The following is a 55,119-nucleotide window of genomic DNA, read 5'->3' on the forward strand; positions in this document are numbered from 1 at the left end:
CGACCCGCCGCTCGCTGGGTCGCTATCCCTCGTTTAGAATGGGCGAATTCAAGAACAAGACGCGATCAGAGCGCGACATCCAGCTTGCCGCCGCGCGAGAAGAAGCGCTGCACCTGCTCCACGATCTGCTCGGCATGGATGCGGGCGAGATGCTCGGCACCAGCCAGATCGCGCGCGGCGATCTTGAGGATCATCTCCTCGTGCTCGTCCACGAACTGGCGCGGCAGGCGGTCCTCGTAGGACTCGTAATAGATGCGCAGGATGCGCCGCCCCTCGTCCAGCAAACGGTTGAACAGCGCGAAGAAATACGGATTGCGCCCCGCTTCCGCGATCGCGGCATGGAAGGCGGCGTTGGTGGCGATCATGGCGAGCGCGTCCTGCGCGGCCACGGCCTTCGCGAACGCGGCCTGCTCGGCGCGGATCGTCTCGAGATCCGCCGGCTTATGGTGCTCGGCGGCGAGGCGCGTCGTCACCCGGTACATCAGCACCAGCGCGTCGAAAAAGGCGTGCAGGTTCAAGAAGTCGATGTTGGACACCATGGCCGAGCGGTTGGGCAGCGTCGTCACCAGCCCCTCGCCCGACAAGCGCACCAGCGCCTCGCGGATCGGCGTGCGCGACATGCCGAAACGCTCGGCCAGTTGCACCTCGTCGATCGGGCTGCCCGGCGGCAGGACGAGGTCGAGGATCTCGTCGCGCAGGAGGTCGTAGACCATCTTGACGCCGGAGCCGCGCTTGCGTTCGGGAAGGGGCGGCTCGGCGGCGTCGGACATGGACGATCCCCAATAGTTCAAAGAGTGGCTGGTTCGAAGGGCGGTTCGGGCGCGGGCATGGGCCCGGCGCGGGTTTCTCGCCAGCGTCAGGCGGTCGAAAAACTCTTGTACACAAAGCTTATCCACATCGGGAATGGAGTCTCACGTCGCCAGATCGAAAACGAGCAGGCCAGAGACCCCGCCCTCCGCCGCAGTGACGATGCGCTTTCCCACCGCGACATGGTCGGGATGTACGAGATAGCGGTCGTGCGCGTCCGCGTTCTCGAAGGTGACGACGAAGCCGTCGAGAAAGCCGCCCTGCAGCCCTTCCGGCGAGACGTTGGGGCCGCAGGACACCGAGATCATGCCGGGGATCACGTCCCGCAGCGCCGCGAGCGCCGCGTAGATCGCCTCGCGCTCCTCCGGCCGAAGCGTCGCCTTGAAGCGAATCCACACGCAATGCAGGATCATCGAGCCCTCCCCCAGCTTCCGTCTCTCCCGGCCGTCGTCTCCCGTCGAGACCGCCCGCGCCCGCTCGGCGCGAGCGATGACCGGGCCGGGCCGGGCCGCCGACCATTCCCGTCAGTCCCGTAAGGCGCGGCGCAGCACCTTGCCGACGCCGCTTTTGGGCAGTTCGTCGCGGAATTCGATCTCGCGCGGGCGCTTGTAGCCGGTCAGGTTGTCCCGGCAATATTGCTTCACCGCGTCCTTGCTGAGGCTGGCGTCGGAGCGCACGAGGAAGAGCTTCACCGCCTCGCCCGAATTCTCGTCCGGCACGCCGATCGCCGCGGCCTCAGCAACCCCCGGCATGCGCGTCACCACATCCTCGATCTCGTTGGGATAGACGTTGAAGCCGGACACGTTGATCATGTCCTTCTTGCGGTCCACGATGCGGATCGCGCCCGTTTCGTCCATCACGCCGATATCGCCCGTCTTGAACCAGCCGTCCGGCGTGAAGGCGCGGCGCGTGTCTTCCGGCCGGTTCCAGTAGCCGGCCATGACCTGCGGCCCGCGAATGCCGATCTCGCCGGTCTGGCCGAGCGGCAGTTCGGTCTCGTCGTCGCCCAGGATGGCGAACTCGGTGGACGGCAGCGGATAGCCGATCGTGCCGGTGTAGTCCTTACTGGTGACGATGTTGCAGGCTGCCGAGGGCGAGGTTTCCGACAGGCCGTAGCCCTCGCAGATGCTCGATCCCGTGAGCTTCAGCCATTGGTCGGCCGTGGCCCGCTGCACCGCCATGCCGCCGCCGACCGAGAGCACCAGCCGGCTCCAGTCGACGCTGCCGGCGTCCTTATGCCGGGCGATGGCGCCGAACAGCGTGTTGACGGCGGGAAAGAGGTGGAAGGGTCCGCTGTTCAGCGCCTTGATGACGGCGGGGATGTCGCGCGGATTGGGGATCAGGAGGTTGCAGCCGCCCTGGCGCAGCGACAGCATCATGTTCACGGTGAAGCCGAAAATATGGTAGATCGGCAGGGCGCAGACCGTCACCACCGGTTCGCCCGCCGGCACCAGCCGCGTCGCCGGGGAGTTCCAGAGTTCGGACTGCAGCACGTTGGCGACGATGTTGCTGTTGGTCAGCGTCGCGCCCTTGGCGAGGCCCGTCGTGCCGCCGGTATATTGCAGCACCGCCGGCTCCTCGGGCGTGCGGCGCACCGGCTTGAAGGGCCCGCCCCGCCCCTGCTTCAGCGCGTCCCGCCAGCGCACCGCGCCGGGCAAGCTGTAGCGCGGCACCGCGCGCTTCACATGGCGCAGCACGAAATTGACGAGATGCCCCTTGAGGCCCGGCAGCATGTCGCCGACGCCCGTCACCACGATATGCTCGACGCTCTTCACCTGAGGCCGGCACTGTTCCAGCGTATGGGCCATGTTCTCCAGCACCACCACCGCCCGCGCGCCGGAATCGTTCAGCTGGTGCTCGAGTTCGCGCGGCGTGTAGAGCGGGTTGGTGTTGACCACCACGAGACCCGCCCGCACCGCGCCGGCCACCGCCACCGGATATTGGAAGACGTTCGGCATCATCAGCGCGATGCGATCGCCGGGCTTGAGGCCGAGACCCTGGAGATAGGCGGCGAACTGGGCCGAGGCGCTGTCGAGCTGGGCATAGGTGAGGTCCACGCCCATCAGCCGGAAGGCCGGCCGCGCCGCGAAGCGCTCGAAGGCCTCGTTCAGAAGATCGGCCAGGGAGGCATAGGGAACCGGTCCCAGCTCCGCCGGCATGCCCTCGGGGTAATGCGCCAGCCACGGCTTGTTCATGTCCGCTCCTCCCTGCCTCGTTGTCGAGGTCTCCCCTATGACGTAGCGCAAGGCGGGCCGGAACAGAATACTCTTCCGTAAACGTCAATGTCATTTGTTCGCGCGCCTCGCCCTTGGGCTGGAAAACCGGGGCGAAACGCGGGACAAGACGGCTCGCGTGCGCCCGCATCGAACCCGGGCGAAAGAGATGGGGCGGATCGCATGAGCAGCAATCACATCGGGGCGCGGATCGAGGCCATCGCCGGCGAGATCGAGCCGGCGCTCGTCGCCATCCGGCGCGACCTGCACGCCCATCCCGAGCTCGCGCACGAGGAGGTGCGCACCAGCGGCGTGGTGGCGCGCGAGCTCGCCCGGCTCGGCGTGTCCCATCGCACCGAGGTCGGCGGCACCGGCGTCATGGGCACGATCGATACCGGCCGCCCCGGCCCGACCGTGCTCCTGCGCGCCGACATGGACGCCCTGCCGATTCAGGAACAGACCGGCCTTCCCTTCGCCTCCACCATCCCCGGCAAGATGCATGCCTGCGGCCACGACCTGCACACCGCTACGCTGATCGGCGTCGCCGAGGTGCTCCAGCGCATCGCCCCGCTTCTGTCGGGCCGCATCGAGCTGATGTTCCAGCCGGCGGAGGAAGTGTCCGACAGCGGCGCGGCCAGGATGATGGCCGACGGCGCGCTGGAGGGCGTCGACCTCGCGCTCGGCTTCCACAACTATCCCGGCGAGCCGGTCGGCAGCTTCTCCTTCGTGCCGGGCGTGGCCGGCGGCTCGTCGGACGAGTTCACGATTACGGTGAAGGGCCGCTCGGGTCATGCCGCGCGGCCCCATCTCGCCGCCGATCCGATCGTCGCGGCGGCGACGCTCGTCCTGCAGCTGCAGACCATCGTCTCGCGCGAGATGGACCCGATGCGCCCCATCGTGCTGACGCTCGGCGTCATCGAGGGGGGGCTGGCGCCCAACATCATCCCGGACGCGGTGCGCCTTCGCGGCACGGTGCGCACCCATCTGGAAAGCGACCGCGTGGCGATGGAGGAGGCGATCCGCCGCCACTGCGCCGGCGTGTCCGCCTCTTTGCGCGTCGACTGCGCGCTGGAATGGGAGCGCGGCACGCCGCCGCTGGTCAGCAATGAGGGCGTGATGCGGGCGACGCTGCGCGCGGTGGAGGGCCATTTCGGCAAGGACGCCCTCCTCCAGGCCCGCCCTTCGCTCGGCGCCGAGGATTTCGCGCTGATCGGCGAAAAGGTGCCGGCCTTTCAGCTCGGCATCGGCGCGATGACCCCGGGGCGGCGGGACGAGTTGCACAATTCGGACTACCAGCCGGACGAGCGCGCCATCCGCAACGGCGTCGTCGCCCTCTCGCTCGCCGCCTGCGAACTGCTCAGCCCCAGCGTCTGAGATCTTTTGGCAAGCCGGTCGCATCGGTTCGTCGGCGTTTTCCCGCTGTGCTGCTGGGCAAGCCCGGCCGCACGGAGAACCTTTTCCGATCTTCGCAGATGCGCCCCTCGCATCCCTCCGGCTCGGCGGCCCGCCGCCGCGTTGTCGAACAGTCTCCGGGCGGATGCCGGCTTATCAGGCGAGGCGCAACTCGCTACCGGGCGGCCGTCTCGACTTGCGTTGGGTTGGACGGTCAAAGACTTGCAGCGCGAGCAGGAGCGCGGAACTCGCCTGAGGCCGCCGGCCCCTCATCGAACCCAAGCACGACTTGCCGTCGGCTCGCATTCGCTGCGAAAAGCCCGGGCGGCGAGAGCGATGAAAAGTCCTGCGGTCGACCGGCAGGCTCCTGCCCATACGCTCCGACGCGCCATCGCATCATGGAGGTTCGGCACCGCGCGAGTGTTGGAACATCATTCGGCAACTCGCCGTCGCGTTGTCGAACCGTCTCCGAGCGGACGCCGGCTTATCGGAGAAGGCGCGGATGCCGAGCGGCACGAATTCATTTGGGGCGGATTGGGAGAGCGAAGGTTTGCTGCACGAACGGGAGCACCGGCTTCGCCTAAGACCGTCGGCCCCTCGGTGAACCAAAGCCAGACTCGTCATCGGCTCGCATCCGCCGCGAAAGCACAAGCGGTGAAGGCTAGGACTATTCCAACCATCAGTCCGCAGGCCTCTTGCCCGGCACGCCGGGTTTCACCGAGGCGCATCCCGGATGTAAGCTGACCGGCGCCCTGCCCATCCACCCCTGCCGAGAAGACCCGATGCCCGTCTATGCGCTCGACGACCTCACCCCCCGCCTGCCGCCGGAGAACCGCCTTTATCTCGCGCCCGACGCCCATGTGATCGGCGACGTGTCGCTTGGCGAGGATGTCGGCATCTGGTTCGGCGCGGTGCTGCGCGGCGACCGGGCCTCGATCACCGTCGGCCCGCGCAGCAACATCCAGGAAGGGGCCATGCTGCATGTCGACCCCGGCTTTCCCCTGACGATCGGCACCGGTTGCACGATCGGCCACCACGCCATCGTCCATGGCTGCACGATCGGCGACAACACGCTGATCGGCATGGGCGCGACGGTTCTGAACGGCGCGCGCATCGGCGCCAACTGCCTGGTCGGCGCCGGCGCGCTGGTGACCGAGGGCAAGGAGTTCCCGGACGGCTCGCTCATCGTAGGCGTTCCGGCCAAGCTCGTGCGCCCGCTGGACGAAGCGGCGTTGGCCGGTCTCAAGCGCTCGGCCGCGACCTATGTCGAGAACGCCGAACGGTTTCGAAACGGGCTGCGGCGGCTTTAGGCAAGCCCGCCCAAGGCGGCGCTACGGCGTCAGCCCGACGGGTCCCTGGCCCTGCGCCCCCAGGCCGGAGACAGGGATCAGCGCGACAGGATCTGCGAGGGATAGCCGGCCTGCGCCAGGGCGGCGAGCAGCGCCTCGCCGTTTGCTGCCGTCGTCACCTCCGCCGTGCCGCCGAGCCGGTCCACCACCACTTCGGCCGCCGGGTCGAGCCGCTGGATGGCCCGCGTCACCGAGCGTGCGCAGCCCTCGCAGCTCATGTCCTCGATGCTGAGTTTCATGTCCGTCCTCTCCGTTTCGAGGCGAAACATGGGGGTCGATGCCCCCGCTCGGCAAGCCCCGGAAGGCCCCGCACCGCCTGCCCTTGACCTTCCCGCGCGGGAGGCTTCCATCTGAAGGGGGCGGCCCCAACGGGCCTGCGGTTCACGAGTGACCGACAGACCTCTAGGGTGGAGGATGGTCAAGGACTTTCGCTGAGGGTGGGACGCGCGGCTTGCGAGGACGCAAGGCTTGAAACGATCCCGATGCCCACGGCGAAACGATCCGGCCAGCCGACCCTGGAGGGTCCGTCGGGCGCTCCATCCCCTCCGCCGGAACAGCTGCCATGACCCAGACGCTCCCCGCCCGCTCTCCCGCCGCCTCGCTCGTGCTGCCCGTCGAAGGCATGAGCTGCGCCTCCTGCACGGGCCGGGTGGAGCGCGCGCTCGCGGCCGTGCCGGGCGTCTCGCAGGCTTCGGTTAATCTCGCCACCGGCGAGGCGACGGTTCGCTTTGCTGGCAAAGCCGATGCCGAGGCCGCCATCCGCGCGGTGGAGGAGGCCGGCTACGACGTGCCCTCGCGCCGCCTCGCCTTCACCGTCGAGGGCATGAGCTGCGCGTCCTGCACGGGCCGAGTGGAGCGCGCGCTCGCTGCCGTGCCGGGCGTCTCGGAGGCGTCGGTCAATCTGGCGACGGGCGAAGCCCATGTCGCGGCCTCTCCGGCCATCGGTCCGGACGATCTTGTCGCCGCCATCGAGGCGGCGGGCTACGACGCGCGCTTGCGGGACGACACGCCGCCCACCGCGCGGCGGGACGAGGCGCGGGCGCGCAGCGAGGCTGAAACCCGCGCCCTGAAGCATCGCGCGCTTCTGGCGTTGCTACTCGCCGCCGCGCTCTTCGTTCTGGAAATGGGCGGCCATCTCGTGCCCGCGCTTCATCACGCCGTCGCCGCCGGCATCGGGATAGAGACGAGCTGGCTCCTGCAATTCGCGCTGGCCAGCGTCATCCTCTTCGGCCCGGGTCTTCGCTTCTATCGCATCGGCCTGCCGCTCCTGTTCAAGGGCGCGCCGGACATGAACTCGCTGGTCGCGATCGGCACGCTCGCCGCCTATTCCTATTCCGCCCTCGCCACCTTCGCCCCCGCGCTTCTGCCGCCCGATGCCCGCCATGTCTATTTCGAGGCGGCGGCGGTGATCGTGGCGCTGGTGCTGCTCGGCCGCTGGATGGAGGCGCGCGCCAGGGGGCGCACGGGCGAGGCGATCCGCGCGCTCGCTCGGCTGCAGCCCACTGAAGCCGAGCGGATCGGGCCGGACGGAGCGCGCACGCGCGTTCCCGTTTTGCAGCTGCGCGCGGGAGACCGCGTCGCGATCCGCCCCGGCGAGCGGGTGCCGGCCGATGGCGCGGTGGAGGAAGGCGAAAGCTTCGTCGACGAGTCCATGCTGACCGGCGAGCCCGCGCCCGTCGCCAAGACGCCCGGCGCGCCGCTCACCGGCGGCACGGTGAACGGCGCCGGCGCGCTGACCCTGCGGGTCGAGAAGACCGGCGCGGATACGGTTCTGTCGGGCATCCTGCGCATGGTGGAAGAGGCGCAGGGCGGCAAGCTGCCGATCCAGGCGCTGGTGGACCGGGTGACGCTGCGCTTCGTGCCGGCGGTGATCGCCGTCTCGCTTCTGACCTTCGCGCTGTGGATGATCTTCGGCCCCGCCCCCGCCCTGCCCCAGGCGCTCAGCGCGGCGGTGGCGGTTCTCATCATCGCCTGCCCCTGCGCCATGGGTCTGGCGACACCGACCTCGATCCTGGTCGGAACAGGTCGCGCGGCGGCGCGCGGCATCCTGTTCCGGCGCGGCGAGGCGCTCCAGGCGCTGGCCGAGGTCCGGCTCGTCGCCTTCGATAAGACCGGCACGCTGACGCTCGGCCATCCCACGCTGGAGCGGATCGTCCCCGCGCCGGGCTTCAGCGAACAGGACGCGCTGCGCTTTGCCGCCTCGGCCGAGGCGCGCTCGGAGCACCCGGTCGCCCACGCCCTGACGCAGGCCACCACCGCTCAAGGTCTGGCGCTGGCGCCCGCCACCGCCGTCTCGGCCCTGCCGGGCCTCGGCCTTCGCGCCGAGGTCGAGGGGCGACGCGTCGAGATCGGCGCGGCGCGCTTCATGGCGACGCTCGGCCTTTCCACCTCCCGCTTCGACGCGGAGGCCGAGGCGCTGGCGGCCAGCGGCGCGACGCCCGTCTTTCTCGCGCTGGACGGCGTTCTGGCGGCGCTCTTCTGCGTCAGCGATCCTCTGCGCGAGGACGCGGCGGAGGCCGTCTCCGCCCTGCACCGCGCTGGGGTGAAGACCGCCCTCGTCAGCGGCGACGACCGGCGCACGGCGGCGAGCGTCGCGCGCCGGCTGGGGATCGACATCGTGGTCGCGGAAGTGTTGCCGGAGGGCAAGGTTGAGGCGGTGAAGCAGCTCCGGCGCGAGCACGGCCGCGTTCTCTTCGTCGGAGACGGCATTAACGACGCGCCGGCGCTGGCCGTCGCCGATGTCGGCATGGCGATCGGTTCAGGAACGGACGTCGCAATCGAGGCGGCGGACGTGGTGCTCGTCGCGCCCTCGCCCGGCAACGTGCCGCGCGCACTGGCCCTTTCGCGCTCCACCCTGCGCAACATCCGTCAGAATCTCGGCTGGGCCTTCGGCTACAACGTCATCCTCATTCCGCTCGCCGCCGGCGTGCTCACCCCCGCTTTCGGCCTGTCGCTTTCGCCGGTCTGGGCGGCGGGCGCCATGGGCCTGTCGAGCACGCTGGTTCTCCTCAACGGCCTGCGCGCCGGGCGCGAGACATGAGGTTTCACGTGAAACAGTGATGCTTCAGTCCGCGCCTTCGTCGGGAATGGCGAGGATATGGCCGCAGGCCTTGCAGTGCACCGCGTCCGGCTCGTGCCGCTGGAGGGCGCATTTCGGACAGGAGAAGAAGACCTTGTAGGGCTTGAACAGGGCCTGTGCGAGCCGCACGAAGAGCGAGATGCCGACAATCATCGTGACGATCGCCGTCAGCTTGCCCGCCGTGCCGGGCAGCGTGATGTCGCCGAAACCCGTGGTCGTCACGGTCGCGACCGTGAAGTAGAGCGCGTCGACATAGCCCTCCAGCCCCGAGCCGTCCTCGGCGAAGAACGTGTAGATGAAGCCGGTGATGAGGAAGAGGCAGGTCAGAAGGTTGATCGAGGCGCGCCCGACATCCTCCCACTCCCGGTAGCCCCGCCGGCGCAGCGAGCGCCAGAACAGGTCGTTCTTCGACAGGGTCCAGAGCCGCAGAATGCGCAGGAAACCGAGATTGGCGAAGGTCAGCGGGGCCAGCAGCGTGGCGAGCACGACGAAGTCGACCCAGACCGTCGGCCGCAGGATCCAGGCCCGGAACGAGCGCGCCGCCAGCGCCCGCGCCGAAAGATCCACCGCCAGAAGCACGGCGATGGAATAGTCGATCCACAGAAAGCTCGGCCGCCCTTCCAGAACGGGCGCGAAGATGAAGAACACGATGATCGCGAGATCGACCGTGCCCACCGCCCACTGAAACCGCTCCGCCCTCGGCTCGTCGCCGACATAGAGCGCCCGCAGCGTCTCGCGCCATTTCGCATGGCGGACGGACGGTTGCGGGCGGGCGGAAGGGCGTCGGGAAAGCGGCTTGTCCATGAAGGGCGATGTAGCGGACGCCCGGCCGCTTGCTAAGGGCCGACGGAAGGATGGAGAGGGTGAATGCGCGCTTGACCGGCTCGCCAGAGGCGGGCGTTTCCGATAATCCAGTCGAACGCCTCTGCGAGTCTTGCGCTTTCGCCTCGTTGGACCAGGCGCCAAGCTGCGCCGCGCTCGGCCCTCGTCAGAGGCTCCGCTCTTCCCTCAAACCCTCGGCCTGTTCACCCGTGACGATGGGCGTCTCGCCGGCGTGGACGATTCCTCGCAGGCCTTCGCCGCGACGCTTCCAAACCGCTCCTATCGCTTCGGCCATATCCAAACCGGGCGCTCCACCTCTGGCGCGTCGGTCTCCCCGAACTGCTTTTCGAGCCGGATTTCCGCCATGCCGCCCTCCTCCCGCAGCGCCGAGATCAAGGCCTCGCTGTGGCTCACCACCACGATCTGCGCCTCTACTGATGCCATCGTTAGCAGCCGGGCGAGCGAGGGCATGAGCGAGGGGTGCAGGCTGGCCTCGGGCTCGTTCAGAACCATCAGCTCGGGCGGGCGGGGCGACAGGAGCGCGGCGGCCAGAAGCAGATAGCGCAGCGTTCCGTCCGACAACTCGGCGGCGCCGAGCGGGCGCAGGAGCCCGTGCTGGCCGAGGCGCAGGCCCGTCTCCTCCACCGAAAGCCGCGATCCGGGAAAGGCCTGCTCGATCGCTTCGCCCAGCGCCGCCCCGTCACCGATCGCCAGGATCGTGGCGATGGCAGCGGCAAGGTCCGCACCGTCGCCTGCCAGAACCGGCGTGTAGGTCATGACCTGCGGGCGGCGCGCCGGGGCGTCGGGGTCGGTGCGCAGCGCGTCGTAGAAGCGCCAGTCCCGCATCCGCTCGCGCAGCGCCAGAAGCTCGTATCCGTCGCCGGGGTCGGCGCAATGGGTGACCATGGAATCGAAGGGCGATAGGCCTTCCATCGCCTCGCGCCATTCGCCCGTGGCTGTGGTGCGAAGCCGTACGAGACCGTTGCGCCGTTCGGCGAACTGCGAGGCGCGCGTCAGAACTTCCCCCGTCCACATCGCCTCCAGCTTGATCGCGGGATCGAGCGGAAACGGGTTCTCGGGGCTGGGAAGCCCGAGGTCGATCGCGTAGCCGAAGGCCTCGCCGCCGAAGCCGAGCTTCAGGCCGACCGGCTGCGTCCGCGGCGTACCCTGGATGGGCTGGCGGCCGGTGCGCATGGCGCGGGTGATGGCTTCGGGGCCGGCCCAGAGCGTCGAGGACAAGCCGCCCTCGGCGGCGAGCGAGCCGATCAGCCGGCCTTGCGCGATTTCGGCGAGAAGCCGCAGCGAGCGATAAAGGCTGGTTTTGCCGCTGCCATTGGCGCCGGTGACGAGGGTAAGCCGTCCCAGCGGAACCACGAGGTCCCGCAGCGAGCGATAGCCGGACATGGCTAGGGTCGTGATCATAGGGCGGCCTCCCGGTCAGCCGTCGATGCGCCTTGCAGCGCTTCATAAAACTGGAGGAGTCGAGAGTCTCGACCTTTTCGCCGCCGACATCATGCGAAGGGAGGAACCGTTCAAGCAGTCCTCCCAAGTGCCGATGCGCCCCGTAGAGATGGGTTCGACCAAAAAGGGCTTAGGCTCCGGACGCTCGCTGCTCCCTCACGGCGCGATCCGCTGCCCGTCCCAGGCGAAGCAGCCACCGCTGTCTTCTGGCGTCAGGCCGGCGAGGACGCGCAGGAGATGGTCGGCGGCCGTTGGGGGCGAAACCGTGGGGGCGTTGCGGGCGAAGGGGGCGCTGAGGCCGGTTTCCACCGTGCCGGGATGCAGCGCGACGCAGAAGGCCTCCGGGTGCGTGCGTTTGAGTTCCAGGCTTAGCGTCTGGACGATCATGTTCAGCGCCGCCTTGGAGGCGCGGTAGCCGACCCAGCCTCCGAGCCGGTTGTCGCCGATCGATCCGACGCGGGCCGACAGGGCGGCGAAGGCCGCGCGCCCCTCGCGCGGCAGAAGCGGCAGCATGTGCTTGGCGACCAGCGCCGGGCCGGTGGCGTTCACTGCGAAGAGCCGCGCCAGCGCCTGGGGGTCGATCTGCCGCCAGGTCTTTTCCGGCTGGACGCCCTCGCCATGCAGAAGCCCGGTCGCCACCAGCACGAGATCGGGCGCCCCCGCCTCGGCAAGGCTCCGCGCCGCAGTGGCGATCGAGGCCTCGTCCAAAAGGTCGATCCGCCCGGCGCGGATCGCGGGATGCGCGGGCGCGGCGCCCGAGCGTGAAAAGGCCGAGACATCCGCCCCGCCCTCCGCAAGCGCCAGCGCCAGCGCGCCGCCGACTCCGCCCGAGGCGCCGATCACGACGGCGCGGCGAAAGGGCGAGACGGCGCTCACCCGCCGCGCCCTCGCCTTGCGGCGTGCGTTGGAGGATCGGCGCGCCAGCATCCAGCGCAGCGACTGACGCTCGATCCGGCCCGCCGCGCCAAGCCTTGCCGACCGGCCGCACCGCGCCGGTCGCCCGAGGCGAGCCGCCACTGCGAAGCCGGTGTCGGGCCGAACGGCCGCGCCCGACTGAGCGAAAGGCGCCCTCGCACCCTCACCAGCGCGTCGGCTTCGGGTTGCGCTCGTCGAAATCCTTCTGATGCCAGTAGGGATAGACCGGCTCGCGGTGCGAGGCCTTGTCGAGACGCTCCACCTGATCGGCCGAGAGGCTCCAGCCGACCGCGCCCAGATTCTGCTTGAGCTGTTCCTCGTTGCGCGCGCCGACCACGATGTTGCAGACGCCGGGGCGCTGGAGCAGCCAGTTCAGCGCCACCTGCGCGACGCTCTTGCCCGTCTCGGCCGCCACCGCGTCCAGTGCGTCCACCACGTCGTAGACGGCCTCGTCCGACACCGGCGGCCCGCCCACTGCGCCGCCCGAGGCGATGCGCCCGTCCTTGCTTGGCTGGCCGCGACGGATCTTTCCGGTCAGCCGGCCCCAGCCGAGCGGGCTCCAGACCATCAGCCCGACGCCCTGGTCGAGCCCGAGCGGCATGAGCTCCCACTCGTAGTCGCGCCCGATCAGCGAGTAGTAGCCCTGATAGGCGACATAGCGGGCGAGCCCGTGCTTCTCGGAGGTCGCGAGCGACTTCATCAGGTGCCAGCCCGAGAAGTTGGAAGCGCCGATATAGGAGATCTTGCCGGCGGTGATGAGATCGTCCAGCGCCCGCAGCGTCTCGTCCACCGGCGTCGACGCGTCGAACCCGTGCATGAAGTAGACGTCGATATGGTCGGTCTCCAGCCGCTTGAGGCTGGCCTCGCAGGCGCGCACGAGATGGTGGCGCGACGAGCCGACCTCGTTCGGCCCCTCGCCGCTGCGGAAGGTCCCTTTGGTCGAGATCAGGACGCGCTCGCGTTTGCCCTTGAGCGCCTGGCCGAGCACCTCTTCCGAAACGCCGGCGGAATAGACGTCGGCCGTGTCGAAGAAATTGACGCCGTGGTCGAGGCAGAGATCCACCATGCGGGACGCATCCGCCACGTCCGTGGCGCCCCAGCGCTGGAAGAACTCGTTCGACCCGCCGAAGGTGGCCGTGCCGAGGCTGAGAACGGGCACTTTCAGGCCGGATTGGCCGAACCGCCGATACTCCATGGGATGGGCTCCTTTCAAACTAGGCTGCGTTCAATTCCTCATCAGCCAAGCCGTAGAAAATAGTGACTTTTGTTTATGTAAATAGCTCAGAACTAAAAAAGAGTATCACTGCAAATCTTTATTGACATCCAAATCGAAATCATCCTTCATGAATTCCAGTATCCTTTCCTCAAAAGCGTAATATGGTTTCCTTGCCTCAGATGGGTTCAAAGAGAGCAAAATCGCAGTCAAAGAAGCCAATTGCACCAATGTGGAAAGCATCTGATTCCTATCCCGGTCAGAGTGCAATCCAGCATTAAACTCTTCCACTAACCTGTCGACTTGCAAGCCAATCACTTTGAGATTGTCAGCATCCTCGACGTTAGAATCTACATACGCCCAAATACGGTTCTTGTACTGTCCGCTCCCAACCTTTTTTCCCTTGTATGAAATATCACTAGGTGGGAACAAAACATCTGCGAGTTTCTCTAAGTATCTACGCCCAGAAATCGCAACTTGAGCAACGTCTTCTTCATGCCTAGCACGCTCAAGCGCTGCCACTGCCGCGCCCAACACATTGAATAATTTTGGATTCAAGTCCTCCAGAATCATCGCCAGCTCAGAAGAGCCGTCTGCACCACCCTCCAAATATGGAGAAAACATTCTTTTAAAGCTTTCAACCTGCGTAAAATGTTCTATTGTATCATAGTCATCAAATATCGTTTTGTGAGCACCTTTGTCTTCCCAATCAACATCGGAAAAACCAAGATTCTGCAAAGATTGCAATTCGAACCTGTCTTTCTCGTCTTCCTCGCCCATTGTATAAAAAATACGACAGGTCTTACCTTGGACTCTGTATCGCAGTATCATTGAATTTCGAAAGAGAGCCAAGTGAGGCCCGTATGAGTAATCCACTTCCGTATATCCTATGTAAGCCTCATCATTGGTAAGTCCTTCGTGCAATTCATGCGCTATACTGAGAGTTACATTCTCAAAAATGAGGGCATAAACAGTAGCCCTATTGAACGTTGAGTGGAGTCTTTCCCCAATATAATTATTCATCGTATGGGAAAAGTAAGTCCGATAGAGCAATTCAGGCGGTCTCCCATAAGTCAGGACATCACCAACGGAAATCTTCATATGACGATCGGACTTCTGAATCACGCCGACAGCCATAACTGCCTCAAGTATTGGGGGCCCGTAGTAGCCACCGTATTTTTCGACGTCAGAATTAAACAGAAACGCAATGTTCATATACAAATCCATATTCTGAATTATACAATTTTATCAATATAAAAATATCAATCTCCTAAATTCTGATGTTTATTTCACAGATTCTCAAGGATTGAATAAGTATATCGAGTCTGCCGATAGTGTGATCTCGCGTGAATGGGGCCGCCGAAGCATCGCGATGCAGCGACCCCGCCCGCCTCAAACGCTCCAACCTCACACCTCGGATTCGAGGCTTTCTAGCACCACGTTGTCGTTGGTGTAGATGCAGATTTCGCCCGCGATCTTCATCGCCCGGCGCGCGATCTCCTCGGCGCCGAAATCGGTCTCGGCCAGGGCGCGGGCTGCCGCGAGGGCATAGTTGCCGCCCGAGCCGATCGCCATCACGCCGTTCTCCGGCTCCAGCACGTCGCCATTTCCGGTCAGCGTCAGCGTCACCTGCCGGTCCGCCACGATCATCATCGCCTCCAGCCGACGGAGATAGCGGTCCGTGCGCCAGTCCTTGGCCAGTTCCACGCAGGCGCGCGTCAGCTGGTCGGGATATTGCTCGAGCTTCGCTTCCAGACGCTCCAGAAGCGTGAAGGCGTCCGCCGTCGCGCCCGCGAAGCCCGCAATCACCTGCCCGTTCTTGCCGAGCCGGCGCACCTTCTTCGCGTTGCCCTTCATCACCGTGTTGCCCAGCGACACCTGCCCGTCGCCCGCCACCACCACCACGCCGTTCTTGCGAACGGTCACGATCGTCGTGGAATACATCTGCGCGGGATCGTGGCGTTCCATCATCTCTCATGCCCTTCCAACCAAACTCCGGCCCCATATGGGTGGCCAGGGGCACCCGCGCCAAGGGGGCGAGCGAGGGTCGTGGGCAAGGCGGGGCTGCCGCCCCGAACCCCGCCCGGGGCCTGACGCCCCGGGACCCCCGCTTTCTTTTGGGACTCTTTTCCGAAGTTCGGGAGGGCCAGCGGCCCTCCCCGAGTTCGGACATCAGCTCGAAAGGAAACGGGGTCCAGGGGCCTCGGCCCCTGGCAGGGGTGCAGGGGACGGCCGTCCCCTGCCTTCCCACGCCCGCTCGCCCCCTTGGCGCGCGGCCCTTGGCCCCTGTATGAAGCCAGAAGGACGGATACGAGGATCAGGGCATGAGCGGCACGGCGGGTCGGCGCGACGGGGCGGTGGAGCGGGCGACGAAGGAAACGCAGATCCGCGTGGCGGTGGATCTCGACGGGCAGGGCCGGGCGAGCGTGGCGACGGGCGTCGGCTTCTTCGACCATATGCTGGACCATCTGGCGCGCCATTCCTTGATGGACATCCGGGTCGAGGCCAAGGGCGATCTCCATGTGGACGACCACCACACGGTGGAGGATGTCGGCATCGCGCTGGGTCAGGCGATCCGCCAGGCGATGGGCGAGCGGCGGGGCATCCGGCGCTATGCCTCGCTGGATCTGGCGATGGACGAGACGCTGACGCGCGCGGCGGTGGACGTGTCGGGCCGGCCCTTCCTTGTGTTCCGCACGCGCTTTCCGACCGAGAAGATCGGCACGTTCGACACGCAGCTGGTGCGCGAGTTCTTCCAGGCCTTCGCGATGAACGCCGGGCTGACGCTGCATATCGAGACGCTCTACGGCGAGAACTCGCACCACATCGCCGAGACCTGCTTCAAGGCGGTGGCGCGGGTGCTGGGCGACGCGTTGCAGATCGACGCGCGGCAGGCCGATCTCGTGCCCTCCACCAAGGGCGTTCTGGCATGAGGGGCCGGATGAAAGGCGGGGGCGCATGAAGCGGTTTCGCGTCTTCGAGCCGGCGAGCGCGGCGGGCGCCAGCGACGAGGCGCGCTTCGTGCGGGACGGATTCTCGTTCTGGGCCTTTCTCATCCCCGCGCTCTGGCTTCTGTGGAATCGCCTGTTTCTGGCGGCCATCGCCGTCTTCGCGCTGCAGGTGCTGATCGGCTGGCAGGGGCGCGCGGAGGGCTTCCTCGTGGCGGAGTTCGCGCTGTCGCTGCTTTTGGGGCTGCTCGTCGCGCTGGAGGGCCCGAGCCTTCGCGCCTGGAAGCTCAGGCGCCAGGGCTGGCGCGAGACGGCGGCGCTGCTGGCGAGCGACCCGGCGGAAGCGGAGCTGCGCTACTACGCGGCGATGGAGCGGGACGGAGCGGGCGAGACGCGAACGCTCTCGGCCACCGACGTCGCCTCCCTCGCCAATCTTGCTGCCGAGCGCGCCTTGATCCAACAGGCGCGCGCTTCTTCGGACCCGACCTGATGCCCACACTTGCAATCATCGACTACGGATCGGGCAATCTCCGCTCCGCCACCAAGGCCTTCGAGCGCGCGGCGCGCGAGGCCGAACTCGACATGGACATCCGGCTGACGGACGATCCGAGGATCGTGCGCGAGGCCGACCGCGTCGTGCTGCCCGGCGTCGGCGCCTATGCCGATTGCCGCGCGGGGTTGCGCGCGGTCGAGGGCATGGAGGAGGCGCTGCTCCATGCCGTAGAGCGCCAAGGGCGGCCGTTCCTCGGCATCTGCGTCGGCATGCAGCTCATGGCCGAGCGCGGGCTGGAAAAGACCATCACGCCGGGCTTCGGCTGGATCAGCGGCGACGTGGAGCCGATCGTGCCGAGCGACCCGAAGCTGAAGGTCCCGCAGATCGGCTGGAACACGATCGAACTGCGCCACGACCACGCCTTGCTCGCCGGCATCCCGACGGGGGAAGCGGGTCTGCACGCCTATTTCGTGCATTCCTACCATCTCGTGCCGCGCGAGGAGGCGCAGGTCATCGCCACGGTCGATTACGGCGGCCCTGTCACCGCCATCGTGGCGAACGGCAACAAGCTCGGCACCCAGTTCCACCCCGAAAAGAGCCAGACCCTCGGTCTGGCGCTTCTCGCCAACTTCCTGAAGTGGAAGCCCTGATGCCCATTCTCTTTCCCGCCATCGATCTGAAGGATGGCGAATGCGTGCGCCTGAAGCTCGGGCTGATGGAGGAGGCGACGGTCTACAACGCCGATCCGGCGGCGCAGGCGCTGAGCTTCAAGCACCAGGGCTTCACGCATCTGCACGTGGTCGATCTCAACGGCGCCTTCGAAGGGAGGGCGGTGAACGCTGAGGCGGTGGACGCGATCCTCGCCAGCGTCGGCGGCGACATGAAGGTGCAGCTCGGCGGCGGCATCCGGCGCATGGAGGATATCGAGCGCTGGCTGGACAAGGGCCTGTCGCGCGTCATTCTCGGCACCGTGGCGGTGCGCGATCCCGATCTGGTGCGCGAGGCGGCCCGGCGCTTTCCCGGCAAGATCGCCGTCGGCATCGACGCCAAGGGCGGCTATGTCGCGGTGGAGGGCTGGGCGGAATCCTCGACGCTGACCGCGATCGACCTCGCCCGCCGCTTCGAGGACGCCGGCGTTTCCGCCGTGATCTACACCGATATCGACCGCGACGGCATCCTGGCCGGCATCAACTGGGCGTCCACCATCGAGCTGGCCCAGGCCGTCGGCATTCCGGTGATCGCCTCCGGGGGCCTTGCCTCCATGGCGGATATCGACACGCTGGCGAGCCCGGAAGCGGCGATCCTGGAAGGCGCCATCACCGGCCGCGCGCTCTATGACGGGCGCATCGACCCGGCCGAGGCGCTGGGCCGGCTGACGCTCTGATGCGAAAAAGGGCAGGCGCCTCGCGGCCCCTGCCCTTGTCTGATGGAGACGAAGCCGTGTCGCGCGTTACGCGGCGCGGACCTTGCCCAGCATCTCACGATGCATTTCCAGCGTCGGCAGGGTCTGCGCGGCGAAGGTCTTCACCGGGCCGGTCTCGCCGTTCTGCGAATAGCCCTGGAACAGCCCGATCGTCTCGTCATGCGCGGCGAGCTGCTGCTGGAGATAGAGCGCGCTGAACTGCGCGCCGGAGGCGGCGCGGAGCTGCTCCAGCATCTGCTCGTGCTTGGGGTCGAGCCGGCTCGGCAGATCGCTCTTCGGGCCAGCGGCGAGCGCGGCCTTCAGATCGGCACCGGCCTTGGTGTGGTCGTCGATCATGTGCTGGGCGAAGCGCTTGACCTCCGCGCTGCTCGACTTTTCCAGCGCGAGCTTGCTGGACTCGATCTCGAACATGTTGGACGAAACGGCCATGCGGACGAAGTCGTCCTGCCCGGTCGCGGCCTTGATGTTGGTCGGCGAGCCGGCGGCGGGGGTGACGGCCTGCTGGGCCTGCGCGGCGATCGGCATGGCGAGCATGGTCGACAGGGCGGCAAGAGCGATAATCTTTTTCATGGGGTTTCCTCGAATGTGCGGCGCCAGCGCTTGAGGCTGGCTGTCGGGGTTTCAACGGCGCATTCGAGGGCTCGTTCCGTCGCGCACTAAGCAATTGTTAAGTCTTACAAATTGTTTCACGTGAGACAGGGGACGGCGGTTCACGTCGTCGCCGCTTGGAAAACCGGCTCGACTGAACGGTTGAGGAAGATGCAGCCTCCGCCCCGCATCACCTATCCGAGAGTTCGGTCTACGACTTCGCAGAAGCGTGGTTCATCGGCTCGGCATCGGACGATCGACGCACCTCCAGCCGGGCCGGAACGGGCCGCGGCCGGTTTCGAAACCCTCGGGCGCTTGCGCCGCGCCGCCGGCGCGGCGATAAGCACTCGCGAAAACGCGCCCGTGCGCACACGCTTTCCGTTCTCCCGGCCCGGCCCGTCCGCGCCGGCCCGACCAAGGTTCGCCCGATGACGCTGAAGGCCCGCATCATCCCCTGTCTCGACGTCAAGGACGGCCGAGTGGTCAAGGGCGTGAACTTCGAGGGCCTGGTGGACGCAGGCGACCCGGTGGAGGCTGCGCGTCGCTACGACGCCGCCGGGGCGGACGAGCTCTGCTTTCTCGACATCACCGCCTCCTCCGACAATCGCGAGACGATCTTCGACGTCGTCGCCCGCACGGCGGAAGCCTGCTTCATGCCCGTGACGGTGGGCGGCGGCGTGCGCGAGGTCGCCGACATCCGCAAGCTGCTGCTCGCCGGGGCCGACAAGGTGTCGATCAACACGGCGGCGGTGAAGCGGCCCGAATTCGTCGCGGAAGCCGCCGACAAGTTCGGCAACCAGTGCATCGTCGTGGCGATCGACGCCAAGCGGGTCGCAAGCCCGGAGAACGCCCCGCGCTGGGAAATCTTCACCCATGGCGGGCGCACCGCGACCGGGATCGACGCGGTGGAGTTCGCCCGGCGCGTAGTCGCGCTCGGCGCGGGCGAGATCCTTCTGACCTCGATGGACCGCGACGGCACCAAGGCCGGCTTCGACATCGGCCTCACCCGCGCCGTGGCGGACGCGGTGAGCGTGCCGGTGATCGCCTCGGGCGGCGTCGGCTCGCTGGACCATCTCAGCGCCGGCGTCCTGCAAGGGGGCGCGGCGGCCGTGCTGGCGGCCTCGATTTTTCATTTCGGCACCTATACGATCGCCGAGGCCAAGCACCATATGGCCGAGGCAGGCATTCCCATGCGCCTCGACGCGGCCCCGGCCGCGCCGCGCGCCGCCTGACCTTGCCGACGATCCGCCTGCCGACCACGCATGCCGCCCGGCCCTGCTGACCCGGACCCTCCTGCCCCGGAATCCTCGACGATGTTCACGCTGTCCGATCTCGAAACCGTCGTCGCCGCGCGTGCGCGTTCGGACGATCCCACCTCCTACACCGCCAAGCTCGCGGCGCGGGGCCTCTCCAAGGCCGCGCAGAAGCTGGGGGAAGAGGGCGTCGAGACGGTGATCGCGGCGCTGACCGAAGACGACGCGGCGTTGACCGGCGAGGCCGCCGACCTCCTCTACCATCTTCTCGTGGTGCTCCATCTGCGCGGCCTGCCGCTTGCCAGCGTCATGGAGGAGCTGCAACGCCGCACGGCGCAGACGGGCCTTCAGGAAAAGGCCTCGCGCTCGCAAGGCGCAAACTCTGACGCACAAGGGGCACACCCGGATGCGCAAGGCGCGCGCGCGGGCTCGCAAGGGGCGCGCCCGGCGTGATGGACATGCGGCTGCCCAACCCCGCGCATTCGCCCTATCGCTTCTTCACGGCGGCGGAATGGGCGACCTTTCGCGGCCGCGAGGCCCTGACGCTGGCCGAGGACGAGGTGCGGCGCCTGCGGTCGCTGGGAGACCGGATCGATCTCGGCGAGGTCGAGCGCATCTATCTCGCCATGTCGCGCCTGCTCTATGCGCATGTGGAATCCTCGCAAACCCTGTTTCGCCAGCGTCGGCGCTTCCTGCGCGGCTCGGATCAGACCAAGACCCCTTTCGTGATCGGCATCGCCGGCTCGGTGGCGGCGGGCAAGAGCACCACGGCCCGCATCCTGAAGGAGCTTCTGGCGCGCTGGCCGGGAACGCCCAAGGTCGATCTCGTCACCACCGACGGCTTCCTGTTTCCGAACGCGGTGCTGGAGGCCGAAGGGCTGATGCAGCGCAAGGGCTTTCCCGAGAGCTACGATGTCGGCGCGATCCTGCGCTTTCTCTCAGACCTCAAGGCCGGCGCGCGCGATGTCACCGCCCCCGTCTACTCGCATTTCGTCTACGACGTCGTGCCGGGCGAACTCATCACGGTGGACCAGCCCGATATCCTGATCTTCGAGGGGCTGAACGTCCTTCAGGTGCGCGACATGCCCAAGGACGGCAAGTTCGTGCCCTTCGTCTCGGACTTCTTCGACTATTCCATCTATATCGACGCAGAGATCGAGGACCTGCACCGCTGGTATGTCGCGCGCTTCATGCGCCTGCGCGAGACGGCGTTCCGCGAGGAATCCTCCTTCTTCCATCGCTATTCCAAGATCTCGGAAGAGGACGCGCTGGAGGTCGCCAACCGGCTCTGGACCACGATCAACGCCAAGAATCTCTACGAGAACATCCTGCCGACGCGTCCGCGCGCCGACCTGATCCTGCGCAAGGGCGGCGATCATCTCGTGGAAGAGGTGGCGCTGCGCAACATCTGACTTGCCTGACGGATTAACCCTTACGAAATGTTTAGGTTGCCCGTCAGACGTTAAGACCTTCATTCTCCAGTTGTGAAGACTCATGATTCGATCAGGCGGTGAAGCGGAGAGCCCATGCTGGAGCGCAGGCAAAAGACACGGCGGCGGGTGTGCTGGCAGGGTTCGATCACGGCTGGCCTCACGGACCCGATCCTGTCCGTTCACATCCGCGACATGTCCGAGACGGGCGCGAAGATTCGTCTTCCGAAGGGCGTCCTGCCGGGGCGCGAGATCGCCTTTCGCGTCGAGCGCACGGGCGACATCCGTCAGGCCGAAGTGATCTGGCGCTCCATGGAGCATTACGGGCTGCGCTTCCATCCCGCCTGCGAGGCCGGGGGCGTGGACGAGACACCGGGCGAGCCGCTCGGCGATTGGCTGGCGGACCGCCCGCTTTCCTAGTCTAAAGCCCCTGCCCCCTCACCCCCGCGCCGTTCAGGCCGGGCTTCGGACCCAGTCCCGAAGATCCTCCACCAAAAGCTCCGGCGCCTCCAGCGCGACGAAATGGCCGCCCTGGGGCATCTGCGTCCAGCGCGACACGGCAAAGGCCCGCTCGGCATAGGAGCGCGGCGGCCAGGGATGCAGCGGGTCGCCGGGGAAGCAGGCGAAGGCGGTCGGCACCTCGACCCGCTCGCCCGGCTTCAACTGCCGCAGCCCCTTCTTCATCGCCTCGCTGTAGTAGCGGATCGACGTGTGGAAGGCGCCGGTCGCGTGGTAGATCATCGCCGTGTCGATCAGCTCGTCCAGCGTGAAGACCTCCTCGAAGGACCGCTCGCGCCGGTCCGACCAGTCGTGGTAGCGCTCCACAATCCAGCTGGCCTGCCGCATCGGGTCGTTCCCCACCAGCCAGGACAGGCTCTGCGGCTTGGAGCCTTGCAGGTGGCGATAGGCGCCGAGTTCCTTCTCGATCCCCTCCATCCGCTTCGCCCATTCCGTCTCCGCCTCGCCCTGCGGGCCGCCGGCGGGCTGGGGGAAGATCATGGTGAGGTGGATGCCCTCCAGGCTTTGGGGATGGCGGAGCGCCAGGAGCGAGGTGACGAGCGCGCCCCAGTCGCCTCCATGGGCGCGATAGGTCCTGTAGCCCAGCACCTCGCGCATCAGCTTGTCGAACAGGTCGGCCGTGCGCGCCTGGTCTACGGTCTCGGACGGATGGTCGGAAAAGCCGAAATTGGGAAGGCTGGGAATGACGAGGTCGAACGCATCCTCCGCGCGGCCTCCGAAGCGCGAGGGATAGGCCAGCGGCTCGGCGACGCGCCAGAACTCGCGAAACGAGCCCGGCCAGCCATGCGTCATCAGAAGCGGCCGCCGCCCGCCGCTTTCGCCCAGGAGATGCACGAAATGCAGCCCGACCCCGTCCACCACGGCGCGAAACTGCGAGAAGCGGTTGAGCCGCTCCAGCGCCTCCAAGCGGTCGTAGCCTTTCAGCCAATGGTCCTGCAGCCGGCGCAGGAAGGCGGGGTCGGAGCCCGTCGTCCACCCCTCGCCATCAGGAGCGGGCGCGAACTCATAGGCGGCGACGCGCCCCCGCACGGTGTCGAACTCTTCGGGCGTCCAGCTCACTTCGAATGGCTTCATCGCTCGGGGTCCCTTCGCCAAGTCGCTGACAGAATGAGGCGGGCGCGCCGCCGGAAGGGGAAAGACGGCCAAGGGTGGCTTCGGGTTGCATCGCGCCGGCGGGCACTTCTGAGTGGTCAGGCGATGCCACCCTATGGCCGCGCCTTCACCATCGTCCCGCCAAGCCCATCTTGCAGAGCGGTAAAACGGGGCTTCGAGTTGACAGGAGCGCTCCAACGCTCCTACTGCCGCCCGACCTGGCGAAAGGGACTGACCGCGCATGACGATCGACCTCAACCGACGTGACCTGATGATGGGGCTCGCCGCGCTCGGCCTGGCCAGCCAGACGCGGCTGGCGCTGGCGCAGGAATCGGGCCTCGCCTTCGACGCGCCCAAGCCCTTCTCCTTCGACCAGATGGTGGAGCAGGCGCGCCAGCTGGCCGCCCAGCCCTATGTGCCCGAAGTGCCGCGCGCGGCCGACACGCTGGAGCGGATCGACTTCGACCAGCATTGGCGCATCAAGTTCAAGCCGGAGAACACGCTCCAGCTCAACGACGGCAAGGCGCCGATCCGCTTCTTCCATCTCGGCCGCTACTTCAAGCTGCCGGTCGGCATCCATGTCGTGGAGAACGGGCAGGCGCGCACGCTGCGCTACGATCCCAAGCTCTTCTCCATTCCCGACGACAGCCCGGCCAAGGAACTGCCTTCCGACATCGGCTTCGCCGGCTTCCGCGTTCTGGAGCCCAATTCCGATGCGGACTGGCTGGCCTTCCTGGGCGCGGCCTATTTCCGCACGTCCGGCGAGGACAATCAGTTCGGCATGTCGGCGCGCGCGCTGGCCATCGACGTGGCGACGCCGACGCCCGAGGAGTTCCCGCGCTTCACCGACTTCTACCTGGAGCCCTCGGTCGACGGGCGCCTCGTCATCACCTGCGCGCTCAACTCACCCCGCGTCGCCGGCGTCCTGCGCATGGACGTGAAGAAGGGCGGGCCGATCGTCATGGACATCCAGGCGCGCTACTTCGCGCGCGAGGACATCGGCCGCTTCGGCATCGCGGCGCTGACCTCGATGTACTGGTATTCCGAGACCGACAAGCTGCGCCGGGTCGACTGGCGGCCGGAGGTCCACGATTCCGACGGCTTGGCGCTGTGGACGGGCACGGGTGAGCGCATCTGGCGCCCGCTGAACAACCCGAACAACGTCATGACCTCGACCTTCACCTCGGACGCGCCCAAGGGCTTCGGCCTCCTGCAGCGCGACCGCAGCTTCGAGAACTACGAGGACGACGGCGTGTTCTACGAGCGCCGCGCCAGCGTCTGGGTCGAGCCCAAGGGCGACTGGGGTCCGGGCGCGGTGCAACTCGTGGAAATCCCGACCGACGACGAGATCCACGACAACATCGCCGCCTACTGGCTCTCCGCCAAGCCCGTGAAGAAGGGTGACGCGGTGAGCGTCGACTACGTCCTGCACTGGGCCAATGGCGAGCCCTATCCCGGCGATGTCGGTAAGGTCGTCTCGACGCGCCTCGGGCGCGGGGGCGTCGCGGGCCAGGCGCGCCCGGCGGGTGTCACCAAGGTCGTGGTGGATTTCGACGGCGGGCTCGTGGCCGGGCTCGACAGGTTCGAAAAGGGCGTGAAGCCCGTGGTCTCCGCCTCGCGCGGCACGCTCAGCAATATCGACGCCTATTCGGTCAAGGTCGGCACGGCCTGGCGCGTGACGTTCGACGTCGCGGCGGAGGGCGCGGAGCCGGTGGAACTGCGCCTCTTCCTGCGCGAGGGCGACAAGATCCTGACGGAAACCTGGGCCTACCAGTTCCTGCCCGTGCCGGCGAGAAGCTGACAGGCTCCGTATCCCCCGACAAACCAGCACCGGCCCCTCGGCCGGTGTCTCCGTCTCGCGATGGACAATTCCTTGACGGGCCGGGCCACGCCCGTTCGGCCTGAAGGCAGCAGCACGCGCCTTTTCTCGCGAAGGCCTCTGCTGGGCATCCAGCCCTCGTTTCGCGACGGCCCAGCGGTGCGCCTCGCCCTTTTGCAATCGGCCTGCCATGAAAGTCCGAACGTATAATCTCAGGTTATTTGAACATAGCGTGCCTTGATTTTAGCCAGCTATTAGAACCTTGGATTTAGAAGCCGGCCGGGCGGGCTTCGCACAGGATCTTTCATGCTCGATATGAGCGATCGACTCATGGCTCTGGCGGAGCAGACGGACGCGCTGGTCGGGATCTACGATCCCGTCGGCCGCCTCGTCTATGCCAATGCCGCCTATCGACGAACCTATTTCGTCGAGCCGGACGAGACGCCGCTCTGGACCGATCTGATGCGGCGCAACTACCACGCCAAGCGCGGCTCCTGCGTGTCGCATCCCGATTTCGAGCACTGGCTCTCCTCCTGCCTGTCGCGTCGCGGCACGAAGCCGAGCATGATCATCGAGTCCGATCTCATGGACGGGCGCTGGCTGGCGATCACCGAATCCACCCTGCCGGACGGCTGGATGCTGTTCGTCGCCTGCGACGTCACCCACCAGCACTCCTCGGGCCGTCAGGTCCGGCAGGAGCGCGACATCGCCTGGAAGTTCGCCCACACGGACGAGCTGACCGGCATATCGAACCGGCGCTACGTCATGTCGGCCCTCGCCGCGCTTTTGGAGCGCGGGTGCCCCACCGACGCCCCGATGGGCTGCCTCAGCCTTCTCGACATCGACCATTTCAAGCAGATCAACGACCGGTTCGGCCATTCCACCGGCGACGCCGTGCTGGTGGAGATCGCGCGTCGCATCCCCGCCGTGCTGCGCACCTGCGATGCGTTCGGGCGGCTGGGCGGCGAGGAGTTCATGCTGATCCTGCCGCATGTGACGCTGGAGGAGGGCCAGGCGACGCTGACCCATGTGCTGGCGGCGATCAGCCGGCCGAACCTTCTGGCGGAGGATCCCGCCCATATCGTCACCTGCTCGGCGGGCCTGACGCCGATCCGCCCCGGCGACCAGCTGGCGGACCTTTACTCGCGGGCCGATCAGGCGCTCTACAGCGCCAAGCGCACCGGCCGAAACCGCACTGTGGTCTCCGCCGCTTGCGAGGCCTGAGGATCCGTTCCAGCTTTAGCTTTGCCGGCTTACCGGCGTCTTTGTCGCAGCTGACGTCCGCTGCTCGGCCCTATCTCGCGAAGGGAGCCAAGCGGCAGGAGACAATATGCGGATCGGCCATCGCACTGATGATCAGATGGGCGGGCACTGATGGCGACGCTGGTCACCGTCCTGCGCGGCGGCCGCCGCTACACGCCCCTTTGGGTGGAGCGGCTTTGGGCAGGCGCCCGCCGGCACGCGCCGGGCTTCTCGCGCTGCCTCTGCCTTTCCGACATGGCGTTTTCGATCGAGGGCGTCGAGCGCGTCCCGCTTAGCCAGGACTGGCCGGTCTGGTGGTCCAAGATGGAGGCGCTGCGCCCCGGCCTCGTGCAAGGAACGGCGGTTCTGTGCGATCTCGACACGGTGATCTCGGGCGACGCCGTCGCGCTTACCGAGCCCGGCCTCTGCGCCATGGAGGACCATTTCCACAAAGGGCGCGTGTCGAGCGCGCTCCTGCGCTGGGAAGGCGATGCGCTCGGCTTCGTTCACGAGCGGTTTTGCGCCGATCCGCAGCGCTGGATGCAGCCGGGCTCCTGCGGCCCGGTGCCCAACGCCGTGCATGGCGACCAAGTGGTGATCGACCATCTCCTGCGCGAGCGCGCCATCGTGCCGGACTTCTTCCAGAAGCGGCATCCCGGTCTTCTCGACTTCTACGACCCGGACCAGCGCGAGCCCGGCCCGGTGCTCGTGTTCATCGGCGACGCCAAGCCCGACCTCGCCACAGAGCCCGTCGCCTCGCTCTGGCGCGGGGCGCGCGCGGTCAGTGCGGGCGAACCCGCCGCAGCGTGAGATTGATCCGTCCGCCCTTCGGCAGAAGGGTCGAGCTGCCCGGCAGGATGCGGTCCACGCCGTGGAAGCACAGGCGCCCCGCCCCGCCGAGCACGAGAACGTCGCCCGAGCGAAGCCGTAGCGAGCGCGTCGGGTCGCCCCGTTCCAGCCCGCCCAGCCTGAACACGGCCTCGTCGCCCAGCGACACGGACAGGACGGGGGCCAGCAGATCCTCCTCGTCCCGGTCCTGATGCAGGCCGAGCCGCGCCATCTCGTCGTAGAAGTTGACGAGGCAGGCGTCGGGCGGAACCGGCCAGTCCGCCACCTCTTCCCAGAGCCGGAGGAGACGGGCCGGGATCGGCGGCCAGGGCGCGCCGGTCCCCGGATGGGTCGGCTGGTAGCGATAGCCCTTGCGGTCCGACACCCAGCCGAGCGGGCCGCCATTGGTCATGCGCACGGAAAAGGGCCGGCCGGTGCCGGGCATTTCGGGGCGCAGGAGCGGCGCGGCCGCGACCATGGCCCGAACCTCGCCCAGCAGTTCCTCCTGCGCCGGCCGCGCCAAATGGGCGGGAAACAGGTGCACGCCGGGGCGAAGCTCCATTCTTTTAGGAGAGGTAGCCGAGCTGGGCCGCGAGGGCCACGGCGTGGGTGCGGTTGGAGGCGTCGAGCTTGCGCGTGGCGGAGGTGAGATATTGCGAGATCGTGTGCTCGGAGAGCTTCAGGATCGTGCCGATCTCGGACGAGGTCTTGCCCAGCATGGCGAGCTTCAGGCAGTCCCTCTCGCGCCCGGTCAGCGGGTTGTTGCGCCGGTTCTCCTCGAAGCGGATGCAGCTCATCATGCCGAAGGCGGCGAAGGCGACCAGATGCAGCGCGTCGGCCTTCGCCTCGTCGATGGGCGGGCCGGGGCCGAAGAAGCAGAGAACGCCGTTGAACCCCGTCAGCCCGTGGACCGGGCAGTAGACGCCCGACAGCGTTCCGCTGGCACCGAGAAAGCGCGCCTGCGGCTCCATGTCGGGATCGTCGGGATCGTAGCCGTAGAGCGTTTCGGCATCCCAGACGAGCGGCAGGACGCCGCCCCGCAGGGCGCGCAGAACGGGGGAATAGCGGTTCAGCCCATGCCGCTCGAAGCCGCGCCGGAACTCCTCGTTCCAGTTGGACAGGACGAGCCGCATCTCGGCCCCCGCCTCGTCGGTGGAGGGAATGGACAGAAGAGCGAAATGGGAAAATCCGGAGGCCGCCGCCACCATCGCGAGGCTGGCTGACAGACCTTCCGTCGTCCACGGTCGCGGGGTGAGCTGAATGATCGAGCCGAGCGCCACCGTCATTGCGCCCGTGCGTCTCCCTGGAGACGACCGGAAAGCGAGACTGTGAAGCGCATGGCGATCCCTTCCGCAGAAAACCGCGCGGTGGCGGGACGCACCGCGCACCCCCCAACTCTTCGGCTTACTTAATCGCAAATTTGACACGGTTCGACCCCCGCCGAGCCACAAAATTTCTCACGATCACGTCGGTTGGTTAGAATTGCTTTAATGACACAGACGGCGAAGCATGGTCGCACTGCCTCCGCGCGAGCACCCTAGAGGACCCCCACGAGGAGCACTCTTGTCCCTCCGTAAGGAGCGAGGCGCGGCATTCCCGTAGAGATCGGCGGGATAGGATCGAAGCCCCGGCGCCCGAAGGATTTGCCAAGGCGCCGCCCTTCGTGATGCGGCCCGCGGCGGAGATGAAACGCCGCCTCTGGCGTTCGGACGATCTCCTCCCCATCTTTGCGCTGCGTTTCCCCGCTGATCCGATCGGCGACGAGCACGAGATTGCTGACCAGAATGACCGACTTTTCCCCCCGCGAGATCGTTTCCGAACTCGATCGCCACATCATCGGGCAGCGCGAAGCCAAGCGCGCGGTGGCCGTGGCCCTGCGCAACCGCTGGCGCCGCCAGCAGCTTCAAGGCTCGCTCCGCGAAGAGGTGAGCCCCAAGAATATCCTGATGATCGGGCCGACGGGCGTCGGCAAGACCGAGATCTCGCGCCGCCTCGCCAAGCTGGCCGGCGCGCCCTTCCTGAAGGTCGAGGCGACGAAGTTCACCGAGGTCGGCTATGTCGGCCGCGACGTCGAGCAGATCGTGCGCGATCTCGTGGAGATCGGCATCGGGCTGGTGCGCGAGAAGAAGCGCGCCGAGGTGCGGGCCAAGGCCCATGCCGGCGCCGAGGAGCGCGTGCTCGAAGCCCTCGTCGGCAAGACCGCCTCGCCCGCCACGCGCGACAGTTTCCGCAAGCGCCTGCGCGCCGGCGAGCTGGACGAGAAGGAAATCGACATCGAGGTGGCCGACACGTCCAATCCGCTCGGCGGCATGGACATTCCTGGCATGCCCGGCGCCAATATCGGCGTTCTCAACCTGTCCGAGATGTTCGGAAAGGCGATGGGCGGACGCACCAAGACGCGCCGCACCACGGTGAAGGAAAGCTACGATCTCCTGATCGGCGAGGAGTCCGACAAGCTTCTCGACAACGAGGCGCTGATCGCCGACGCCATCGCGGCGGTGGAGAACAACGGCATCGTGTTCCTGGACGAGATCGACAAGATCGCCAACAAGGACGGGATGGGCGGCGGCGCCGGCGTCAGCCGCGAGGGCGTGCAGCGCGATCTCCTGCCGCTGGTGGAAGGCACGACGGTTGCCACCAAGCACGGGCCGGTGAAGACCGACCACATCCTCTTCATCGCGTCCGGCGCCTTCCACGTCGCCAAGCCCTCCGACCTCCTGCCGGAGTTGCAGGGCCGCCTGCCGATCCGGGTCGAGCTGCGCGCGCTGACCAAGGACGATTTCCGTCGCATCCTGACCGAGACGGAAGCCTCGCTCATCAAGCAGTATATCGCGCTGATGAAGACGGAGAACGTCGATCTCGAGATCACCGACGACGCGATCGACGCGATCGCCGATCTCGCCGTGTCGCTGAACGGCACGGTGGAGAATATCGGTGCCCGCCGGCTCCAGACGGTGATGGAGCGCGTGCTGGACGACATTTCCTTCGAGGCGCCCGACAAGGGCGGCGAGAGCTACCGCGTCGACGCCGCCTATGTCCGCAAGGCGCTGGACGGCATCGCCGGGAACGTGGACCTGTCGCGCTTCATTCTCTGACGGTGCCTCGATCCCTGTCCGCATGAGGAGCCGCGTCCGAAAGGGCGCGGCTTTTTCTGTTTTGAGGGACCGATCTAGCGGCCGCGTTCTTTGCCGGACGGCGGCGGGTTCGCGCCTTGTGGGAGGCACCGCCGACATCCCCCTGACTGCTTCAAGCACCAGGAAACGCGGCGGGTGCGGCCTCGGCCGATGGGGCTTGAACGAGGCTTCAAGCCGGCCCCGCCGAGGCCGATCTCCCGGCCGCGGCGTGTGGGTCGGCTCGGCTTATCGCGCTGCGGTCCCTTGACGCAGCCGCGAAGGGCGAACCAAATCAGCGCCCCGTCCCGCGCCGCGCGCGCCTTCCTGGTCCGAGCCCATGCCCAGAGCCCTCTCTTTCGAAACCGCGCTGGAGGCCGTCGGCACCGGCCGCTTCCAGACGCGCCTGCTTCTCACCTTCGCCCTGGTCTGGGCGGCGGATGCCATGCAGGTGCTCGCCATCGGCTTCACCGCCCCCTCCATCGCGGCGAGCTTTGGGATCTCCGTGCCAGAGGCGCTGCAGACGGGAACGCTGTTTTTTCTCGGCATGCTGGTCGGCGCCTTCGCCTTCGGGCGGCTGGCGGACCGGATCGGGCGGCGGCGCGTCCTGATCATCACCATCCTCATCGACGCCGTCTTCGGCATCGCCTCGGCCTTCGCGCCCGACTTCACCTGGCTTCTCGCCTTGCGCTTCCTCACCGGGCTCGGCGTCGGCGGCACGCTGCCGGTGGACTACGCCATGATGGCGGAGTTCCTGCCCGCCGCCCGGCGCGGGCGCTGGCTGGTGATGCTGGAAGGCGCCTGGGCGCCCGGCACGGTGCTGGTGGCCCTCGCCGCGCTGGCCGTGCAGTCGAGCGGGGCGGCCGAGCCCTGGCGCGTCCTGTTCCTTCTCACCGGCCTGCCGGCGATCATCGGCCTCTTCATCCGCTTCTGGGTGCCGGAATCGCCGATGTATCTCCTGCGCCAGGGGCGGCAGGGGGAGGCGCGCGCCATCCTCCAGACCATGGCCGAGGCCAACGGCACCACGCTGCCCGAGGGCGAGCTGACGCTTCCCGTCCAGCGCCCGGGCGGCTCGATCTTCTCGGCCGCGCTGCGCGGCGTCACCGTGCCGATCCTCGCGGTCTGGCTGCTCGTGTCGATGAGCTATTACGGCGTCTTCGTCTGGCTGCCCGTGCAGCTCGCCGGCCAGGGCTTCGGCTTCGTGCGTGGGCATCTGTTCCTGGTGCTGGTCGCCCTGGCGCAGATCCCCGGCTATGCGCTGGCCGCCTATGGCGTGGAGCGCTGGGGCCGCAAGCCGACGCTGATCGGCTTTCTCGTGCTCAGCGCCCTCGGCTGCGGCCTCTACGGGCTGGGGCTCAGCCCCGCCGTGGTGACGGGCGCGACGCTTCTCATGAGCTTCGCGCTGCTGGGCACCTGGGGCGCGCTCTATGTCATCACGCCCGAACTCTACCCGACCGAGCTTCGCGCCACGGGCATGGGCAGCGCCGGGGCCATGGCGCGCCTCGGCGGTCTGGCCGCGCCCTCGCTGCTCGCCCCGGTCATGGCGGCGAGCTTTGCCGGGGCGCTCGGCCTCTACGCCGCGCTGCTCCTGATCGCGGCCGTGGCGGTGACGCGCATCGGGGTCGAGACGCGCAACCGCGCGCTGGCCTAACCCCTCGCGAAGGGCTGCCTCAGGCGGCCCGCACCGCGCCGCTGGAGGGCGCGGCGTCCACCGCGAAGGGGCGCAGGAAGACGCGGCCCGACCGGTCGGCCTCCAGCACGCTGCCGGGCGGGATGGCCTGCCAGCCCTGCGGATTGGTGCCGCAGGGCTCGGAAGCAACGAGAACGCTGTCGCCCTCGACCCGCGCATAAAGCGAGGGCGGCCGATCGTCGCTCGCCCAGCGGAAGGCGAAGAGCCGCTCGCCGTCGGAATGCACGGCGGCAAAGCGCACGGGCTCCTCACTCGCAAACCCGCGCAACGCCTCGATCTCGCTCAGCGTCTGGCGAAAGGCGGCGACCGGGTCGCTCTCCAGCCCGCGGCTCAGCGCGGCCAGAAAGATCGCCTCGGAATCGCAGGTGCCCTTGCGCGAGGGATAGAGCGCGTCCGAAATCATCGCCTCCACGCGGCGGCGCAAGCCGGCATAGCCGCCGATCTGGCCATTGTGCATGAAGAGCTGCTGGCCGTGCGCGAAGGGATGGCAATTGGAGGTGGACACGCCGCCGCTCGTCGCTGCCCGCACATGGGCGAGAAACAGGCCGGAGCGGATCTGCCGGCAGAGCGAGGTCAGATTGGCGTCCGACCAGGCCGGCAGGATGCCGCGATACAGGCCGGGCTCGAGCCGCTCGCCATACCAGCCGAGGCCGCAGCCGTCGCCATTCACCACCGTGCGCGCCTCGCGCGCCGCCATGGATTGCGACACGAGCGAGCCTTCCGGGCGGATCAGCAGATCTTCCAGAAAAAGCGGCGTCCCGGAATAGGCGAGCAGGCGGCACATGGGCGGGCGATCCAAGGCGAATGCGGCATGGGCACCGGCCGACGCTTATCGCGCGGCCGGATCGAGCGGGACGCCGTCGGACGAAAGCCCTACGCCCCGCTTCGAAGGCGTGCCCCGATCCTATGCTGCAACGCGTTCGCGAAGCTGGGCTTCCGCCGGGCGGGTGAAGGTTTGGTGACGCTCCTCCAGCGCGAAGCGCACGGCGGCGGCGGCGTGGATCTCGGTGGAGCAGAAGCCCGGCAGGGACAAAGCGTCCGGGCGCACGAGAAGCCCGATCTCGGTGCAGCCGAGAATGACGCTGTCGGCGCCGGCCGCGCGGCCACGCTCCACCACGGCCTCGAAGGCGGCGCGCGAGGCGGGGTCGACATGGCCGGCGCACAGTTCCTCGAAGATCACGCGATGAACCAAGGTGCGGTCCGCCTCGTCCGGCACGAGCGGCCGGAAGCCGGTCTCGGCCTCCATCCGCTCGGCATAGAAGCCGTGCTCCATCGTGTAGCGCGTGGCGAGCAGCAGCGGGCGGCTGTGGCCGGCGGCTTTGATCGTCGCGCCGGTCTCGTGGATGATGTCGATCAGCGGGATCGCGACGGCGGCCTGCACCTCGGCCGAGACGAGATGCATCGTGTTGGTGCAGATCAGGACGCAGTCGGCGCCCGCGCGCTCCAGCCGCTGAGCGCTTGTCGCCAGGAGCTCGGCGGCGAGGTCCCAGCGCCCGGCCTTCTGCAACGCGACGACGGCGGAGAAGTCGAGCGAATGCAGCAGCACCTCGGCGGAGGCGAGCGCGCCGCGCGCGCCGCGCACCGCCTCGTTGAGCAGGCGATAATAGGTCGCCGTGGATTCCCAGCTCATGCCGCCGATCAGCCCGATGCGCTTCATCTCAAGTCTCCCGTCAAATCACCCCTCCAGCATGACGCCGGAGCTCCGAATGCGGGATGCGTTTTTCCACGTACCCCTCGCCTTCCACCGCACGATTTCGGCGCCATCCTCGCCCTTCGCGCCGACTTGTTGCGCGAGAGCCGAAACACGTGCATGACGTCCCCATGCTCGACGATCGCGACCACCAGCTTCTGACGCTCCTGCAGGACGATGCCGACCGCTCGGTCGCCGAGCTTGCGGAACGGCTTGCCCTCTCCCCCTCGGCCTGCTCGCGCCGCATCCAGCGGCTGAAGGACGAGGGCTATATCGCCCGCCGCGTCGCCCTGGTGGATCGCCGGCGCATCAACCTGCCCACCACGATCTTCGTTCTGGTGAAGACGGCGCGGCACGAAAAGGGCTGGCTGGAGGAGTTTCATCAGGCGGTGAACGCGATCCCCGAGATCGTGGAGGTGCATCGGCTGACCGGCAATGTCGACTACATCCTCAAGATCGTTCTCCCGAATGTCGAGCATTACGACACGACCTACAAGCGCCTCGTCTCCAAGGTGAGTCTCGCCGACATGTCGGCCTTCATCTCCATGGAAACGGTGAAGTCGCTGACGGCGGTGCCCACGCGCTACGCCTGAACAGCGTGCTGCGTCGGAGGGAAGTGTTTCACGTGTGACACGCTTGGCCCAAAAGCCGCCCGGCGTCGTGGTCCTGCGCGCGGACATGGGTTAAGACGGCCGCGATCGCCTCACGCTGACCGCAATTGCCGGCCTATGCGGGGGCCTTCCCGTTCGAAGGTCGTTCCATGTCCCGTTTTCTCGCCGCTGTTCTGGCGGGCTTTCTCTTGGTCCACCCCGCCCAGGCGCAGTCCGTCGTCACCGTGCCGCCCGGCAATCGGAATGCGACGCAGCCGACCATTCCGAGCTTTTCCTACACGCGGACGGCCGCGACGGGCGGCAATTTCGACGCCAAGTACAAGAAGATCCGCGAGCTTCTGGCGACCAATCGCGATCTCCAGACCAAGATCCGCTCGGCGGCGAAGCTCTACGGCATCGACCCCATCCACATCGCGGGCGCCCTGGTCGGCGAGCACACGTTCAATGTCGACGCGCTGGACCGGCTTCAGACCTATTACGTCAAGGCCATGTCGTACCTGAACTCGGGCATCGACTTCTCCTACAAGGGCGAGTCGGTCGAGAGCTTCGTCGCCCGGCCGGAATTCGAGCGCTGCAAGAGCGCGCGCGGCGACGAGGCGCTGTGGAGCTGCCGCGAGCAGGTCTTCGAACAGAGCTTCCGGGGCAAGACGGTGGACGGGCGCTCCTACCCCGACAATCGCTTCGGCGCGGTGTTCTTCCAGCCCTATTATGCCGGCCAGACCTTCGGCCTCGGGCAGATCAACCCGATGACGGCGCTCGCCGTGTCCGACATCGTGCATCGCGTGTCGGGCTATCCCGACATCGACATGGGCCAGGCGGGCGAGGTCTACGCCGCCATCATGGACCCCGACAAGTCGCTCCACTACATGGCGGCGGTGATCCGCTCCTCGATCGACAAATATCGCGACATCGCCGGCTTCGACATTTCCAAGAACCCCGGCGTCACCGCGACGCTCTACAATGTCGGCGACCCCATCACCCGCGCGCGCCGCCTGAAGGCCGAGAACATTCGCCGGAAGAGCAACGGTCAGGCCCCCCGGATGCCGGAAGAGAACTACTACGGCTGGCTGGTGAACGAGAAACTCGACGATCTGCGCAAGATTTTTCCTGCGCCCTGACAGCTAGCGGCGCGGATGCGGCGGCGGAGAGGCCGCACGCTTAGCGGCCGTCTCTCATACGAACTTCTCCTTGCGAGGAGGGATGGTGGTCGCCGCCCCAGCGCCCGTCAGTTCGGCGGCAGCGGATGAAGGCGCAGCAGCCCTCGCCGCGCCTGCCCCTCGGCCCAGCATCGCTCCGCGTCCCAGCCATGGCCCTCCCAGCCGGCGAACCCGAACCCGTGGACATGGACGGGCACCCGCCGCCCACCGAGATGGCGCGTCAGCCAGAACAGGGCGAGAAAGCCCGTGCTCGGCACGGCCTCGCGCGCCGCGCCGTGGCGGCGCAGCGCGTCTCCGGCGGCGTGGAAGAGCGGATCGTTCAGGAGCCAGGCGGGGCGGCGATGCAGCCCTAAGCGCTGGGCGAGTTCGGGCGTCCAATCCTGCTCTCCGCCCTGCCATTTCGCCCGCGTCGGCGTCGGCTGGCGGCGCTCGTCCCGGCCGGGGTCGATGGGGAGGACGAAGCCTTGCGCACGCGCGACGGCGGGCCGGCGGTGAAAGCTCTCCTCCGCCAGCCATTCCCGCGTCTGGCCGCCGAAATTCATCAGGAACAGATGCGTCACGCGCTGGCCTGTGGCGGCGCCGAAGCCTTGCGCGTTGTTGAAGCGCAGCACCCAGTCCGCCCGGTCCACCAAGGGGCCGATCCGCCCCGCCTCCGGGGCGTTGCCGACCACGGCGATGCTGCGGGGGCTCGCCGGCGCCGGGCGGTGCGGCCCGTGGCGGGGCGCCGGCTTGGGCGCGCCGTGCCCCAGTGGCGAAACCCAGTCGCGAAGCTGGCGCTGCGCCAGGGTCGCGGCCGAGCGTTTGTGCGGCAGAAGCGAGGCACGCTCCCTCATGCGCGCGCCCTTCGACGGGCTTGGTTCCTGCGGCCTTGGCTCATGCGGCTTTCGTTCGTCCGGCTTTGGTTCATTCGGCGGGGGCGGCGGCGGGCGTGGCGGCGGGCGCGTCCGGCTTTTCACCGAAATGCCAGGGCAGGCGCTCCTGCGGGTCGCGCCGGTTCTTCGTGCGGTTCTTCTCTCGGCCCCAGAACTTGCCGCCGCGCCCTTCGCCCAGCCGCTCGAACAGGGCGAACAGCGCCGGCACGATGAAGATGCCGATGAAGGTCGCCGCCAGCATGCCGCCGATCGCGGCGATGCCGATGGAGTTGCGCGCCGCCGCGCCAGCGCCGCTCGCCACCACGAGCGGCACGAGGCCGAGGATGAAGGCGAGCGCGGTCATCAGCACGGCGCGGAAGCGCTGGCGCGCGCCCATGATCGCGGCCTCGGTGATCTCCATCCCGTCCAACTCGCGCCGCTCCTTGGCGAATTCCACGATCAGGATGGCGTTCTTGGCGGCAAGGCCGATCAGCATCACCATGCCGATCTGCGAATAGATGTTGGAGGTCTGGCCGAACAGCGCCAGGGCGCCCGCCGCGCCCGCCGCCGCGATGGCGATGGAGAGCATGACGGTGAGCGGCTGAAGCCAGCTTTCGTACTGCGCCACCAGAAAGAGATAGGCGAAGACGAAAGCGAGGCCGAAGGCGACGAAGGTGACCGAACCCGCCTGCCGCTCCTGATAGGACGTGCCGGAGAACTGGTAGCTGTAGCCGGGCGGCAGCGTGTCGCGGGCCACCTCCTCCAGCGCCGTCAGCGCGGCGCCGGAGGAATAGCCCGCCGCCGGCTGGCCGGTGATCTGCGGCGCGGTGAAGAGGTTGAAGCGCGGCACGGAATAGGGGCCGAAGGTCGTGTCGACGGTCACCACCGAGCGCAGCGGCACCATCTCGCCGCTCGCGTTCTTGGCGTAGAGATTGCCGATATCGGCCGTCTTGGCCCGCGCGTCCGCCTCGGCCTGCAGCCGGACCTGGAAGATCTGCCCCTCGTAGATGAACTGGTTCACATAGGTCTCGCCCATCGCACCGCCGACAGCGGCATAGATGTCCGAGACGGACAGGCCCAGCGTCTCGGCCCGGTCGCGATCGATCTTGAGGTAAAGGCGCGGCACGTCGGCCGAGAAAGTGGTGCGCGCGGTTCCGATCTCCGGGCGCTCGTTGGCGGCGGCGACGAAGGCGCTCGCCACCTGCGCCACCTCGCCAGGGTCCTGGCCGCCCTGCGCCAGAAGCTCGAAGGTGAAGCCGCCGACCGAGCCGAGGCCGGGGATCGGCGGCGGCGGAAAGGCGGCGACCTGCACGCCCGGAATGGCGGCGAAGCGCCCGGTCAGTTCGCCGAGAATTTCGAACAGATCGCGCCGCTCGCCCCAAGGGGTGAGCGTCACGATGCCGAGGCCCCCGGAGGCGCGCTGCGAGGACTGGAGCAGCGAATAGCCGGCGTTCAGCACATAGGCCTTCACGCCCTCCGTCTCCTGAAGGATGTCGCCGATCTCCAGCATCGCTTCCGTGGTGCGCTGGAGCGAGGCGCCATCGGGGAGCGACACATCGAAAAGGATGGCGCCCTGGTCCTCGTCCGGCAGCAGCGTCGAGGGCAGGTTGACGAAGGAGATGAAGGCCACGGCAAAGCCGAGCGCCAGGACGCCGAGCGCCAGAAGCACGCGGCGCACGAGAAAGCCGACCGAGCGGGCATAGGCGTTGCGGGTCTTGTCGAGCCCCGCGTTGAACCAGCGCAGCGGCCCCCAAGCGGCGGTGGGCGGGCGCAGCATGGCGGCGGTGAGCGCGGGCGTCAGCGTCAGCGCGACGATGGAGGAAAGCACCATCGACACCGACAGCGCGATGCCGAACTGGCGATAGAGCTGGCCCGACAGGCCGGGCAGGAAGGTCGTGGGCAGGAAGACGGCGAGCAGCACCAGCGTCGTCGAGACGATCGGCCCGGTGATCTCGCGCATGGCGATGCGCGTCGCCTCGACGCGCTCGATCTTGCGCTCCGTCATGACGCGCTGAACGTTTTCCACCACGAGAATGGCGTCGTCCACCACGAGGCCGATGGCCAGGATCAGCGCCAGAAGCGTGATGACGTTGATGGTGAAGCCGATCACGAGCAGCACCGCGAAGGTGCCGACCAGCGAGACGGGAATGGCGAGCGCGGGGATCAGCGTCGAGCGCCAATCCTGAAGGAAGACGAAGACCACGATCACGATGATCGCGGCGGTGATGGCGAGCGTCAGCACGATCTCGTGGATCGTGGCGTCCACGAACTGCGTGGAATCGTAGATGATCTCGTACTGCATCCCTTGCGGGAACGTGCCCTGAAGCCGCTCCAACTCGGCACGGATGGCGGTGACGGTCTGCAGCGCGTTGGCGCCCGGCGCCTGGTTGATCTGGATCGTCTTGCCGGGATTGTCGCGGACATAGGTGTTGACGGCGTAGCTCTCCGAGCCGAGCTCGACGCGCGCCACGTCCTTCAGCCGCACGATGGCGCCCGAAGATTCGGCCCGCACCACGATGTTCTGGAACTGCTCGGCCGTGTTCAGCTGGCCTTGCGAGGTAATGGTGTAGACCAGCGCCTGGCCGTCCGGCGCGGGCGCGCCGCCGATCTGGCCGGTGGAGGCCGGCAGGTTTTCGGCCGCGATCGCCGCCGTGATGTCGGCGGGCGAGATCGAGAGCGCCGCCATGCGGGCGGGGTCGGTCCAGACGCGCATGGAATAGTCGGAATTGCCGATGACGTTGGCGTCGCCAACGCCCTCCACGCGCTGCAGCGCCGACACCACGTCGGACGAAAGGAAGGCGCCGATGTCGATCGTGGACAGCTGGCCGCCTTCGGAGAAGAAGGACACCGCCATCAGGAAGTTCGGCGAGCGCGAGCGCACGGTCACGCCCTGGCGCGTCACCGCCTCGGGCAGCTGGGCGGTGGCGAGCTGGACGCGGTTCGACACGTTGACCTGCGCGATGTCGGGGTCGGTGCCGATGGCGAAGGTGATGGAGAGCGAATAGGTGCCCGAGTCCGTCGAGGTCGAGGACATGTAGGTCATGTTCTCGACGCCGTTGATGGCGCGCTCCAGCGGATCGCCCACGGCCTGGGCGAGAACGGTGGAATCGGCGCCGGGATAGTTGGCCGAGACGCTGACCGTCGGCGGCGTGATCTCGGGATATTGCGAGATCGGCAGGACGAGGATGGCGAGCAGCCCCGCGAGCACCACGACGATGGAGATGACCCCGGCCAGGCGCGGGCGGCGGATGAAGATGTCGGAGATCATCGCGCGGACGAGCCCGAGCCGGAATTCTGGCCGGCGGCCGTGCCGGAGCCACCATCCTGGCTGCCCGCGCCGCCCTGGCCTTCACCGCCCTGCGCCTTGCTCCCCTGCCCCTTACCGCCTTGGTCCTTGCCGCCTTGGCCCTCGCTGCCCTCGCCTTCCGCGCCGCCCTGCGGCCGGTTCTGGCGGCGCGTCTTGGCCTCCGCCTCGGCCTGTTCCTGCGTCACGGGGCGCACGCTCGTGCCCTGTTTGACGCTGGCCGCGCCGCGCAGCACCAACGTTTCGCCACCTTCGAGACCCTTGGTGACGGCGCTCGCATTGTCGATCGTGCGGCCGATCTCGATCGGGCGGCGCTCGACGGTGTTGTCGGGCTTGACCAGAAGCACCGCGCGCCCCTCGCGCGAAAACTGGATCGCCGCCTGCGGCACCACGGGCAGGATCGGCGGATTGCGCTCGCTGGCGGTCAGCGTCACGTTCTGGTTGGCGAGCAGGAAGTCGCCGGTGTTGGGAAAGCGGATGCGCGCTTCTACCGTGCCGGTGGTGGCGTTCACGGTGTTGCCGACGAAGTCGAAGCGGCCGGGCGGCTCGTAGAGCGCGCCGTTGGGCAGGCGCAGCTGCAGGCGATAGGCGCTGGCGAGCCCGTTGTCGGAGGCGTTGGCGGCGGCGTCGACGTTTTCAGCGCCTTGCGGCAGGGGCGGCGCGCCGGCCGCGCCGGTGCCGCTGGCGGAGGCGATCGGCGCGTCGCCGCTGTTCTCGGTGGAGGACGTCATCTCGCTGGAGGCCACCATCTCGCCGCCGCCGGCATCGCCCTGCGCCTCGGCTCCGCCGCCACCGGCCTGCCCGTTCGGCCGGTTCTCGGCCATCGGGGCGTCGTCGGCCTGTTGCGGGCCGACGCGCTGCCAGGTGACGAGCTGGCCCTCGCCGATCGGGAACACGCCCCAGATCGGGTTCATCTGCGTCAGCGTCGCGAGATCCCCCGTGGTGGAGGAGACGTAGTTGCCGCGCGTGATGAGCGGGGCCGACATCTCGCCGTCGATCGCCGCCGTGATACGGGTGTAGGACAGGTCGAGCCGGGCCTGCGTCACCGCCGCATCGGCCTGGAGATACTGCGCCTGCGCGTTTTCGAGGCTCGCGGTCGCGTCCTCCAGCGTCGCCCGCGCGGTGACGCCGGAGCGCACCAGTTCGTTCTGCCGGTCGTAGTTGCGCTGGGCCTGGTTGCGCGTCGCCTCGGCCCCGGAAAGCTGCGCCTCGGCCGCGCGCAGAGCCGCCTCGTATTGCGCGGGCTCGATCTGGAACAGAAGATCGCCCTGCTTCACGCTCTGCCCGCCGGCAAAGGCGACGTCCTGGATATAACCTTCGACGCGGGCGCGCACGCCGACCTTCTCGATCGGCTGGATCGTGCCGATGAATTCGAACGTGTCGCCGACGGGCCGCGTCTCGACCGTCTGGACGATCACGGCGGGCGGCTCGCCGCCCTGGCCGCCCTGCTTGCCGGCCTGCTGCGCGCCGCCTGAATCCTTTTCCTCCTTGCCGAACCAGCCCGCCATGAAGCCGGGCAGGCCGACACGGCCGATCAGCGGCAGGTCGAAGCCGGGGTCCTTCTCGTCGGAACCGGCCTGCGCTTCGCCGCTTTGACCGCCGCCCTGGCCGCCCGCCTGCCCCTGGGCCAGCGCCGGCCCGGCCAGAACCAGCGCACCGAGAAGAAGCGCGGTTCGCAAACGGGCGCGCCGGCCAGCGCGAGGAATGACGCCGTGAGGATCCATGAGTGATGTCCCGCCCAGGTCCGGCACGCGTCATGCGGCGCGGAAAACGATGCAGCGGGCTAACGGAAGATGGACGCGGCGGTTGCATCACGCGTACGGGATGCGGCTTCATGTCTCGTTGCGGCGCAGGCGTTTGAGACGAGGGTGGAGGCTGGTCCGCCAGCCCTCGCCCCGAGGCGAAACACGAGGGCGGAGCCGGCTTGCTCGCAAGCCCCGTTGCGAGGCCTCAGCGCCGCTGGCGCTTGGCCCGGCGCAGCGCCTCGGCGCGGGCGGCGGCTTCTTCGAGCTGGGCGAGCAGTGCCGAAATGTCCTCCGGTGCGAGGATGGCGACCGTCTCGGACAGGCGGTTGGCGAGCGCCGTCGCCTCGGGGCTGAGGCCGCCCGTGTCGACCGAGACCTTAGGATGCGACAGGGCGGCGAGGCGCTGAAGCTCCTCGGCATCGTCCCAGATCACGTTGAGATAGGTGATGACGCGCTGGAGGAAGTCCCAGCTCGGGCGCCCGCGCCGGCCGTGCTCCAGCGCCGAGAGATAGGCGGAGGACACGCGCAGCGCCGCCGCCATCTGGCCCTGGGTCACCCCTCGCTCGCGCCTGAGCTCGCGCAGTTTTTCGCCGAAGGGCGTCATGGCCGGCGCACCCGGACATAGAAGGCGCCCTCGCCGCCATGGCCGCGCTCCGCCGGCTCGTAGCCCGCGACCAGCGAGCGGAACTCGCCGGTCGAGAACCAGTGCGGCATGGCCCGCTTCAACGTGCCGGTGGAGCCGTAGGAGGCACCGCGTCCGGTGATGACAAGAACGTGACGAAACCCGCGCGCCTGCGCTTGGCGCAGGAAGAACAGGAGAACGCCATGCGCCGCCGCCTCGGTCTGCCCGTGCAGGTCGATCCGGTCGTCCAGCGCGATGCGGCCCTTGCCGATCTTGCGCCGCGTCGGGCGCTCGATCGGGTGCAGCGGCGGCAGGCGCGTGGCGGGCGAGGGCGGGTTGCCAACGGGGCTATAGGGCGGCGCGCTCCAGGCGGCGGGAAGACCCGTGTCCTGGCGCGGCGGCGGTGAGAAGCTCGCAGGCGGGAAGCTCGCGGACGGAAAGCTCGGCTGGGGCGGAGCGGGGGCGGGCTCCTCCGGCGGCAGCGCGGGCGCGCTCTTGCCCTTGAGCGGCGTCGCGGTGCGCGCGATCGAGACCCAGAGCCGGGTTTCCTCGGTGGAAAGCGAGCGGGAGCGGCGCTTCTTCATCGCCCCGCCTCCTCGCCCGCCGGGCACAGCACGGTCCAGCGCGCGGGGTGGCGGATCGTGCCGGCCAGAGCCCCGGCGGCCTCGCCCGACCCGGTGAAGAGATCGCCGCGCTCGGGTCCGGTGATGGCCGAGCCGGTGTCCTGCGCCACCACGAGCCGGTGAAAGGGCGCGCCCTCCACCCGGAGCGTCGGCGCGTCCACCAGGATCGGCGTGCCGTAGGGTGTCAGCGCGGCATCCACCGCGAGCGAGGCGAGCGGCGTCAGCGCAACGCCCTGCGCCCCGATCGGCCCGGCCTCGGCTTCCGCGCCCTCGATCTCGCGAAAGAAGATGAAGGAGCGGTTGCGCTGCATCAGCCCCGCCGCGCGCTCGGGATGGGCGGCGAGCCAGCGGCGAATGCCCGCCATGTCGGCGCCCTCCAGCGGCAATTCGCCTTCGTTCACCAGAATGCGGCCGATGGCGGTGAAGCGATGGCCGTTCTTGGCGGCGTAGCCGACGCGCATCGTCTCGCCGTCCGGCAGCCGCAGCCGAGCCGAGCCCTGAACATGGACGAAGAAGGCCTCGACGGGATCGGTGAGGAACACGAGTTCCAGCCCCCGGCCCTCCAGAAACCCGGCCTCAATGGCCGCCCGGTCGGGATAGGGTGAAAGGCGGCCGGTGTCGGCGTCCACCCGCGCAAAACCCTGCGCCTCCTCCAGCCCTTCCGGCAGCGGCGCGTCGGGTGCCAAGCGCAGGAGATCGGCCGGGGCGCGGTAGAGCGGAGCGGAAAAGGCGGCGGAGCGCGTGCGCGAGGCGGGAAGCTCCGGCTCGTAATAGCCGGTGAGAAAACCGCTCGCAGCTCCTTCCCGACGCCAGGGACGGAAGAAGCGCTCGAAAAAGCGCCGCGCCTCCGCCCCGTCCTTTGCCGGTGCGCGCAGCGCGGCCTCCGCGGCCGGGCGCAAGGGCGCGGCGGCGGGGGCCGCGTCCGGCTTCACAAGTGCCGGGGCGGAGCGTGCAAACGCCAGAAAGGCCGGTGTCGGATCGACAACCGGCCATTCGGCAAGAGCGGAGAAGGAAAGCGGTCGCCAGGGCGGCGAAGGGGCGGTCACGGACATGTCGAGGGACATCTCAACGCCGGCCCGCAAGGCCGGCCGGGCTCATTCCTCGGACTCGGTTTCCACCAGCTTCCAGTTCGGATCGCGCGAGCGCGTGTCTCGTGCGAAGGTCCAGACGTCGCGCACCTCGGCCACGGTCTCGGGATCGCCGTCCACCACCTCGCCATTGCTCTTCAGCGTGGCGGAGATGAGCTGCGACACGATGCGCAGCGTGACGAAGGCGTCGCGCCCCTTCAGCTCGGCGGCGACGACGGTGGCGTTGTCGATCCCCACGAAGGAGGACTGCATCCGCTCGCCCCGCGCCTCGCGCTCGATGATCGAGCTCTCGAAGCCCTGGTAGACCTCGGGTGAAAGCAGGTTCTTCAAGAGCTTGCGGTCGCCGTCGGCAAAGCCCGTCACCACCATTTCGTAGGCGGCGCGGGCGCCGTTCAGGAACTGGTCGAGATCGAAGCTCGGATCGGCCTCCTGGATGCGGCGAAGGCCGGCATTGGCGGGCGAGCCCAAGGGCGCGGCCTTGTCGATCGCCTCGAAGCGACCGGGCGCCTCCTCGGCGGGAACCCGGCGCGAGGGCAGCGTCACGACATTGCCCTGCTCGCGCGGCGGGGTCGGATTGTCGTTGGTGCGGGAATAAGGGTCGTAGGGCGGGCGTTCATGGCCCGTGCGACGGCCGAGCACACTGCGGAGCTGATACAGCACCACGGCCGCCACTACGATGAAGAAGATCGTCCCGAAACCCATGAACGCGGATCTGCCCTGCAAGAAGTCTTGATCGAAGCTTCATATAGAGGCACCCGGTCCCGCATTCAAATTCACGAAGACGCGTCCTATGTGATGATCGTTCGTTTCCTGTGCCCGTGGGTCCCATTGCGGAGCCGCACAGGGCGATTTTTCGAAGAAGGAGAGTTTCCACCGCCATGCCGCTGATCCTCGTTCCGGTCATCCTACTGGCCCTGCCGCTTCTGGAGATCGGCGCCTTCATCTGGGTCGGCGGCCATATCGGCATCGGCTGGACCCTTCTCCTGGTGATCCTTTCGGCGGTGGTGGGCGCGAGCCTCCTCAAGCGCCAGACGCTTTCGACCTTGCGCGCCGCCCAGGCCGAGGCGCGGGCCGGCCGTCTGCCCGAGCGCGAGATCGTGCACGGTGCGATGATCGCGCTGGCGGGCATACTGCTCATCATCCCCGGCTTCCTGTCGGACATCGTGGGTCTCGCCCTGTTCCTGCCGCCGGTGCGCGATCTCATCTGGCGCGCGCTGCGCCGGCGCATCGTCGTGGTGGGAACGCCCGGCTTCAACGAGCGCCCGCCGGTGCGCCCCAACGTGGTGGACCTCACGGACGGCGAGTTCGCCCGCCGCGCCGACGGCAGCCCCTGGGTGCGGCTGGAGCGCGACGAGCCCTTCCGCCGCGACGGCAAGGGCGGCGCCGGCGAGGGCGACGGCAAGCCGACGCTGCACTGAGACCGCCAAGGTCTGCGAAAGGGGCGCTCTTGCGCCCCTTCTTGTTTTCGCCCCCGGCGCCGTGGTAGCGCAGCCATGATCCCCGGCGCCGGAGCGAACGGCGTTTCCTTCTCCTGCCAACTCCGCGAGGACCCCATGTCCGAGACCAACCACACGGGCGTCAACGGCGCTTCCGAGGCCGAGGCCCCGAGCCTCAACATCCTGGCCCAGTACATCAAGGACCTGTCCTTCGAGAGCCCGAAGGCGCCCGGCGTCCTGCGCGCCCAGCCCCGCGCGCCCGGCATCAATATTGGCGTCAATGTCGGCGCGGTGCCGGTGCAGGACGGCGATAACGAGTACGACGTCAAGCTCTCTCTGAACGCGCAGGCCGGCGAAGGCGCCGAGACCCTGTTTCACGTGGAACTTCAGTATGGCGGCGTCTTCCGCCTTACGGGCTTCCCGCAGGAGCACATGCTGCCGGTTCTCTTCATCGAGTGCCCGCGCCTCCTCTTCCCCTTCGCGCGCCAGATCATCGCGGACGTCACCCGCAACGCCGGCTTCCCGCCGCTGATGATCGACCCGATCGATTTTGCCGCCCTGTTCACGCAGCGCATGGCCGAAGAGCGCACCCGCGCGCAGGTCCAGACCGTCTGATCCATCGGCTTCGGTCGAAGACACGAGAGGCGCCCCGGCGACGAGCCGGCGGCGCCTTTTTTTTATAGTGGAAGCGTGCGGTCAGCCGAGACTGACGACGAGACGCACCGAGCCGCCGGGTGGGCTCGTTCCCGCCATCTCCAGCGCGAAGCCGAGCGCCTCGTAGAAGCCGACGGCCTCCGGCGCGGACGCGACGGTGACGGATACGACGCCCCATTCCCGCAGGCGCTGCAATGCCGCCGCGATCATGCGCCGGCCATGGCCCTGCCTACGATGGCTCCGCTCGATCGCCACACGCCGGATCGCGGCACGTCCTTATGAAAGACGATCGAGGCGCAGGACGCCGATCGCTCAGCCATCCACGCGATAGAGAAGTGGCGTGTTGGCCTGGTCGCGATCGCCGGGATGGGCGGGGTCGGAGGCTTCCCCGCGCCCGCGCTCCTCGAACAGGGCGGCACGGCGGATGGCGTGGAAGGCATGCCAGTCGGCCTCCGCTTCCAGCGGCCGCAGCGTCGCTTCGCTCAAGGTTGGTTCAGCTTTCCGCGACGGGCGGGAGGTGGCTGTTCCACAGGGCGCCGTCGCCGAGCCCGGCAATGAAGCGGCGATGGGCTTCGTCCTCGGCAGGCGATAGGCGGGAGGGCAGGGGCACGGGGCGCTGGGCGGCGCGGTGGACGAGCTCGACGCCACGGTCGCTCAACCCGTCATTGTCCATGTCGAGCCGCAGCGCCGACTGGCGGCCGCCGATCAGCTCGATATAGACCTGTGCCAGAAGCTCGGAGTCGACGAGAGCGCCGTGCTTGTCGCGCTTCGACGTGTCGATCGAAAAGCGCGAGCAGAGCGCGTCCAGCGTCGCCGGTGCCATCGGAAACTTGCGCCGCGCCATGGGCAGTGTGTCGATCACGAGGCCGGGCGGAATGGCGGGGCGGCCGAGCCGCGCCAGCTCGGCATTGAGAAAGCGGACGTCGAAGGCGGCGTTGTGGGCGATCAGCGCGGCATCGTCGAAAAAGGCGGCGAACTCCTCGACGATCTCGCCGAAGACCGGTTTGTCCTTCAGGAAGTCGTCGGAAATGCCGTGGATGTCGAAGGCGGCGGGATCGACCTTGCGCCCGTCCGGGCGGATGAAACAGTGATACTCGCGGCCCGTGGGAATGTGATTCCACAGCTCGATGCCGCCGATTTCGATCACCCGGTCCTGCTCGAAGTCGAGGCCGGTGGTTTCCGTGTCGAAGACGATCTCGCGCATTGGGGTCCCGCTCCTGTCCTGTCACTTGGCCTGTCCCCCGTCATGTCGCCCCAACCGCGCGGGGGCGCAAGGGGATCAGCGCGCTTGCGCCACGAGCTGGTGCCAGATCGCCTCGACCCGGCGCCGGGTCTCCTCCAGCGGCCCGCCCGTTTCCACCACGAAATCGGACCGCCGGCGCTTCTCGGCGTCTGGCATCTGCTTGGCGAGGATCGCCTCGAAGCGCTCCGGCGTCATGCCCGCTCTAGCCAGCACGCGGGCGCGCTGCGTCTCGGGCGGGGCGCTGACCACGAGCGTGCGGTCCACCCGAGCTTCGCCGCCCGTTTCGAACAGGAGCGGGATGTCGAGCACCGCCAGCTTGGCGCCCGAAGCGCGGGCCTCGGCCAGGAACCGCGCCTCCTCCTCCCGCACCAGCGGATGGACGATGCGCTCCAGGTCCTTGAGCGCCGCCGCATCGTTCAAGACGGCGGCCGACAGAGCCGCGCGGTCCACCACGCCGCCCGGCGCCGTGCCGGGAAAGCGCGCCTCCACCAGGGGGGCGGCACGCCCGGCGTAAAGGCGGTGGACGCTTTCGTCGGCGGAATGGACGGGGCAGCCGAGCGCGGCGAACATCGCCGCTGCGGTGCTCTTGCCCATGCCGATCGAGCCGGTGAGGCCGAGCGTGATCAAGCCGGGCTCAATCGTTGACGGCGAGCGCGATGCGCCAGCCCTTGCCCGCCTCGTCTCGCACCAGGGCGTAGCGGCAGCGGAACTCCAGCGCCGCGTCGCCGTCGTCGCGCTCCTGGCGCCAGTCGAGCACGGCGAAGGCAGCGCCGTCGTCGCCCGCCGCCTCGATGATCTCGAAACGGGACTGGACGATCTCCTCGCGCTCGAACACGGCGAGCAGCGCCTCGACATTCTCGGCCAGTTCCTCCTCGTCGTCGAAGACATTGCCCCGACCGGACTGCCAGATCGTCACCGGAAACTGGAAGCAGGCGATGATGGAATCTACGTCGAAATCGTCGAAGCCGGCGGCATAGGCCTCGAACAGGCTTTCGATCGCGGCCTCGGCTTCCGAAACCTCGGTCTCGAAGCCTTTCGGGATCTCGGCCACGAAACTCTTCGGGACCTCGGGCGTGACGTCGCTTGCGCCGTTTCCGGCAAAGGCGGATCTGCGGTCGTCCATGGTCTGGACCCTCCCCAACGCGCTTGAACGTGTCAGCATCGTCCCGAAAGATGGACGCAGGCTTTCCAAAGCGTCGCGAGCGATGGAAAATCGGCGTCCGGCCTTTCGGGCCAGAAGTTCAGCCGCCGGCTTCGATATCGGCGAGAAGCGCCTGACGCAGGTCCTCCCGCACGCTCGGCCGCCGGCCGAACCACCGCTCGAACCCCGGAACCGCCTGATGGAGCAGCATGCCGAGCCCGTCCGCCGTCTGGAGCCCGCGCAGCCGCGCCGCCCTGAGGATCGGGGTCTCGAGCGGCACATAAACGATGTCGGTCACCAAGGCGGCTTCGGCAAGGGCCGAGAGGTCCGGCGGCGCCTCGCCGGGCACCGGCGCGCGCGTGTTGACCACGAGATCGGCCGAGCCGAGCCGAGCCGCCGTCTCGCGCTCCCCCGCGCCGGTGATGTCGAGGCCGGGCCGCGCGAAACTTTGGGCCAGGGCCTCGGCCCGCTCGGGCGTGCGGTTCAGGATGCGGATGCGACGGACGCCCGCCTCGGTCAGCGCATGGACCACGGCGCGCGCCGCGCCCCCCGCGCCCAGCACCAAGGCCTCCTCCGCGTTTCGCCAGCCGGAAAGGCGCTCGTCGAGATTGGCGGAAAAGCCGTAGGCGTCGGTGTTGCCGCCGACAAGCCGGCCGTCCTCGAACCAGAGCGTGTTCACCGCGCCGATCGCCTCGGCCGCCCCGTCGCGCCGGGCGACGGAGGCAAACGCCGCCTCCTTGTGCGGGATCGTGACATTGCCGCCGGAAAAGCCCGCCGCCGCGAGGCCAGCCAGAAAGGCAGGAAAGGCGTCCGGTTCGACGGCGACGCGCTCGTAGGAGCCGGCAAGGCCGAGTTCGCGCAGCCAGGTTCCGTGGATCAGCGGCGAGCGGGAATGGTGGATCGGCCAGCCGGTGACGAAGGCCTTGGGCGAGGTCTCATTCATCGACCAGCCCCCGGCGGCGCAGCTCGGCCAGGAGCGGCAGGACGGGCAGGCCGATGATGGTGAAGAAGTCGCCCTCGATCCGCTCCATGAGCTGAATGCCCTGGCGCTCCACCTGATAGGAGCCGACGCTGGTGAGCGCGGCATCACCGACCTCGGCGAGATAGCGGCCGATCGTCGTGGGCGACAGCGCGCGCAGGGTGATGCGCGCCTGGTCGACATGGCGCCACACGGTCTCGCCATCCACCACCAGCGCCACCGCGCTGGACAGGACATGCGTGCGGCCGGAAAGCTGGAGCAGCGCGCGGCGCGCCCCTTCCATGTCGGGGGGCTTGTGAAAGCGCTCGTCGCCCAGCGACAGCGTCTGGTCGGCGCCGATCACAAGGGCGCCGGGATGACGGGCGGACACGTCGATCGCCTTGGCCTCGGCCAGAATGGCGGCGACGTCGTCGGGCGCGGTCTCGCTCTCCGCCAGCGGCGCCTCCATGGCGCGCTCGTCCAACGTCGAGGGATCGACGCTGAAGGCGATCCCGGCGTTCTGCAGAAGCTCCCGGCGGTGGACGCTGCCCGACGCCAGGACGATCGGCTTCCTCATGCGGCTCGTTCCCTCTTCCTGTTGCCTTCTTCCTAGAGCCTGCGACGGCGCGGCGACAAGCCGTCCAGGGCGAGAAGCTCGGGAGCGGTCGTTCGGGATTTTATGGTTAAGAATCGCTCGCCGGGAACGGACGGACTCCGATCGTGGTTTGGGACAAGTCTTCGGCTGGGATACGCCCGGGATTCTTGGGCCCCTGTGAGCAACCCGGGAGAAGCTGGGGCAAGTTCGGCGGGGGGTTCGGCCCTCCCGGGAAAACCCCCGATTCCTCCACAGATCGAGACATGACCCGGGGTGTGGATGGGAACTTGTGAAAAACGGGGGAATCCTCGCAGCGCCCGCGCCGGTCGCTTTGGAATCCTTAGGCGAATCCTCGCTAAACCGGCGGTTTGCGGAAAGCGGGAAAGCCGAGAGCTGCGCGGCGCCTGTGAATCCCCTCAATCCACCGACTCATAGAATTAGAATCCAGATTCAATAGAATTTCTTTGAGGGAAGAGCGGGCTGGGGATCTGACGATCCCGCCCGGTTTTCTGGGAGAGAGGTCCCCTCCCCTTGCCGAGGACAAGAGGGGCCGAGAGATCGCGGCCCAAGGGCTGGACGAAGCGCCCATTCCCCGCCATGTCCCGGGAAGACATCCGATCCAACCGGCGCGAGGCGCCGGGACGGTCCGGGGAACGCGTGGGAGAGCGGAAGGGTCGAGGGGTTTCGCCAGAAGGACGCGGCGGCAAGCCATGGGGGTGCGAGGCGCATCGCCCGAGGCTTGGCGGCGAGGGTCCCGGCGAAGAGCCCGAGCCTTCCCTCTCGCCGGGGTTTCGCAGATCGCTCCCGCCGCCGTTTCGCGACGAGCCGAGAAAGCCCTTCATGGAACAGCGAAAGCTTCTGCGCGTCCTCGCCGGCGAGACCGTCTCCCCGCCTCCGGTCTGGCTGATGCGCCAGGCCGGGCGCTACCTGCCGGAGTATCGCGAGGTGCGCGCCAAGGCCGGCGGCTTTCTCGATCTCTGCTACGACCCCGCGCTCGCCACCGAGGTCACGCTCCAGCCGATCCGCCGCTTCGGCTTCGACGCGGCGATCCTGTTTTCCGACATCTTGGTGATCCCCGACGCGCTGAAGCGCAACGTGCGCTTTCTCCAGGGCGAGGGGCCGGTGATGGACCCGATCTCGGCGCACGAGATATCCGGGCTCGACCCCAGCCATGCCGACACGCATCTCGCCCCCGTGATCGCCACCGTGGCGCGTCTGCGCGCCGCCCTGCCCGAAGAGACCGCGCTGATCGGCTTCTGCGGCGCGCCCTGGACGGTCGCGACCTACATGATCGCCGGCCACGGCACGCCGGCCCAGGCGCCGGCCCGCCTCTTCGGCTACGAGCACCCGGAGGCGATGGACGAGCTTCTTCTGCTGCTCGCCGAGATGAGCGCCGACTATCTCGCCCGCCAGCTCCAGGCCGGGGCGGACTGCGTGCAGATCTTCGACTCGTGGTCGGGCGTTCTCGACGAAGCCAGTTTCGAGCGCTTCGCGGTGCGGCCCGTGCGCCATCTCGTCGCCCGCCTGCGCGCCATGGTGCCGGACGCCAAGGTGATCGGCTTTCCCAAGGGCGCAGGCGCCCTGCTCGACACCTACCGCGAGAAGACCGGGGTCGACGCGCTCGGCCTCGACTGGGGCGTGCCCTTCGCGCAGGCCCGCCGCCTCCAAACTGCGGGCGCCGTACAGGGCAATCTCGACCCGCTGCGCCTGATCGCCGGCGGACGGGCGCTGGAAGAGGGCGTGCGCGCCATTCTGGACCAGCTGGGCGATGGGCCGCTCGTGTTCAATCTCGGCCACGGCATCACGCCCGAGGCGCCGATCGCGCATGTGGAGGCGCTCTTGCGCCTGGTGCGCGGCGGCTAGACGCCGATCCGCTGCCGCAGGAAGCGCACCCGCTCGGCCACCGGGGCGAGCGGCAGGTCGATCACCTCGTAGCCGAGCCCCTCATAGGTCCGGCGCATGACATGGGCGGTCTCTGCCGCCTCCGCCGCGTCCTGCCGCCGCTCGGCGTCGCCGGAAAAGATCGCGGGCCAGAAGGGCGCGAGAAAAACCGGGCTGCGGTAGCGGCAACGTGCGACGGCCCGGAGCAGAGCCTTGGGCTCGGGCAGGCCGCAGAGGCGCAGATACCCCAGCGTGTCGGGCAGGGCTCGGTCGAAGATCACGGTGCCCTCGCCCTCCAGCGCCGCGCGGTAGGCCGTTTCGTCGCGTTCCGCCATGCGGGCGGCGAAGGCGGCGCGGTCGCCCCAGGGCAGCGCCGTGCCGCCCCGGGCCTCTTCGGCGCGGATCACCGCCCGGCCCGCTTCGCCGACCGTGCGAAAGCCTCGGGCCGCCAGCGCCTCCACCAGCGTGGTCTTGCCCCCGCCGGGGCCGCCGGTCAGCACCACGAGCCGGCGGATGCCGGAAAATTGCATGCGGATCTCCTTTCGAAAGCCAAGCCGAAGACTCGGATGGCGAAGAGTGGGATGACGAAGACTGGGGATGGCGGGGATAAGCGGGGCGCGGGAAAAGGGCGCGGGCCTGGCCGCTTGCCGTTTGGAGCGGTTCTCGACTAGACCCGGGGAAAGCCGCTGCGTGCGGCGCGATCAGGAAGACGCATCATGAGCAGCATCGCGCCCGCCAAGGACCGATCGGTTATCGTCTCGCTGGGGATCGGCGCGCTTCTGGCGCTCGCTCTCTTCGCGCTCGTGCCGGTGGACGCCATGCTCTGGGTCAAGGCGCTGCACGTTCTGGCGGTCATCTCGTGGATGGTCGGCATGTTCTACCTGCCGCGCCTTTTCGTCTACCACACCGAGGCCGGTGTCGGCAGCCCCCAGGCCGAGACCTTCAAGGTCATGGAACGCCGGCTGATGCAGGCCATCGTCAACCCCGCCATGGTGGTGACCTGGGTGTCCGGCCTTTGGCTGGCGATCGAGGTCTACCGCTTCCAGGGCGGCTGGCTGCACGCCAAGTTCGCCCTCGTCATCCTGATGAGCGGCCTGCACGGCTATTTCTCCGCCTCCCGCAAGCGGCTGGCGCGCGACGAGATGACCAAGTCGAGCCGCCATTGGCGCATGATGAACGAGGTGCCGACAATCCTCCTCGTTGCCATCGTGATCCTGGTGATCGTCAAGCCGTTCTAAGCGGGCCGGCGGAAAGACCGCCTTCTCACACGCGGCGCTTGCCTTTCCCCCTCCCGATGCGATCTACGAGTTTGTAGGCCGGACCCTGTCCGGCCTTCGCGTGTTTCGCCCGTCCGGAGATCGCCGTGCCCCCGACCGCTTCCAAGCTGCCCGTCTGCCTCGTCGTGATGGGCCCCTCCGGCACCGGCAAGACCACCACCGCCAAGCTCCTGTCGCAGCGGCTCGGCTGGAAATTCGCCGAGGCCGACGAGTTTCACCCAAAAAGCAATATCGCCAAGATGTCCGCCGGCATCGCGCTGGACGACGAGGACCGCGCCCCGTGGCTGGCCTCGATCCGCGATTGGATCTCCGACGAGGCGGGCATGGGCGAGAGCACGGTGATCACCTGCTCGGCGCTGAAGCGCCGCTACCGCGACGTGCTGCGCGGCGCCGAGGCGCGGGTGCGCTTCGTGGAGCTCAGCGCCCCGCAGGGCGTGATCGGCGACCGGCTCGCCCAGCGCAAGGGCCACTACATGCCGCCCTCGCTCTTCACCTCGCAATATGCCGATTTCGAACCCTTGAGCGAGGACGAGGACGGCGTGCGCGTGTCTGTCGAACAGACGCCCGAAGGCGTCGTGACCGACGCGCTGCGCCAGCTCGACCTTCTGCGCCCCGAGCTGTTTCGCGCGCTCTGAGCGCGGCGGGGCCAGCGCTCGCGGGGGCCGAGAGACGGGCGCACGCCGGGTTTGCCCTGAGCGCGCCGCCCTCCTGCCGCGCGGCATGCGGCGTTTGGGCGGCCCGTTTCGCGCCCTCCAGCCTCGCGCCATCTTGCGCCGCTGCGGCGAAATGACTATAAGGGACGCCGTATCCCGCCTCCGGTGCGGAACGGCCGTTGCGCCGTGCCCCGCCCATTCGTCGCCGAACCATACGCATTCGTATCAGACCGGCCCGAGTATCCTCCCCCGATGACTGTCCCCACCGCGTGCGGCTCCCGGCCTTGCGCCGATGGGGTGGAGCCCGCCATGCCTGAGATCAAACTCCAGGACCTCAAAGACAAGACGCCCGCCGAACTCGTCGCCTTCGCCGAAGAGAACGAGGTCGAAAGCGCGTCCACGCTGCGCAAGCAGGAACTGCTCTTCGCCATTCTCAAGCGCCTCGCCGCGCAGGAGATCGAGATCATCGGCGAAGGCGTCGTGGAAGTGCTGCAGGACGGTTTCGGCTTCCTGCGCTCGCCCGACGCGAACTACCTGCCCGGCCCGGACGACATCTACATTTCCCCCTCGCAGCTGCGCCGCTTCTCGCTGAAGACCGGCGACACGGTGGAGGGCACGATCCGCGGACCCAAGGACGGCGAGCGCTATTTCGCGCTGCTCAAGGTCACGACGATCAATTTCGACGATCCCGAAAAGATCAAGCACAAGAGCCATTTCGACAATCTGACGCCGCTCTACCCCAACGAGCGGTTCAAGATGGAAAATCCCGACCCGACCAAGAAGGACATCTCGGCCCGGGTCATCGATCTCGTCGCCCCGCTCGGCAAGGGCCAGCGCGCGCTGATCGTCGCCCCGCCGCGCACGGGTAAGACGGTTCTTCTCCAGAACATCGCCCATTCCATCACGGCCAACCATCCCGAGTGCTACCTCATCGTGCTGCTCATCGACGAGCGGCCGGAGGAAGTCACCGACATGCAGCGCTCGGTGAAGGGCGAGGTCGTCTCCTCCACCTTCGACGAGCCGGCGAGCCGCCACGTGCAGGTCGCCGAAATGGTGATCGAGAAGGCCAAGCGTCTGGTCGAGCATGGCCGCGACGTGGTGATCCTTCTCGACTCCATCACCCGCCTTGGCCGCGCCTACAACACGGTGGTCCCGTCGTCGGGCAAGGTGCTGACGGGCGGTGTCGACGCCAACGCCCTGCAGCGGCCCAAGCGCTTCTTCGGCGCGGCGCGCAACATCGAGGAAGGCGGCTCGCTGACCATCATCGCGACCGCCCTGATCGACACGGGCTCGCGCATGGACGAGGTCATCTTCGAAGAGTTCAAAGGCACCGGCAACTCGGAAATCGTGCTCGACCGCAAGGTGGCGGACAAGCGCATCTTCCCGGCCATGGACATCCTCAAGTCCGGCACGCGCAAGGAAGACCTCCTCGTGCCGCGCCAGGATCTGCAGAAGATCTTCGTGCTTCGCCGCATCCTCTCGCCCATGGGCACGACGGACGCGATGGAATTCCTCATCGACAAGCTCAAGCAGACCAAGAGCAATGCCGACTTCTTCGAGTCGATGAACACGTAAGGGGTCCTGCCCCGATCGATCGAAAGGCCGCCGGTGCACACCACCGGCGGCCTTTTTCATGGGCGCGCGCGCCTTGCCGCCTCGGCTTCGCGGCCTCTATGAAGAGGACCAGACGCCATAGAGACTGTTTGACAACCCGGCGGCGGACCGATCCGGCCGGGTTATCAAACAGTCTCCGAGGGAGAGCCGAGATGAGTGACGCCGCCGCCGACCTGCCCGATGCCGTGCGCCGCGTCGAGATCGCCGCGCTCGCCAAGGCGCTGCCGTTCCGGGTGGTGCGGACCGAGCTGATCGCGCGCACGGCCGAGGAGGCGGCGAAAGCCGTCTCG

The 55,119-nt window shown here is 68.0% G+C and carries 55 protein-coding genes and 1 pseudogene (1 of these 56 only partly in view); 25 read left to right on the forward strand and 31 right to left on the reverse strand.

The features are described 5' to 3' along the window. Nucleotides 1-65 precede the first annotated feature (65 nt). The 3 genes from AUL32_RS11745 to AUL32_RS11755 all read right to left on the reverse strand — a co-directional run bounded on the left by AUL32_RS11745 (nt 66) and on the right by AUL32_RS11755 (nt 3,002). On the reverse strand, nt 66-770 hold the full coding sequence (locus AUL32_RS11745) for a GntR family transcriptional regulator (protein WP_061973149.1): 705 nt from the start codon (nt 768-770) through the stop codon (nt 66-68). Nucleotides 771-911: 141 nt separating this feature from the next. Next, nucleotides 912-1,220 carry a Dabb family protein gene (locus AUL32_RS11750; protein ID WP_062115112.1) on the reverse strand — a complete coding sequence of 103 codons (309 nt, stop codon included), beginning with the start codon at nt 1,218-1,220 and terminating at the stop codon, nt 912-914. A 111-nt stretch (nt 1,221-1,331) separates the two neighbouring features. Continuing rightward, nucleotides 1,332-3,002, reverse strand: a complete 1,671-nt coding sequence (locus AUL32_RS11755; RefSeq protein WP_062115115.1) for an AMP-binding protein — start codon at nt 3,000-3,002, stop codon at nt 1,332-1,334. A 201-nt stretch (nt 3,003-3,203) separates the two neighbouring features. Here AUL32_RS11755 and AUL32_RS11760 point away from each other — a divergent pair, with 201 nt between their 5' ends. Further along, nucleotides 3,204-4,394, forward strand: coding sequence for a M20 metallopeptidase family protein (locus tag AUL32_RS11760; RefSeq protein ID WP_062115118.1), 1,191 nt, complete (start codon nt 3,204-3,206; stop codon nt 4,392-4,394). Nucleotides 4,395-5,194: 800 nt separating this feature from the next. Then, on the forward strand, nt 5,195-5,722 hold the full coding sequence (locus AUL32_RS11765; protein ID WP_062115121.1) for a gamma carbonic anhydrase family protein: 528 nt from the start codon (nt 5,195-5,197) through the stop codon (nt 5,720-5,722). Between the two features lie 77 nt (nt 5,723-5,799). Here the strand turns inward: AUL32_RS11765 and AUL32_RS11770 are convergent, their stop codons facing one another. Next, nucleotides 5,800-6,000 carry a heavy-metal-associated domain-containing protein gene (locus tag AUL32_RS11770; RefSeq protein ID WP_062115330.1) on the reverse strand — a complete coding sequence of 67 codons (201 nt, stop codon included), beginning with the start codon at nt 5,998-6,000 and terminating at the stop codon, nt 5,800-5,802. Nucleotides 6,001-6,323: 323 nt separating this feature from the next. Here AUL32_RS11770 and AUL32_RS11775 point away from each other — a divergent pair, with 323 nt between their 5' ends. Continuing rightward, the gene (locus tag AUL32_RS11775; protein ID WP_062115124.1) at nt 6,324-8,801 is read left to right on the forward strand and encodes a heavy metal translocating P-type ATPase; all 2,478 of its coding nucleotides are present in this window, start codon (nt 6,324-6,326) and stop codon (nt 8,799-8,801) included. A gap of 24 nt (nt 8,802-8,825) precedes the next feature. Here AUL32_RS11775 and AUL32_RS11780 read toward each other — a convergent pair whose 3' ends face one another. From AUL32_RS11780 to hslV, 6 genes are all read right to left on the reverse strand, one after another. After that, complete coding sequence (locus AUL32_RS11780; protein ID WP_062115126.1) at nt 8,826-9,644, reverse strand: potassium channel family protein; 819 nt, start codon at nt 9,642-9,644, stop codon at nt 8,826-8,828. A gap of 297 nt (nt 9,645-9,941) precedes the next feature. After that, complete coding sequence (locus AUL32_RS11785; protein WP_062115130.1) at nt 9,942-11,084, reverse strand: AAA family ATPase; 1,143 nt, start codon at nt 11,082-11,084, stop codon at nt 9,942-9,944. A gap of 195 nt (nt 11,085-11,279) precedes the next feature. Then, nucleotides 11,280-12,140 (reverse strand): SDR family NAD(P)-dependent oxidoreductase, encoded by an 861-nt coding sequence (locus AUL32_RS11790; RefSeq protein WP_244497833.1) that lies wholly within the window; start codon nt 12,138-12,140, stop codon nt 11,280-11,282. Between the two features lie 61 nt (nt 12,141-12,201). Then, nucleotides 12,202-13,233 carry an aldo/keto reductase gene (locus AUL32_RS11795; protein WP_062115132.1) on the reverse strand — a complete coding sequence of 344 codons (1,032 nt, stop codon included), beginning with the start codon at nt 13,231-13,233 and terminating at the stop codon, nt 12,202-12,204. A gap of 105 nt (nt 13,234-13,338) precedes the next feature. Continuing rightward, on the reverse strand, nt 13,339-14,466 hold the full coding sequence (locus tag AUL32_RS25230; protein ID WP_156421445.1) for a hypothetical protein: 1,128 nt from the start codon (nt 14,464-14,466) through the stop codon (nt 13,339-13,341). 192 nt (nt 14,467-14,658) lie between these two features. After that, a complete protein-coding gene (gene hslV / locus AUL32_RS11800) occupies nt 14,659-15,219 on the reverse strand; it encodes an ATP-dependent protease subunit HslV (protein ID WP_061977570.1) in 561 nt (186 codons plus the stop codon). A gap of 356 nt (nt 15,220-15,575) precedes the next feature. On the opposite strand from hslV, the gene hisB reads away from it, so the two are divergent. From hisB to hisA, 4 genes are read left to right on the forward strand one after another with little or no spacing between them, the layout of a single operon-like run. Continuing rightward, a complete protein-coding gene (hisB, locus tag AUL32_RS11805) occupies nt 15,576-16,184 on the forward strand; it encodes an imidazoleglycerol-phosphate dehydratase HisB (protein WP_061973170.1) in 609 nt (202 codons plus the stop codon). Between the two features lie 25 nt (nt 16,185-16,209). Further along, nucleotides 16,210-16,689 carry a DUF2628 domain-containing protein gene (locus AUL32_RS11810; protein ID WP_062115135.1) on the forward strand — a complete coding sequence of 160 codons (480 nt, stop codon included), beginning with the start codon at nt 16,210-16,212 and terminating at the stop codon, nt 16,687-16,689. Then, on the forward strand, nt 16,689-17,342 hold the full coding sequence (hisH, locus tag AUL32_RS11815; protein ID WP_062115138.1) for an imidazole glycerol phosphate synthase subunit HisH: 654 nt from the start codon (nt 16,689-16,691) through the stop codon (nt 17,340-17,342). The genes AUL32_RS11810 and hisH overlap by 1 nt, the downstream gene beginning before the upstream one ends. Next, nucleotides 17,342-18,076 carry a 1-(5-phosphoribosyl)-5-[(5-phosphoribosylamino)methylideneamino]imidazole-4-carboxamide isomerase gene (hisA, locus tag AUL32_RS11820; RefSeq protein ID WP_062115141.1) on the forward strand — a complete coding sequence of 245 codons (735 nt, stop codon included), beginning with the start codon at nt 17,342-17,344 and terminating at the stop codon, nt 18,074-18,076. The genes hisH and hisA overlap by 1 nt, the downstream gene beginning before the upstream one ends. Before the next feature lie 66 nt (nt 18,077-18,142). On the opposite strand, the gene AUL32_RS11825 is transcribed toward hisA, so the two are convergent. Next, on the reverse strand, nt 18,143-18,685 hold the full coding sequence (locus tag AUL32_RS11825; RefSeq protein WP_061973178.1) for a DUF4142 domain-containing protein: 543 nt from the start codon (nt 18,683-18,685) through the stop codon (nt 18,143-18,145). A gap of 446 nt (nt 18,686-19,131) precedes the next feature. On the opposite strand from AUL32_RS11825, the gene hisF reads away from it, so the two are divergent. The 4 genes and pseudogenes from hisF to AUL32_RS11845 all read left to right on the forward strand — a co-directional run bounded on the left by hisF (nt 19,132) and on the right by AUL32_RS11845 (nt 21,806). Next, on the forward strand, nt 19,132-19,935 hold the full coding sequence (gene hisF / locus AUL32_RS11830; protein ID WP_062115143.1) for an imidazole glycerol phosphate synthase subunit HisF: 804 nt from the start codon (nt 19,132-19,134) through the stop codon (nt 19,933-19,935). Between the two features lie 81 nt (nt 19,936-20,016). After that, a pseudogene (locus tag AUL32_RS11835) lies at nt 20,017-20,331 on the forward strand (phosphoribosyl-ATP diphosphatase); the annotation flags it as partial. A gap of 77 nt (nt 20,332-20,408) precedes the next feature. Further along, the gene (gene coaA / locus AUL32_RS11840) at nt 20,409-21,368 is read left to right on the forward strand and encodes a type I pantothenate kinase (protein ID WP_061973183.1); all 960 of its coding nucleotides are present in this window, start codon (nt 20,409-20,411) and stop codon (nt 21,366-21,368) included. Between the two features lie 114 nt (nt 21,369-21,482). After that, nucleotides 21,483-21,806, forward strand: coding sequence for a PilZ domain-containing protein (locus AUL32_RS11845; RefSeq protein ID WP_062115145.1), 324 nt, complete (start codon nt 21,483-21,485; stop codon nt 21,804-21,806). Between the two features lie 33 nt (nt 21,807-21,839). On the opposite strand, the gene AUL32_RS11850 is transcribed toward AUL32_RS11845, so the two are convergent. Further along, nucleotides 21,840-22,979 carry an epoxide hydrolase family protein gene (locus AUL32_RS11850; protein ID WP_062115148.1) on the reverse strand — a complete coding sequence of 380 codons (1,140 nt, stop codon included), beginning with the start codon at nt 22,977-22,979 and terminating at the stop codon, nt 21,840-21,842. Between the two features lie 259 nt (nt 22,980-23,238). Between AUL32_RS11850 and AUL32_RS11855 the strand changes: the two genes are divergently transcribed. The 3 genes from AUL32_RS11855 (at nt 23,239) to AUL32_RS11865 (ending at nt 26,868) form a co-directional block, all read left to right on the forward strand. Further along, nucleotides 23,239-24,798 carry a glucan biosynthesis protein gene (locus AUL32_RS11855; RefSeq protein WP_062115151.1) on the forward strand — a complete coding sequence of 520 codons (1,560 nt, stop codon included), beginning with the start codon at nt 23,239-23,241 and terminating at the stop codon, nt 24,796-24,798. A 324-nt stretch (nt 24,799-25,122) separates the two neighbouring features. Further along, nucleotides 25,123-26,040, forward strand: a complete 918-nt coding sequence (locus tag AUL32_RS11860; protein ID WP_244497835.1) for a sensor domain-containing diguanylate cyclase — start codon at nt 25,123-25,125, stop codon at nt 26,038-26,040. A gap of 150 nt (nt 26,041-26,190) precedes the next feature. Further along, a complete protein-coding gene (locus tag AUL32_RS11865) occupies nt 26,191-26,868 on the forward strand; it encodes a hypothetical protein (protein WP_062115154.1) in 678 nt (225 codons plus the stop codon). Here AUL32_RS11865 and AUL32_RS11870 read toward each other — a convergent pair. Next, nucleotides 26,840-27,448 carry an alpha-ketoglutarate-dependent dioxygenase AlkB family protein gene (locus AUL32_RS11870; protein ID WP_062115157.1) on the reverse strand — a complete coding sequence of 203 codons (609 nt, stop codon included), beginning with the start codon at nt 27,446-27,448 and terminating at the stop codon, nt 26,840-26,842. The two genes, AUL32_RS11865 and AUL32_RS11870, sit on opposite strands and share 29 nt — an antisense overlap. A gap of 4 nt (nt 27,449-27,452) precedes the next feature. Next, the gene (locus tag AUL32_RS11875; RefSeq protein WP_061973194.1) at nt 27,453-28,172 is read right to left on the reverse strand and encodes a helix-turn-helix transcriptional regulator; all 720 of its coding nucleotides are present in this window, start codon (nt 28,170-28,172) and stop codon (nt 27,453-27,455) included. Nucleotides 28,173-28,670: 498 nt separating this feature from the next. Between AUL32_RS11875 and hslU the strand changes: the two genes are divergently transcribed. Beyond that, nucleotides 28,671-29,981, forward strand: a complete 1,311-nt coding sequence (gene hslU, locus AUL32_RS11880; RefSeq protein ID WP_061973196.1) for an ATP-dependent protease ATPase subunit HslU — start codon at nt 28,671-28,673, stop codon at nt 29,979-29,981. Between the two features lie 355 nt (nt 29,982-30,336). Then, a complete protein-coding gene (locus AUL32_RS11885; RefSeq protein WP_061973198.1) occupies nt 30,337-31,647 on the forward strand; it encodes an MFS transporter in 1,311 nt (436 codons plus the stop codon). A 19-nt stretch (nt 31,648-31,666) separates the two neighbouring features. On the opposite strand, the gene AUL32_RS11890 is transcribed toward AUL32_RS11885, so the two are convergent. Together AUL32_RS11890 and AUL32_RS11895 are read right to left on the reverse strand one after the other, a co-directional pair. Next, nucleotides 31,667-32,470: a class II glutamine amidotransferase gene (locus AUL32_RS11890; protein WP_062115158.1), complete on the reverse strand. Its 804-nt coding sequence runs from the start codon at nt 32,468-32,470 to the stop codon at nt 31,667-31,669. Nucleotides 32,471-32,590: 120 nt separating this feature from the next. Further along, nucleotides 32,591-33,343: an aspartate/glutamate racemase family protein gene (locus tag AUL32_RS11895; RefSeq protein WP_062115161.1), complete on the reverse strand. Its 753-nt coding sequence runs from the start codon at nt 33,341-33,343 to the stop codon at nt 32,591-32,593. Nucleotides 33,344-33,507: 164 nt separating this feature from the next. On the opposite strand from AUL32_RS11895, the gene AUL32_RS11900 reads away from it, so the two are divergent. Next, nucleotides 33,508-33,969, forward strand: a complete 462-nt coding sequence (locus tag AUL32_RS11900; protein ID WP_062115165.1) for an Lrp/AsnC family transcriptional regulator — start codon at nt 33,508-33,510, stop codon at nt 33,967-33,969. Between the two features lie 167 nt (nt 33,970-34,136). Beyond that, nucleotides 34,137-35,105 (forward strand): DUF1402 family protein, encoded by a 969-nt coding sequence (locus AUL32_RS11905; protein ID WP_062115167.1) that lies wholly within the window; start codon nt 34,137-34,139, stop codon nt 35,103-35,105. 107 nt (nt 35,106-35,212) lie between these two features. Here AUL32_RS11905 and AUL32_RS11910 read toward each other — a convergent pair whose 3' ends face one another. The 7 genes from AUL32_RS11910 to AUL32_RS11940 all read right to left on the reverse strand — a co-directional run bounded on the left by AUL32_RS11910 (nt 35,213) and on the right by AUL32_RS11940 (nt 44,079). Beyond that, nucleotides 35,213-35,977, reverse strand: coding sequence for a glycosyltransferase family 29 protein (locus AUL32_RS11910; RefSeq protein ID WP_062115170.1), 765 nt, complete (start codon nt 35,975-35,977; stop codon nt 35,213-35,215). A 70-nt stretch (nt 35,978-36,047) separates the two neighbouring features. Beyond that, the gene (locus tag AUL32_RS11915) at nt 36,048-39,263 is read right to left on the reverse strand and encodes an efflux RND transporter permease subunit (RefSeq protein ID WP_062115173.1); all 3,216 of its coding nucleotides are present in this window, start codon (nt 39,261-39,263) and stop codon (nt 36,048-36,050) included. After that, nucleotides 39,260-41,023: an efflux RND transporter periplasmic adaptor subunit gene (locus AUL32_RS11920; RefSeq protein ID WP_062115176.1), complete on the reverse strand. Its 1,764-nt coding sequence runs from the start codon at nt 41,021-41,023 to the stop codon at nt 39,260-39,262. Before AUL32_RS11920 ends, AUL32_RS11915 begins: the two co-directional genes overlap by 4 nt. Before the next feature lie 226 nt (nt 41,024-41,249). Continuing rightward, a complete protein-coding gene (locus AUL32_RS11925; RefSeq protein ID WP_061973211.1) occupies nt 41,250-41,648 on the reverse strand; it encodes a helix-turn-helix domain-containing protein in 399 nt (132 codons plus the stop codon). Further along, on the reverse strand, nt 41,645-42,250 hold the full coding sequence (locus AUL32_RS11930; RefSeq protein WP_062115179.1) for a Smr/MutS family protein: 606 nt from the start codon (nt 42,248-42,250) through the stop codon (nt 41,645-41,647). The genes AUL32_RS11925 and AUL32_RS11930 overlap by 4 nt, the downstream gene beginning before the upstream one ends. Continuing rightward, complete coding sequence (gene mltA, locus AUL32_RS11935) at nt 42,247-43,341, reverse strand: murein transglycosylase A (protein ID WP_082659607.1); 1,095 nt, start codon at nt 43,339-43,341, stop codon at nt 42,247-42,249. Before mltA ends, AUL32_RS11930 begins: the two co-directional genes overlap by 4 nt. A gap of 42 nt (nt 43,342-43,383) precedes the next feature. Further along, nucleotides 43,384-44,079 (reverse strand): Tim44/TimA family putative adaptor protein, encoded by a 696-nt coding sequence (locus AUL32_RS11940; RefSeq protein ID WP_062115185.1) that lies wholly within the window; start codon nt 44,077-44,079, stop codon nt 43,384-43,386. A 176-nt stretch (nt 44,080-44,255) separates the two neighbouring features. Between AUL32_RS11940 and AUL32_RS11945 the strand changes: the two genes are divergently transcribed. Then, a complete protein-coding gene (locus AUL32_RS11945) occupies nt 44,256-44,795 on the forward strand; it encodes an FxsA family protein (RefSeq protein WP_082659589.1) in 540 nt (179 codons plus the stop codon). Between the two features lie 135 nt (nt 44,796-44,930). Continuing rightward, entirely contained in the window at nt 44,931-45,428 is a 498-nt protein-coding gene (gene secB, locus AUL32_RS11950; protein ID WP_061973216.1) for a protein-export chaperone SecB, read from the forward strand. A gap of 81 nt (nt 45,429-45,509) precedes the next feature. On the opposite strand, the gene AUL32_RS24535 is transcribed toward secB, so the two are convergent. From AUL32_RS24535 to AUL32_RS11975, 7 genes are all read right to left on the reverse strand, one after another. Further along, the gene (locus AUL32_RS24535; protein ID WP_082659591.1) at nt 45,510-45,731 is read right to left on the reverse strand and encodes a GNAT family N-acetyltransferase; all 222 of its coding nucleotides are present in this window, start codon (nt 45,729-45,731) and stop codon (nt 45,510-45,512) included. Between the two features lie 48 nt (nt 45,732-45,779). Then, nucleotides 45,780-45,953 (reverse strand): hypothetical protein, encoded by a 174-nt coding sequence (locus AUL32_RS25235; protein ID WP_156421446.1) that lies wholly within the window; start codon nt 45,951-45,953, stop codon nt 45,780-45,782. 7 nt (nt 45,954-45,960) lie between these two features. Continuing rightward, a complete protein-coding gene (dnaQ, locus tag AUL32_RS11955; protein WP_062115188.1) occupies nt 45,961-46,671 on the reverse strand; it encodes a DNA polymerase III subunit epsilon in 711 nt (236 codons plus the stop codon). Nucleotides 46,672-46,746: 75 nt separating this feature from the next. After that, entirely contained in the window at nt 46,747-47,337 is a 591-nt protein-coding gene (gene coaE, locus AUL32_RS11960) for a dephospho-CoA kinase (RefSeq protein ID WP_062115191.1), read from the reverse strand. Nucleotides 47,338-47,344: 7 nt separating this feature from the next. Next, nucleotides 47,345-47,833 (reverse strand): nuclear transport factor 2 family protein, encoded by a 489-nt coding sequence (locus AUL32_RS11965; RefSeq protein WP_244497838.1) that lies wholly within the window; start codon nt 47,831-47,833, stop codon nt 47,345-47,347. A gap of 118 nt (nt 47,834-47,951) precedes the next feature. Then, on the reverse strand, nt 47,952-48,794 hold the full coding sequence (locus tag AUL32_RS11970; protein WP_062115194.1) for a shikimate dehydrogenase: 843 nt from the start codon (nt 48,792-48,794) through the stop codon (nt 47,952-47,954). Further along, entirely contained in the window at nt 48,787-49,386 is a 600-nt protein-coding gene (locus tag AUL32_RS11975; RefSeq protein ID WP_062115197.1) for a Maf-like protein, read from the reverse strand. Before AUL32_RS11975 ends, AUL32_RS11970 begins: the two co-directional genes overlap by 8 nt. Nucleotides 49,387-50,244: 858 nt before the next feature. On the opposite strand from AUL32_RS11975, the gene hemE reads away from it, so the two are divergent. Continuing rightward, nucleotides 50,245-51,267, forward strand: coding sequence for a uroporphyrinogen decarboxylase (gene hemE / locus AUL32_RS11980; protein ID WP_061977581.1), 1,023 nt, complete (start codon nt 50,245-50,247; stop codon nt 51,265-51,267). On the opposite strand, the gene AUL32_RS11985 is transcribed toward hemE, so the two are convergent. Beyond that, a complete protein-coding gene (locus AUL32_RS11985) occupies nt 51,264-51,815 on the reverse strand; it encodes an AAA family ATPase (protein WP_062115200.1) in 552 nt (183 codons plus the stop codon). The genes hemE and AUL32_RS11985 overlap by 4 nt on opposite strands. Before the next feature lie 186 nt (nt 51,816-52,001). On the opposite strand from AUL32_RS11985, the gene hemJ reads away from it, so the two are divergent. The 4 genes from hemJ to AUL32_RS12005 form a co-directional block, all read left to right on the forward strand. After that, nucleotides 52,002-52,523 carry a protoporphyrinogen oxidase HemJ gene (gene hemJ / locus AUL32_RS11990; protein ID WP_062115203.1) on the forward strand — a complete coding sequence of 174 codons (522 nt, stop codon included), beginning with the start codon at nt 52,002-52,004 and terminating at the stop codon, nt 52,521-52,523. 125 nt (nt 52,524-52,648) lie between these two features. Continuing rightward, entirely contained in the window at nt 52,649-53,197 is a 549-nt protein-coding gene (locus AUL32_RS11995) for a gluconokinase (RefSeq protein ID WP_306302890.1), read from the forward strand. Between the two features lie 327 nt (nt 53,198-53,524). Further along, a complete protein-coding gene (rho, locus tag AUL32_RS12000; protein WP_061973232.1) occupies nt 53,525-54,790 on the forward strand; it encodes a transcription termination factor Rho in 1,266 nt (421 codons plus the stop codon). Between the two features lie 191 nt (nt 54,791-54,981). Then, nucleotides 54,982-55,119, forward strand: partial view of a YbaK/EbsC family protein gene (locus tag AUL32_RS12005; RefSeq protein ID WP_062115205.1) — the 5' portion only. 363 nt of this gene lie beyond the right edge of the window; the window shows 138 of its 501 coding nt (coding positions 1-138); its start codon is at nt 54,982-54,984; its stop codon lies beyond the right edge, outside the window.

Source organism: Aureimonas sp. AU40, assembly GCF_001463785.1.
Lineage (GTDB): Bacteria > Pseudomonadota > Alphaproteobacteria > Rhizobiales > Rhizobiaceae > Aureimonas.

Coding starts and splice junctions, on each gene's coding strand:
- dnaQ (WP_062115188.1), bottom strand. CDS start 46,671: ATGCGCGAGATCGTCTTCGACACGGAAACCACCGGCCTCGACTTCGAG.
- hisA (WP_062115141.1), top strand. CDS start 17,342: ATGCCCATTCTCTTTCCCGCCATCGATCTGAAGGATGGCGAATGCGTG.
- AUL32_RS11780 (WP_062115126.1), bottom strand. CDS start 9,644: ATGGACAAGCCGCTTTCCCGACGCCCTTCCGCCCGCCCGCAACCGTCC.
- AUL32_RS11765 (WP_062115121.1), top strand. CDS start 5,195: ATGCCCGTCTATGCGCTCGACGACCTCACCCCCCGCCTGCCGCCGGAG.
- AUL32_RS11920 (WP_062115176.1), bottom strand. CDS start 41,023: ATGGATCCTCACGGCGTCATTCCTCGCGCTGGCCGGCGCGCCCGTTTG.
- hslV (WP_061977570.1), bottom strand. CDS start 15,219: ATGGAACGCCACGATCCCGCGCAGATGTATTCCACGACGATCGTGACC.
- AUL32_RS11890 (WP_062115158.1), bottom strand. CDS start 32,470: ATGTGCCGCCTGCTCGCCTATTCCGGGACGCCGCTTTTTCTGGAAGAT.
- hisH (WP_062115138.1), top strand. CDS start 16,689: ATGCCCACACTTGCAATCATCGACTACGGATCGGGCAATCTCCGCTCC.
- AUL32_RS11860 (WP_244497835.1), top strand. CDS start 25,123: ATGCTCGATATGAGCGATCGACTCATGGCTCTGGCGGAGCAGACGGAC.
- hemE (WP_061977581.1), top strand. CDS start 50,245: ATGGAACAGCGAAAGCTTCTGCGCGTCCTCGCCGGCGAGACCGTCTCC.
- AUL32_RS11870 (WP_062115157.1), bottom strand. CDS start 27,448: ATGGAGCTTCGCCCCGGCGTGCACCTGTTTCCCGCCCATTTGGCGCGG.
- AUL32_RS11855 (WP_062115151.1), top strand. CDS start 23,239: ATGACGATCGACCTCAACCGACGTGACCTGATGATGGGGCTCGCCGCG.
- AUL32_RS11930 (WP_062115179.1), bottom strand. CDS start 42,250: ATGAAGAAGCGCCGCTCCCGCTCGCTTTCCACCGAGGAAACCCGGCTC.
- hisB (WP_061973170.1), top strand. CDS start 15,576: ATGAGCGGCACGGCGGGTCGGCGCGACGGGGCGGTGGAGCGGGCGACG.
- AUL32_RS11875 (WP_061973194.1), bottom strand. CDS start 28,172: ATGACGGTGGCGCTCGGCTCGATCATTCAGCTCACCCCGCGACCGTGG.
- AUL32_RS11965 (WP_244497838.1), bottom strand. CDS start 47,833: ATGGACGACCGCAGATCCGCCTTTGCCGGAAACGGCGCAAGCGACGTC.
- AUL32_RS11910 (WP_062115170.1), bottom strand. CDS start 35,977: ATGAGGGAGCGTGCCTCGCTTCTGCCGCACAAACGCTCGGCCGCGACC.
- AUL32_RS11895 (WP_062115161.1), bottom strand. CDS start 33,343: ATGAAGCGCATCGGGCTGATCGGCGGCATGAGCTGGGAATCCACGGCG.
- hisF (WP_062115143.1), top strand. CDS start 19,132: ATGACGCTGAAGGCCCGCATCATCCCCTGTCTCGACGTCAAGGACGGC.
- AUL32_RS11985 (WP_062115200.1), bottom strand. CDS start 51,815: ATGCAATTTTCCGGCATCCGCCGGCTCGTGGTGCTGACCGGCGGCCCC.
- AUL32_RS11970 (WP_062115194.1), bottom strand. CDS start 48,794: ATGAATGAGACCTCGCCCAAGGCCTTCGTCACCGGCTGGCCGATCCAC.
- AUL32_RS11770 (WP_062115330.1), bottom strand. CDS start 6,000: ATGAAACTCAGCATCGAGGACATGAGCTGCGAGGGCTGCGCACGCTCG.
- AUL32_RS11760 (WP_062115118.1), top strand. CDS start 3,204: ATGAGCAGCAATCACATCGGGGCGCGGATCGAGGCCATCGCCGGCGAG.
- AUL32_RS11825 (WP_061973178.1), bottom strand. CDS start 18,685: ATGAAAAAGATTATCGCTCTTGCCGCCCTGTCGACCATGCTCGCCATG.
- hslU (WP_061973196.1), top strand. CDS start 28,671: ATGACCGACTTTTCCCCCCGCGAGATCGTTTCCGAACTCGATCGCCAC.
- mltA (WP_082659607.1), bottom strand. CDS start 43,341: ATGTCCGTGACCGCCCCTTCGCCGCCCTGGCGACCGCTTTCCTTCTCC.
- AUL32_RS11975 (WP_062115197.1), bottom strand. CDS start 49,386: ATGAGGAAGCCGATCGTCCTGGCGTCGGGCAGCGTCCACCGCCGGGAG.
- secB (WP_061973216.1), top strand. CDS start 44,931: ATGTCCGAGACCAACCACACGGGCGTCAACGGCGCTTCCGAGGCCGAG.
- AUL32_RS11865 (WP_062115154.1), top strand. CDS start 26,191: ATGGCGACGCTGGTCACCGTCCTGCGCGGCGGCCGCCGCTACACGCCC.
- AUL32_RS11810 (WP_062115135.1), top strand. CDS start 16,210: ATGAAGCGGTTTCGCGTCTTCGAGCCGGCGAGCGCGGCGGGCGCCAGC.
- AUL32_RS11885 (WP_061973198.1), top strand. CDS start 30,337: ATGCCCAGAGCCCTCTCTTTCGAAACCGCGCTGGAGGCCGTCGGCACC.
- AUL32_RS11905 (WP_062115167.1), top strand. CDS start 34,137: ATGTCCCGTTTTCTCGCCGCTGTTCTGGCGGGCTTTCTCTTGGTCCAC.
- rho (WP_061973232.1), top strand. CDS start 53,525: ATGCCTGAGATCAAACTCCAGGACCTCAAAGACAAGACGCCCGCCGAA.
- AUL32_RS11900 (WP_062115165.1), top strand. CDS start 33,508: ATGCTCGACGATCGCGACCACCAGCTTCTGACGCTCCTGCAGGACGAT.
- AUL32_RS11785 (WP_062115130.1), bottom strand. CDS start 11,084: ATGATCACGACCCTAGCCATGTCCGGCTATCGCTCGCTGCGGGACCTC.
- AUL32_RS11845 (WP_062115145.1), top strand. CDS start 21,483: ATGCTGGAGCGCAGGCAAAAGACACGGCGGCGGGTGTGCTGGCAGGGT.
- AUL32_RS11795 (WP_062115132.1), bottom strand. CDS start 13,233: ATGGAGTATCGGCGGTTCGGCCAATCCGGCCTGAAAGTGCCCGTTCTC.
- AUL32_RS11755 (WP_062115115.1), bottom strand. CDS start 3,002: ATGAACAAGCCGTGGCTGGCGCATTACCCCGAGGGCATGCCGGCGGAG.
- AUL32_RS11925 (WP_061973211.1), bottom strand. CDS start 41,648: ATGACGCCCTTCGGCGAAAAACTGCGCGAGCTCAGGCGCGAGCGAGGG.
- AUL32_RS11915 (WP_062115173.1), bottom strand. CDS start 39,263: ATGATCTCCGACATCTTCATCCGCCGCCCGCGCCTGGCCGGGGTCATC.
- AUL32_RS11750 (WP_062115112.1), bottom strand. CDS start 1,220: ATGATCCTGCATTGCGTGTGGATTCGCTTCAAGGCGACGCTTCGGCCG.
- AUL32_RS11940 (WP_062115185.1), bottom strand. CDS start 44,079: ATGGGTTTCGGGACGATCTTCTTCATCGTAGTGGCGGCCGTGGTGCTG.
- AUL32_RS11745 (WP_061973149.1), bottom strand. CDS start 770: ATGTCCGACGCCGCCGAGCCGCCCCTTCCCGAACGCAAGCGCGGCTCC.
- hemJ (WP_062115203.1), top strand. CDS start 52,002: ATGAGCAGCATCGCGCCCGCCAAGGACCGATCGGTTATCGTCTCGCTG.
- AUL32_RS11945 (WP_082659589.1), top strand. CDS start 44,256: ATGCCGCTGATCCTCGTTCCGGTCATCCTACTGGCCCTGCCGCTTCTG.
- AUL32_RS11850 (WP_062115148.1), bottom strand. CDS start 22,979: ATGAAGCCATTCGAAGTGAGCTGGACGCCCGAAGAGTTCGACACCGTG.
- AUL32_RS11775 (WP_062115124.1), top strand. CDS start 6,324: ATGACCCAGACGCTCCCCGCCCGCTCTCCCGCCGCCTCGCTCGTGCTG.
- AUL32_RS25230 (WP_156421445.1), bottom strand. CDS start 14,466: ATGAACATTGCGTTTCTGTTTAATTCTGACGTCGAAAAATACGGTGGC.
- coaA (WP_061973183.1), top strand. CDS start 20,409: ATGGACATGCGGCTGCCCAACCCCGCGCATTCGCCCTATCGCTTCTTC.